This window comes from Bacillus sp. TE8-1 (assembly GCF_008368855.1).
Taxonomy (GTDB): Bacteria; Bacillota; Bacilli; order Bacillales; family Bacillaceae_G; genus Bacillus_A; species Bacillus_A cereus.
The window spans coordinates 624,250-681,920 of sequence record NZ_QPET01000014.1 but is presented as its reverse complement, the minus strand read 5'-3'; the positions used below and the strand labels follow the sequence as shown (position 1 = coordinate 681,920).

The window sequence follows — 57,671 nt, the reverse complement described above, 5'->3', positions numbered from 1 at the left end:
CGTTAATTGCATCTTCACGTGCATGTTTCTCATGTACTTGAATTGCTGAATGCATATCTTCTTCAGCCATTTCACGTACAGCTTGGTTAAGATCAGCGTCAACTTCATAAAGTTTCACTTCTGATTTCTCTTTACCTACAGCTTGTACAATCTCTTCTTGGAATGCAATTAGACGTTTAATTTCGTCATGACCAAACATAATTGCTTCTAACATTGTTTCTTCAGGTACTTGATCTGCTCCTGCTTCAACCATGTTAATCGCATCTTTCGTACCAGCTACAACTAAGTGGATATCACTTTGTTCTTGCTGTTCTACTGTTGGGTTAATAACGAATTCGCCATTAATACGGCCAACTGTCGCACCAGCGATTGGACCTTCAAATGGAATATCTGAAATCGATAACGCTAATGAAGAACCAAGCATAGCTGCCATTTCAGAAGAACAATCTTGATCAACACTCATTACAATGCTGACAACTTGTACTTCGTTACGGAAGCCATCTGCGAATAGCGGACGAATTGGACGGTCGATTAAACGACTTGCCAAAATTGCTTTTTCACTTGGACGACCTTCACGCTTAATAAAACCGCCAGGAATTTTTCCGACTGCATATAAACGCTCTTCATAGTTTACTGTAAGTGGGAAGAAATCTACATTTTTTGCTTCTTTTGATGCAGTTGCTGTAGATAGAACCGCTGTATCGCCATATCTTACTAATACTGCTCCGTTCGCTTGTTTTGCAAGCTGACCAGTTTCAACTGTTAGCTGGCGACCAGCTAAATCTATCGAGAAGACTTGCTTTTCTTGACTCATTTAAGTACCCCTCTCAATTTAAAGTATTCAATTCTTCTATGTAAATGGATAGTATATCACAATATTCTACCTCTAGTATTGCCTAAAATTAAGTAAGCTATAAAGCGTAGAAGATATATTTTTACCTAACAAAAAAGCGGGAATATTCCCGCTTCTTTGACTATCGACGTAAGCCAAGCTTTGTGATTAATTCACGGTAACGTGTGATATCGCTATTACGAAGGTAAGTTAGTAAGTTACGACGTTTACCAACCATCTTTAATAGACCACGACGTGAATGATGATCTTTCTTGTGAGTACGTAAGTGCTCGTTTAGAGTGTTAATTTGCTCCGTTAGGACAGCAATTTGAACCTCTGGAGAACCAGTATCAGTCTCATGAGTTCTAAATTGTGCAATGATTTCATTTTTACGTTCTTGTGTTAAAGCCATCCTATTTCACCTCCTATTAATTAAACCCCCAATTACCTAGCAAGCGTCGGTGAGTCGCAATGCCAAGCAATGGTTGTCATAAAGTACATAACATAGAATACTACTTTTCATTTGAAAAAGCAAGTATATTCTTTTCGCTCATAAAATATTCTTGTGCTGTTTTCTTATCTTTTGCGATTTGTTCAACTAACTCATCAATACCGTTGAATTTCTTTTCTGCTCTTATACGCATATGCCACTCTACTGTAACATTTTGATCGTATATATCTTTGTTAAATTCAAATAAGTGCACTTCAATTGATAATTGACGCTCATCTTCTTTAAAAGTCGGTTTATATCCAATATTACATACACCATCGTACCATTCATCGTGAACTTTTAATCTCACTGCATAAACACCTACAGGTGGCAATAAATACTCATCACTTAAACCTACATTAGCTGTTGGAAAACCAATTTGACGCCCACGTTTGTCGCCGTGTATAACTGTTCCCGCCACAGTATAGGCTCTACCTAAAATAGATGGAATTTGCTCCATTTCGCCATTTCGAATTAACTTTCGTAATGCTGTAGAACTTACTTTCTCTTCTTGAAATTCAACTTTTTCAATCACAGTCTGTGTAAACTCCCCTCTTGCATGAAATGGTAAAGTCTCCATCTTTCCTTTTCCTAAACGTCCATATGAATAATCAAACCCTGCTACTACATGCTTTACATTTAAACCAATAATATAATCATCTACAAATTGTTGCGGTAATAACCCTGCAAATGATTCATCAAATTTAATCACATATAATATATCGATTCCTAAGCTTTCGACTATTTTTTCTTTATCGCGCATTGGTGTAATATACTCCACATGCGCATCCTTTTTCCCTAAAACAACAGATGGATGAGGATGAAATGTCATAACTGCACTTTTATATCCTCGTTCGTCCGCTATTTTTTTCGCAGTTCGAATTACACATTGATGTCCTAAATGAATGCCATCAAAAAATCCTAATGCCATTACAGTAGGTGGTAATTCTAATTTATTTTGTTCATGTGGATGAGTTAAATGAATAAGTTTCACGCTTGAATTCACCTTTTTCTGTAATAATCCTTCCAATAATTCATTATAGCTTTAGTTCTTGATTATTCACAAGTACTTTCATCGGCTTTAACATGCCAGGATGTTTCGGATGATGTTCATAAATTGCTAAGCAACGATCATTTTTATCAAACACTGTAATAAATGGTGCTGTTATTTCTAATTCATTCTTTAAGAACATACCATTCTTTATTTTCTCTGCTTGCTTTTCATCTACAACCATTTTTGGAAACTTACTTAATGCTTCATCAATTGAAATGAAGATAGACTCTACTGTTCCATTTTGCACGTTTTCTTCAATTTCTTCAAATGATATGCAATCTTCTAATAAAAATTCACCAGATGCCGTTCTTACAAGGTGAGACATATGTGATGGGAAACCAAGTTTCTCCCCGATCATTACAGCTAATGTTCTTACATATGTTCCTTTACTACACGTTACACGGAAACGGAATGAAATATTTTCACCTTCAAAAACTTCACGATCATCAAGTAATACGAATTCATGAATTGTAATTGTACGAACTGGACGTTCCACCTCTTGTCCTGCTCTTGCATATTCATATAATTTTTTCCCGTTTACTTTTACAGCCGAGAACATTGGTGGCATTTGTTCAATCGTGCCTGTTAATTCCGCAAGAGCTTTCTCTACTTCCATACGAGTAATAGTACGATCTACATTTTTCGTTTCAACAACCTCACCAGAAGCGTCTTCAGTTGTCGTTGAAAACCCTAATGTTACTTCACCTTCATATGTTTTCGTTTCACTTGTTAAAAATTGTGCAATTTTCGTTGCTCGTCCCACACAAATAGGTAATACTCCTGTTACATCTGGATCTAATGTTCCCGTATGACCAATTCTCTTTTCTCGCAATATCTTTCTTAATTTAAATACACAATCATGTGATGTCATGCCTTTTGGCTTATGTAATAATACTACACCTTCCATATATGTTCACCTCATCATAATTCTTTCGTATTAAATATCCAAAACTTATTTTGCATTGAAAAAATGGATAGACAAATGTCTATCCATTATTCTTCACGTTTACCGTCTTTATTAATTTCATGTAAAAGTGTATCAATTCGATGACCATATCCGATAGACTCATCAAACTCAAAGGTAATTTCCGGTGTTTTACGAAGACGAATACGTTGGCCAATTTCTGAACGAATAAAGCCTTTTGCCTTCGCTAAACCTTTTAAAGTATTTTCTTTCTGTTCTTCGTCACCTAAAACAGAAATATATACTTTAGCAATTTGTAAATCACCACTCACTTGTACATCTGTTACTGTAACAAATCCAATACGTGGGTCTTTAATTTTACGACTGATAATATCGCCTAATTCTTTTTTCATTTGCTCGCCCACACGGTTCGCACGTAATTTCATAACTCTTCACCTCATTCAATACCATTCCAAATGTGTTATTGTACGTTCAATTTCAGGAAATGAATCGATGTACTCAAGTACACGATTCATTTCTTTTTCACAGATAACACGATTTGAGGATACGGAAACAATTGCAATTTCTGTACGTTGCCATACATCTTGATGCCCAACTTCAGAAACAGCTACATTATAGCGCTGTTTCACACGAGTTAACACACGTTGTAAAATTGCACGTTTCTCTTTTAAAGAATGCACATCGTAAATCATACACTCGAATGAGAGTGAAGCGATAATCATCGCTTCACTTCTTCCATAATGTACGCTTCAATGATGTCCCCTTCTTTAAGATCATTATATCTCTCAATTGTAATACCACACTCATAGTTTTGTGCAACTTCTTTTACGTCGTCTTTGAAACGTTTTAACGTATCAAGTTGTCCTTCGAAAATTACTACGCCGTCACGGATAATACGTACGCCACTATCACGCGTAATTTTACCGTCTGTTACGTAACAACCTGCGATTGTTCCAACTTTTGTTACTTTAAACGTTTGACGAACTTCTGCTTGACCGATTACTTTTTCTTCGAATTCTGGATCAAGCATACCTTGCATCGCTGCTTCAATCTCTTCGATTACTTTATAAATAATACGGTGTAAACGAATATCAACGTTCTCTAATTCAGCTGTACGCTTCGCGTTCACATCTGGACGTACGTTAAATCCAATTACAATTGCATTAGATGCAGAAGCTAAAATGATATCAGATTCTGTAATCGCACCTACACCAGTGTGAATGATTTTAACTTTTACACCTTCAACATCAATTTTACGAAGTGATGCTGCCATCGCTTCAACAGAACCTTGTACGTCTGCTTTTACGATTAAGTTAATTTCTTTTACATCGCCCTCTTGGATTTGTTGGAATAAATCTTCAAGGCTTAATTTAGATTTCTCACCACGTTGTGCAACTAAAGCTTCTTGTGCACGTGATTCACCGATTTGACGAGCTTTCTTCTCATCAGCGAATGCCATGAAACGATCTCCAGCCTGTGGTACTTCGTTTAAACCAGTAATTTCAACAGGAGTTGATGGACCAGCAACTTTTACACGACGACCAATATCACTTACCATTGCACGAACACGTCCGAATGAAGTTCCAACAACGATTGGATCTCCAACTCGAAGCGTACCGTTTTGAACAAGTAATGTCGCGATAGTTCCTTTACCTTTATCAAGCTGTGCTTCGATTACTGTACCAGTTGCATAGCGGTTTGGATTTGCTTTATATTCTTCTACTTCACTTACAAGAAGGATCATTTCTAGTAAGTTGTCAATGCCTTCGCCTTGAATTGCAGAAATTGGTACGAAAATAGTATCTCCGCCCCAAGCTTCTGGAACTAATTCATATTCTGTTAGTTCTTGCATTACGCGATCAGGGTTTGCAGCTGGTTTATCCATTTTATTCACAGCAACAATAATTGGTACTCCTGCTGCCTTCGCATGGTTAATTGCTTCAACCGTTTGTGGCATAACACCGTCATCCGCTGCAACAACAAGGATTGTAATATCCGTTACTTGTGCACCACGAGCACGCATCGTTGTAAATGCTGCGTGACCAGGTGTATCTAAGAATGTAATCTTCTTATCGTTTACTTCAACTTGATATGCACCGATATGCTGAGTAATTCCACCCGCTTCGCCTGCAGTTACTTTTGAGTTACGAATAGAATCCAGTAATGTTGTTTTACCGTGGTCAACGTGTCCCATGATTGTAACTACAGCTGGACGTTCTTTTAAGTTCTCTTCATCATCTTGCTCATCAATGAATGTTTCAAACTCAGTCTCGCTCACAATTACTTCTTCTTCTACTTCAATACCGTAGTCGTTAGCAATTAACTCAATTGTATCTTTATCCAAGTCTTGGTTAATTGTTGCCATAATTCCAAGCATGAAGAGCTTCTTAATAATTTCAGATGGCTCTTTGCTTAATTTTTTAGCAAGATCTCCTACTGTAAGGCTTCCAGAGAAAGTAATTTTATCTGGTGTTTCTACAATTTGAGTTTGTTGTCTACCAGCAAAGTTCTCTTGACGTTTGTCTTCGTTCCCTTTGCCTTTTTTCTTTTTCTTATTGCTGTTCTTTTTACTGCGAACAACTTTTTCTTCTACTTCAAACTCATCTGCAACAGAAGGTTTTTCAGTTTGATATTCATTATCTAATTTATTTACTACTTCATCGTCTAACATTGTCATATGATTCGAAACCTCGATATTCATTTCTTTTAGTTTTGTCATAAGATCTTTACTTGAGATATTATGTTTTTTTGCATATTCATGCACTCGAATTTTACTCATACCTTCACCCCCGGTAATTTGTATCGAGCATGCTACGCAGCTTTTTCGCAAAGCCTTCATCTAACACAGCTACAACGACTCGCTCATCTCTCCCAATCGCATGCCCTAATTGTTGTCGATTTTCGACCTTTCTCATTGGTACGTTGTAGTACGTAGTTTTATCTGTGATGCGTTTTGTAGTATTTACTGACGCATCTTCAGATAGCAATACAAGTTTTGCTTTGCCACTTCGTACTTCTTTTAAAACGAGTTCTTCACCCGAAATAATTTTCCGAGCCCGGTTTGCTAGTCCTAAAAACGATTTCCAATCGGACACTTATTTCGACTCCTTCTCAACAAGCTCAAGAAGCTCTTCATATAAAGAACCGTCGATTTTCGCTTTTAGATGATGTTCCAAAACATTTTTCTTTTGAGCTTGAAGAATGCTCTCCTTGTCCTTCGACAAGTAAGCACCTCGTCCTGATTTTTTCCCAGTTAAATCAATGGACACTTCTCCCTCTTTGGAACGAACAATGCGAACGAGCTCTCGTTTTGATTTCATTTCTTGCGTTGCAACACATTTTCGTAACGGAACTTTTCGATTGCTCATACTCATCACCTCTATTCGATTTCGTCTTCCACTGAATCGAATCCAAATGCGATTACGCTATCTTCTTCTGTTACAATACCAAGTTGTTTCGCATCAGACTCACTCTTAATGTCAATTTTCCAGCCTGTTAATTTAGCTGCAAGACGTGCATTTTGTCCACGCTTACCGATAGCTAATGATAGCTGGTGGTCTGGAACAACTACTGTTGTCGCTTTTTCTTCTTCATCTACAAGTACTTTAACAACTTGTGATGGGCTTAATGCATTTGCAACATATTCAACTGGATCATTTGACCAGCGAACGATGTCAATTTTTTCACCTTTTAATTCGTCTACAATGCGTTGTACACGTTGCCCTTTTGGTCCTACACAAGAACCAACTGGATCAACATCAGTGTTCTCTGCATATACAGAGATCTTAGAGCGATCGCCAGCTTCACGTGCTACAGAACGAATTTCTACAGTTCCATCATAGATTTCAGGAACTTCCATTTCGAATAAACGTTTTAAAAGACCAGGATGTGTACGTGATACGTAAATTTGTGGTCCTTTTGTCGTTTTTTCTACTTTCGTAATGAATACGCGAATACGATCATGTGGTTTGTATTGCTCATTAGGCATTTGCTCGCTTACAGGTAATAAAGCTTCTACTTTTCCTAAGCTTACATAGATGAAACGAGCATCTTGACGTTGTACAATACCTACCATAATATCTTCTTCACGGTCACTAAACTCAGAGTAAATAACACCGCGCTCTGCTTCACGCACTCGTTGTGTTACAACTTGTTTTGCAGTTTGTGCTGCAATACGACCAAAGTCTTTTGGTGTTACTTCAATTTCTAGTACGTCACCATCTTGATAGTTTGGATTAATTTGTCTTGCTTCCTCTACAGAAATTTCAAGACGTGGATCAAACACATTGTCTACTACGTCTTTACGTGCTAAAACTTGAATTGTTCCCACTTCTGGGTTAAAGCTCACACGAACGTTTTGTGCTTGATTAAAATTGCGCTTATAAGCAGAGATTAAAGCTGCTTCAATCGCATCAATAATAATGTCTTTGCTAATGCCTTTTTCAGATTCTAATACGAGCAAAGCATCTAATAACTCAGTGCTCATGAAGATCCCCCTTCTAACTAAAACGTAACAGCAAGTCGCGCATTTGCGACTTTATCCATCGAAATTTGGATTTCTTTTTTACGTGTTTTAATTGTTAATAATAATGTTATTGTTGTACCATCGTAAGAAAGCAGCTTTCCTTCAAACATCTTTTCACCATCAATCGGCTCATATGTTTTAATTGCCACTTGTTTTCCTACCGCTTGCTGGAAGTCTTTTTCTTTCTTTAATGGGCGTTCCGCTCCAGGAGATGATACATCCAAAAAGTAAAGATGAGGAATTGGGTCCTCTTTATCTAAAGCTTCGCTTAAACGTTCACTTACCGCACCGCATTCTTCAATGTCGACTCCCTTTTCAGAATCGATGAATACGCGTAAGAACCAGTCTTGTCCTTCTTTCACATACTCTACATCTACAAGTTCAAGATTTAACTCTTCAACGATCGGCTGCGCAAATGCTTCTACAACTTCTGTGACTTTCTTATCCATAAACAGCCTCCTTCCTGCCGTCATGTACCATTTAAAAGAAGAAGACCCCGCCAATTTAAAAACGGTCTATCTTATTCTTTCTCGTTAGCTAACAAAAGCCCCTGCTGTTAGCAGGGATTATCTGTCTTAGTATTACCAAATTTAAGAAGTAAAACTTGTAACAAAATATGTATATACGACAGAAATCTTTTACCTATCTACGTAGATAAAACATAGATAGTAACACGAAAGAGTGGGTTTCCCCACTCTTTTCTTTACACAATATACATGACATGGTTATCTCGGTTAATAGTATATCATAGGAAATGTTGATTTGCAAAGACTTTTCCTACCTACTAGAACAGTGATAACTGGTTTTGATCCGGTAAGTCTCCTAAACAACCTTGGCTATCTAAATACTCAATAATTGTTTTCGAAACCTTACTTCGCTGTTGCAAGTCTTCTTTTGATAAGAAGTCTCCATTTTTACGTGCTTCTACAATACTTAAAGCTGCGTTTGTGCCAAGACCAGGTACTGCATTAAATGGAGGGATTAATGTATCTCCATCAATAATAAATTCTGTTGCATGTGAGCGGTATAAATCCACCTTTTGGAATGAGTATCCACGCTCACACATTTCAAGTGTCATTTCTAGTACCGTTAATAAACTCTTCTCTTTCGGCGCAGCATCGAGTCCCTTTTGAGCAATTTCATCAATTCTTGCACGTATAGATGCTGAACCTTTCGCCATTGCCTCTACATCAAAATCATCTGCACGAACTGTAAAATATGCGGCATAGAATAACAGTGCAAAATGTACTTTAAAGTATGCGATACGTACAGCCATAAGTACGTAAGCAGCCGCATGGGCTTTAGGGAACATGTATTTAATCTTCTTACATGAATCAATATACCAACCTGGTACATTATTATTTTTCATGTCTTCTTCCCATTCTTCCGGTACACCTTTACCTTTACGAACCGACTCCATGATTTTGAAGGCTAATGATGGATCTAGACCTTGATAGATTAAATATACCATGATGTCATCACGACAACCGATAACTTCGCTCAGCGTACATGTACCGTTATAAATTAACTCGTTTGCATTACCAAGCCATACGTCAGTACCATGTGATAGTCCAGAAATTTGGACTAACTCTGAGAATGTCGTCGGTTTTGTCTCTTCTAACATCTGTCTTACGAATTTTGTACCAAACTCTGGTATACCAAGTGTACCTGTTTTACAGTTAATTTGTTCTTCCGTTACCCCTAACGATTCTGGACCAGAGAAAATTTTCATTACTTCTGGATCATCCGTTGGGATTGTTTTCGGATCAATACCACTTAAATCTTGTAACATACGAATAACGGTCGGATCATCGTGTCCTAGTATATCAAGTTTCAATAAATTATCATGAATCGAGTGGAAATCAAAATGCGTTGTTCTCCATTCAGCACCAATTGAATCAGCTGGATACTGTATTGGTGAGAAATCAAAGATATCCATGTAATCTGGCACAACGATAATACCGCCTGGATGCTGTCCTGTTGTACGTTTTACACCGGTACACCCTGCTACTAAGCGATCAATCTCTGCATTTCGAATCGTTAAGTTATGATCATTTGCATAACCTTTTACATATCCGTAAGCAGTTTTTTCCGCAACTGTACCAATCGTTCCTGCACGATATACATAGTCTTCACCGAACAGTACTTTCGTATAGTTATGGGCACGTGGTTGGTATTCCCCGGAGAAGTTCAAATCGATATCGGGTACCTTATCTCCTTTAAATCCAAGGAACGTTTCGAACGGAATGTCATGTCCATCTTTTACATATGGAATATTACAAGCAGGGCATTCTTTATCTGGTAAGTCAAAACCAGAACCTACAGAACCATCATTAAAGAATTCTGATTGCTTACACTTCGGACATACATAGTGTGGTGGTAATGGGTTTACTTCTGTAATTTCCATCATCGTTGCAACAAATGATGACCCTACCGATCCACGCGAACCTACTAGATATCCGTCTACTAACGATTTTTTCACAAGCTTATGTGAAATTAAATAAATTACGGCGAATCCATGCCCAATAATACTTTTTAATTCTTTTTCTAAACGTGCTTCTACAATTTCCGGTAGCTCTTCACCATAAATGCTACGCGCCATTTTATAACTCATATCACGCGTTTCATCATCAGCACCTTCAATTTTCGGTGTGTATAGATCGTCTTTTACTGGATGCACATCACCAATTAATGACGCAATCTTTTGTGTATTTGTTACAACAACTTCTTTCGCTTTGTCTTCACCTAAGAATGAAAAACATTCTAACATTTCATCAGTTGTACGGAAATGTACTGGCGGTAATGAATGTCGATTTAACGGATTGGCTCCGCCCTGCGAACTGACTAAAATTTTACGATACATTGCATCCTCAGGGTCTAAATAATGCACGTTTCCTGTAGCAACAACTGGTTTATCTAACGTCTCACCTAGTTTTACTAAGTTAGAAATAATTGTTTTTAATTGACCTTCGTCTCGAACAAGTTCACGTTCTACTAAATGACGCAACACCTCTGGAGGCATTACTTCAATGTAATCATAGAACTGGGCAATTTCTTCTACCTCTTCAGGTGCCTTTTGCATCATTGCCTCGAACACTTCACCTTTATCACAAGCCGTTCCTACTAAAATTCCTTCACGGTATTTTTTTAATAGTGACCTCGGCACACGTGGTACACGGTAAAAGTAATTAAGGTGAGAATATGAAACAAGTTTATATAAATTTTTCAATCCAACATCTGATGTGGCAAGTAACGTCATATGACTTGGACGGCCACGCTTATACGCATCCCCTTGTCCCATGCTATCATTTAATTGATCGTGATATTCAAATCCCTTTTCAATTACGTCTTTCAACATTTTCACAAGTAAATATCCCGTCGCTTCTGTATCATAAATCGCACGGTGATGTTGTGTTAATTCAATATCAAGTTTTTTACACATCGTATTTAATCGATGATTTTTCATTTCTGGGAATAAGAATCGTGCAAGTTCTAACGTATCAATAACGGGGTTATTCGTTTTTTCTAGTCCAGCCTTTTTAAAACCTACGTTAATAAAGCCCATATCAAAGCTCGCGTTATGGGCAACAAGTGTATGGTCGCCCATCCATTCCTCAAACTTTTTAAACACTTCGTCCACTTCAGGTGCATCAGTTAACATATCATCTGTAATACCTGTCAATTCAATAATCGTCGCTGATAATGGTTGATGTGGATTTGCGAAAGATTCAAAGCGATCAATAATTTCGCCACCCTTTACTTTTACGGCAGCCAACTCAATTACTGTATCGTATACAGCTGATAAACCTGTCGTCTCAACGTCGAAAACAACATACGTTTCCTCTGCAAGTAAACGATGCGCTTCGTTATACGCTATCGGTACACCATCATTAACTAGATTTGCTTCTACACCATATATAACTTTAACTCCAGCCTTCTTCCCCGCAGAATACGCCTCTGGGAAAGACTGAGCCACGGCATGGTCTGTAACCGCAATAGCCTCATGTCCCCATTTACCAGCTTGAGCAACAAGCTTAGAAACTGGAGTGACAGCGTCCATTTGACTCATCGGAGTATGGAGATGCAGCTCTACTCGTTTTTCGCCTTCTGGTGCTTTATCTTTACGAGACGGTCCTGTTATTTCATTAATATCATTTGCAATCATTACTAAATCTCGAACGAATGTATCGTTTTGAACAGAACCACGCGCTTTCACCCACATTCCTTTTTTCAAGGATTGCAGCATTGGAATATCTTCTTTGTCACGCGAGAACATTTTGATCATAATAGAATCCGTATAATCCGTTATTTTTAAAGTTAATAACGTACGTCCACTACGAAGCTCTTTTGTTTCTACATGGAAGACATATCCTTGAACCGTTTTTCTTCTTTCTTCATCTTGAATTTCTCGCATCGGTGTAATCTCTTCATCTGGCTTAATAAGATACCCGAGTGTAATCGGTCCTTCATACACAACGCTGCTTTCTTCAGCTTGCTTCTTCGCCATTTCTTCCATAGCTTGTATAACACGCTCGCGGTCTTCTTGCTGCGTTTGTTCACGAAACTTTTGCATTTCTTCTGTATTTTGCTGTATATGTGTGTCTAACTGAAAACGCGGGAATCCAAAAACTTCGTATTGATCCCCTACTGGTTTCGCAACGTTTTTCTTTAAAGCAGTAGACTCCAGCTCGTTATTCACATTTATTAGCAACTTCACACCATTCACCTGCGGAAGCTGCTTCTTTAAGTATGCGAACATAGGTGAAAATGTAATTCGTTCCGTACAAAGCGGCCAATACGCCCTCACTTCTTCTTCTGTAAATTGTTTATTCTCTGTTTCTAATGCAAATGTTGTTCTTGCAATATGAGAAAATGATTGCTTAAGCTTTGTTTCTAGCAATTCATATAATTCTGTAGGCAAAATACGTGGCACTTGTAAATCAAAATGCCAACTTTTATTCGCTTTATCAATAACGAGCCTTTCAATACCACCGCCTTGTAAATATTGATTTATAAGGTCGTCTGGTATTTGCAACTGCTGGAGCAAAATTTGAAATCGCTCTTGTTGTTCATTTGTTAAAGACATAAGCACTCTCCTTCCATTTGCTATTATAAATTGAAACGTACCACAAAGAAAGATTTCTCACCTCTTCTTTTACAAAATACGTTTACAAAGAAAGAGAAGGTACCCCATTACGAGGTACCTCTTCTTATTTTAAAATATTTGCAATATATGTTTGAAGTTCTTCTACTTTTACTTCTTCAGACTCACCTGTAGCACGTACTTTCACTTCTACAATACCTTCGTCTGCTTTTTTACCAACTGTAACACGAACTGGAAGACCGAATAAATCTGCATCTGCAAATTTAACACCTGCACGTTCTGCACGATCGTCTAATAACACTTCATAGCCTTGTTCTTGTAATGAGTTGTAGATATTTTCACCCATTTCACGTTGTGCATCCGATTTCATATTTACTGGAATTACATGCACATGGAACGGTGCTACAGCTTTTGGCCAAACTAAGCCGTTCTCATCGTTAAACTGCTCTGCAATTGCTGCCACTGTACGAGATACACCGATACCGTAACAACCCATAATAAGTGGTTGTGTTTTTCCGTTTTCATCTAGGAATGTTGCGTTCATTGCTTCACTATAACGAGTTCCTAATTTGAATACATGACCAACTTCAATTCCGCGTGCAAAAAGAATTGTTCCGTTTCCATCTGGAGATTGGTCTCCTTCTTGGATGAAGCGTAAATCTGTATATTGACTTACTTTAAAGTCACGTTCTGGATTTACATTTACATAATGGAATCCTTCTTCATTCGCTCCTGAACATCCGTTAACAATTGATGCTACAGCATGATCAGCAATAATTTCGATATCACCTGTTACATTAATCGGTCCTAATGAACCAACTTCACAATTTAATAATGCTTTTACTTCTTCATGAGAAGCAAGCTCAACAACTGAAGCGCCGTATACATTTTTCACTTTCACATCGTTTACTTCGTGATCACCACGAACAAGTACCACTACTAATTTCTCATCTACTTTAAACACCATAGACTTAATGCACTTGTCAGCTGCAATGTTTAAGAATGCGGATACTTCTTCAATTGCTTTTTGGTCTGGTGTTGCTACTTTTTCAAGTGCTTTTTCTGCTTCGTCACTCTTCGTATACGTAGCTACAACAGGAGCCATTTCGATGTTTGCTGCATAATCAGATGTGTCAGAGTATGCAATTGTATCTTCACCAACATCAGATAATACCATAAATTCATGTGTATCTTTTCCGCCCATTGCTCCAGAATCAGCAATAACTGCACGGAAATTCAAGCCACAGCGAGCAAAAATGTTAGAGTATGCTTTATATAAACGATCGTATACTTCATCTAAGCTCTCTTGTGTAGCATGGAAAGAGTATGCATCTTTCATTAGAAACTCTCTTCCACGTAATAAGCCGAAACGAGGTCTTTGCTCATCACGGAATTTTGTTTGAATTTGGTATAATGTTAACGGTAATTTTTTATATGATTTCACTTCATCACGCACAAGATCCGTAATTACTTCCTCATGTGTCGCTCCTAATGCGAATTCACGAGCATTACGATCTTTCATACGCATTAATTCAGATCCGTAAGAATACCAACGACCTGATTCTTGCCACAATTCCGCAGCTTGCATAGCTGGCATTAATAATTCTACAGCTCCTGCGCGCTCCATTTCTTCTCGAACGATACGTTCTACTTTGTGTAATACTTTTAATCCAAATGGTAGAAAGCTATAAATACCAGAAGCATTTTGACGCATAAAACCTGCACGAAGTAATAGCTGATGACTCTTAATTTCAGCATCAGCTGGAACTTCACGTAATGTAGGACTGAATACCATACTTTGTTTCATTTATTTGCACCTCTTCATTTTACTCTTACACGCAGTAAAACCCCTCACCTCGAGTTAGGTGAGGGATTTTATTCTACGAGCTCTATTTCATTATAAGTTTCACTTTATTTTACAAGAAAAACTTACGAATGTCATTCCAAGTTACAACTAACATAAGTAACATTAATAATGCAAAACCAATAAAGTGAACCATTCCTTCTTTTTGGCGATCAATTGGTTTCCCTCGTAACGCTTCAATTAAGAAGAAGAATAAACGGCCACCATCTAAAGCAGGAACTGGTAATAAATTAAATAAACCAAGATTAATGCTTAGAACTGCAGCTAAACTTAGTACACGCGTAAACCCATAATCTACAACTTGATCTGTTAGATTATAAATTCCTACTGGACCTGATAACTCATTAATAGAAAATTGACCAGTTACTAATTTAACAAGAGATTCAAAAATTAGTTTCGTCCATTGGTACGTTTGTTCAAATCCTGATTTAATAGAACCCATTACTGTTTTCTCTACAGGAGAATACACACCGATTCTACCAACTTCGTCTTTTCCTTCTTTATCGAGTGTTGGCGTTACTTTCACATTAAACTGTTCATTATCACGCTTTACTTGTAACGTAATTTCTTTATTTGGGTTTTCACGTACAATAGTAACAACATCTTTCCATGTACTTGTGTTTTTCCCATCAATAGCTTGAATTGTATCATTCTCTTTCAATCCAGCTTGCTGTGCTGCACTGTTATCCATCACTTTTCCGACCATTGGTTTGTCAATAGGAACCCCTTGTACAAATCCAAGAATCACAAAAATAACAAATGCTAAAATGAAGTTCATTGCAGGACCCGCAAAGATTGTTAAAGCGCGTTGCCCTAGTTTTTTCGAGCCAAATTGTCTATTATACGGAGCAATTTGAATTTCTTCCCCCGCAGTAATAATACGAGCCTTTTCATTCACTCGGAATGTTTGAAGCTCTTCCTCGTACTCTTCATAGCCCGAAATTGTTAAATTATGCTCCAAATCAGCTTGTTCGACTTCAATAACACGAACATTTGGATACTTTTCATATCCATCAAAAACTAATTTCACAACTTCGTCTTTTTCATTTAATACAAGGCCAACCTTTTTCCCAGGCTTTAACTCAACTGTGTCCGCATCCTCGCCGGCCATTCTTACATAGCCACCAAGGGGCAGTAATCGAATCGTATACACCGTTTCATTCTTTTCAAATGAGAATATTTTCGGACCAAAACCAATCGCAAACTCGCGGCATAAAATACCTGCTCTTTTTGCGAAATATAGATGCCCTAGCTCATGGAAAAATACGAGTGCACCGAAAATTAATATAAAGGCAATCGCTGTATTCAATTCCATAACCACCTTTGCTAAATTTGTTCCATCACAAACCGTCTTGTGGCCGCATCAATTTCCAAAATTTCCTCTAAGCTCGGTCGTGCAATGACATTGTGATGGTTCATTGCTTTTTCAATGAGGTCTTCCACTGTTAAGAAACCAATTCTCTTTTGTAAAAAGGCTTCAACAGCTACTTCATTCGCTGCGTTCATTACAGCTGGCATACTTCCACCTGCTTTTCCAGCTTCATACGCAAAACGTAAACAACGGAATCGTTCTTGGTCCATTTTCTCAAAATGCAACGTCCCTATTTCCCATAAGTTTAACTGTTTTGTGTCTGAAAGAGGCAATCTATCAGGATATGTAAGTGCGTATTGAATTGGTACTCGCATATCAGGTGAACCAAGCTGCGCCATTACACTACGATCTTCAAATTCAACCATAGAATGGATAATACTTTCTTTATGTAAAACAACATCGATTTGCTCATAAGGGATACCAAAAAGCCAATGTGCTTCAATTACTTCTAGTCCCTTATTCATCATTGTAGCAGAATCAATTGTAATTTTCGAACCCATTGACCAGTTTGGATGTCGAAGCGCATCTTCTACGGTCACATGATGCAATTCATCCCTCGTTTTATCACGGAAACTTCCACCAGAAGCCGTTATAATAAGACGAGAAATTCTTTTTTCATTTTCACCATTCAAGCACTGAAAAATAGCCGAATGTTCACTATCTACTGGAAGTAACGAAACATTATGTTTTCGTGCTGCTTCCATTACAAGATGTCCTGCAGTTACTAACGTTTCTTTATTTGCAATTCCAATTGTTTTTTTCGCCTCAATTGCACGAAGTGTTGGTAACAACCCTACGCTACCTACAACAGCATTTACTACAATCTCCGCATCTGGATGTAATGCTACTTCTAAAAGTCCTTCACTACCATATACAATTTTTGTATTACCAGAAACAGATTGTAATTTTAAAACATCTTCCTCTCTTTGCACAGAGACGATTTGCGGAGAAAATTCTTGAATTACCTTTACTGCGTAGTCAATATTTTTCCCTACAGAAAAAGCAACGAGACGGAATTGGTCTGGGTGCGAGCGTAATACATCTAAAGTTTGTGTACCAATTGATCCGCTTGCACCTAATAAACTAATGTTTTTCATGACTCCAACCCCTCGTTCATTTATTAATTGTATTGTAATAAGAAGTAGAGAATTGGTAAAACGAATAACCAACTATCTGTTCGGTCTAATATACCACCATGCCCAGGTAAAATTGTACCTGAATCTTTTACGCCATAATGACGTTTAAAAGCAGATTGTACTAAATCACCAATTTGTCCAAAAATAGAAATGATAATTGTCAGCACAATTAAAATTACTACATTCGATTCGACTGGGAAGAACACGTTGTAAACAAGTGCCACAATAATTCCACAAACGATGCCGCCTAATGAACCTTCAATCGTTTTATTTGGACTAATTTCTGGCCACAATTTTCTCTTGCCCAATGCTTTTCCTACGAAATATGCGCCTGAATCAGTAGCCCATATAACAAATAATGCGCAAAATACATATTTAATTCCTAATATTCTCGTTTCATTTAAATATAAGAATCCCATTGCCACATATGTCGTTGCCATCAGTAAAAATGAAGCATTATCAAAAGTAAATGTATTCTTAGAAAGGACTGTATATGATAAAAGTAATAAAACAATCACAAATGTGATTTCCAATTTACCTAATCCAATCCATGTAAACAGTTTTGATGCACTACTTGGAATTAAAAGAATCCACAATAATACTGCAGCTAAAACTGTCGGTACTGAAATAAGCGTAAGCTTATTCATACGAATTAATTCATATAAACCTATAGAAGCAAGTGCATACACTAAAACCGTAAAAGGCACGCCACCGTATATTACGATGGGAATGAATAGCGCGGCAGCAACCACTCCAGTAATAATTCTCTGTTTCACTACCAAACCCTCTCTTTCTACACGCCTCCGAATCTGCGCCCTCTATGTTGAAAGTCAGTAATCGCATTTAGCAAATGTTCTTCTTTGAAGTCTGGCCAATACACGTCTGTAAACCAAAACTCCGAATATGCAATTTGCCATAACATGAAATTACTAATACGTAGCTCTCCGCTTGTTCGGATTAACAACTCTGGATCAGGTAAAGAACTCGTCATTAAGTAGGAGGAAAGCATTTCTTCACTTACCTCTTCAGAACGAATTTTTCCTTCCTCATTATCTTTCATCATATGTTGCACAGCAGAAACGATTTCATCTCGACTTCCATAGTTTAACGCGAAATTAAGAATTAATCCCGTATTCTCTTTCGTATCTTCCATGGCTTTCTCCATCGCTCTGCGTGTATGCGTAGGAAGACGATCTTTTTGCCCTATTACTCGGACTTGTACGTTTTCTTCAATCAATTCTGGTAAAAATGTACCTAGAAATTCTTCTGGAAGCTTCATTAAATAATCAACTTCCTTTTTCGGTCTTTTCCAGTTCTCAGTTGAAAAAGCATAGAGAGTTAACACTTTCACATTAAGTTTACTTGCAAATTTTGTGATTTTCTTTACAACTTGCATACCTTCATGATGTCCCGCAATACGAGGCATTGCTCTCCTCTTTGCCCATCTTCCATTCCCATCCATAATGATGGCAATATGTTCTGGGATATATCCTTTTTTCACTTCTTCAACGAGATGATCAAACGATGTGTCCTTTTTACCTTTAAAAAAAGGAAAGTTTTTAAACATCATTCATACCCTCCAGCAAGCAGACGTATGCCTAAAAGTGTAAAAAGACCCCCTTAAGAAGAGGGTCATATTTGCGAAGTTATCGCTATTACACTTCCATGATTTCTTTTTCTTTGTTTTTTGCGATTTCGTCAACTTTTGCAATATATTTATCTGTTTCTTTTTGGATATCTTCAGTATATCCTCTTAAATCATCTTCTGTAATCTCGCCAGCTTTTTCAAGCTTCTTAAGATCATCATTTCCGTCACGACGTACGTTACGAACAGCAACTTTTGCTTCTTCAGCATATTTTTTCACAACTTTTACAAGATCACGACGACGCTCTTCTGTTAGTGCAGGAAATGCAATACGAATTACAGTTCCATCATTAGAAGGGTTTAAGCCTAAATCTGCTTTTAAAATTGCTTTTTCAATATCACCGATAGAAGTTTTATCATAAGGTTGAATTACTAGTAAACGTGCTTCTGGAACTGTAATGTTCGCTAATTGCACAACTGGTGTTGGTGCACCGTAGTAATCAACTTGTACCTTATCTAATACAGACGCGTTTGCACGGCCAGCACGAACTGTTGCTAATTCACGAGAATAAGCAGCAACTGCTTTTTCCATTTTTTCATTTGAAGACTTCAATACTTGTTGTCCCATATTTATTTCCCCCTTACCACTGTTCCGATATTTTCGCCTAAAACGGCACGTTTAATATTACCTTTTTCCATAACTGAGAATACAATTAATGGAATATCATTATCCATACATAGAGAAGAAGCTGTAGAATCCATTACACCTAAACCTTCTTTTAATACATCTAAGTAAGTAAGCGTTTCGTATTTTGTAGCTGTTGGATCAATAGATGGATCCGCATTATATACACCATCTACATTGTTTTTCGCCATTAAAATTACATCTGCTTCAATTTCTGCCGCACGTAATGCTGCTGTTGTATCTGTAGAGAAGTATGGGTTACCTGTACCTGCTGCAAAGATAACAACACGTTTTTTCTCTAAGTGACGAACTGCTTTACGACGAATGTAAGGTTCTGCAACTTGACGCATCTCAATTGAAGTTTGTACACGAGTTTGAATTCCGATATTCTCCAAGCTATCTTGAAGAGCTAATGAATTCATAACTGTCGCTAACATGCCCATGTAATCTGCCCCTGCACGATCCATGCCCATTTCACTTCCAATTTTTCCACGCCAAATGTTACCGCCACCAACAACAACAGCAACCTCTACATCAAGTTCTGCAATTTCTTTTACTTGTTCCGCAACTGACTTAATAACAGTTGGGTTAATTCCAAATCCTTGCTCTCCAGCTAAAGCTTCTCCACTTAGCTTTAAAACGACACGATTATATTTCGGTTTACTCATAATGAACCTCCAATTGCTTACATCTTTATTTTAAAAAAGGGAACACAATGTGTTCCCTAATCTGTATTAGTTACTACCTTTTACTTGGTTCATTACTTCTTCAGCAAAGTTGTCTTCGCGTTTTTCGATACCTTCACCAACAGCGTAGCGAACGAATCCTTTTAATGTTCCGCCTTTAGACTCAACGAATTGACGAACTTTCATATCAGGGTTTTTAACGAATGCTTGGTCAAGTAAGCAAATCTCTTCGAAGAATTTGCCTAGACGGCCTTCAACCATTTTCGCAACGATTTTCTCAGGCTTGCCTTCGTTTAATGCTTGTTGTGTTAATACTTGACGCTCATGCTCAACTTCTTCAGCTGTTACAGCATCGCGGTCGATGTATTTAGGGTTAACTGCAGCGATGTGCATTGCAACATCTTTAGCAGCAGCTTCATCAGTAGAACCTTCAAGAACTGTTAATACACCAATGCGTCCACCCATGTGTAGGTAAGCGCCGAATGCATCTGCATCAGTTTTTGATACGATTTCGAAACGACGAAGTGTAAGTTTTTCACCAATTTTAGCGATTGCTTCGTTGATGTGCTCTTCAACTTTTTTACCGTTTTCCATTGTTTGAGCCATAGCTTCTTCAACGTTAGCTGGTTTGTTAGTTAATAAGTGAGCAGCTAATTCTTTAATTAGTGTTTGGAAACCTTCGTTTTTCGCAACGAAATCAGTTTCAGAGTTTAATTCTAAGATTAAAGCGTCGTTACCGTTTGTTTCGATGAAAGTTAAACCTTCAGCAGCAATGCGGTCTGCTTTTTTAGCAGCTTTCGCAATACCTTTTTCACGTAAGAAGTCAATTGCCTTCTCCATGTCGCCGTTAGTTTCTGTTAAAGCTTTTTTGCAGTCCATCATACCTGCGCCAGTTTTTTCACGTAATTCTTTTACCATTTGAGCAGTGATTGCCATACTTTTCATCCTCCTAAAATATGTATTTATACCTTTTATAAAGGTGTTTATACCTTAAAAAAGGTGATAAAAGGCCGAACCCCTTATCACCTTTCCAACTTTGTTACGCAGTAACAGTTTCTTCACCTTGTTTTGCTTCAAGGATCGCGTCTGCCATTTTAGATGTAAGAAGTTTTACAGCACGAATTGCATCATCGTTTGCTGGGATAACGTGATCGATTTCGTCTGGATCACAGTTTGTATCAACGATACCGATGATTGGAATGTGTAATTTGCGTGCTTCAGCAACTGCAATACGCTCTTTACGAGGGTCTACTACGAATAATGCACTTGGAAGACCTTTCATATCTTTAATACCGCCTAAGAATTTCTCAAGACGCTCTAACTCTTTTTTAAGTTGAACAACTTCTTTCTTAGGAAGTACTTCGAAAGTACCATCTTCTTGCATTCTTTCGATGTCTTTAAGACGCTTGATACGCTTTTGGATTGTTTGGAAGTTTGTTAAAGTTCCACCTAACCAACGTTGGTTAACGAAGTACATACCAGCACGAGTTGCTTCTTCTTTAATAGCTTCTTGTGCTTGTTTTTTAGTACCTACGAATAAGATGTCTCCGCCTTCAGCAGCGATGTCGCGCATCGTTCTGTAAGCTTCCTCAACTTTTTTCACAGTTTTTTGTAAGTCGATGATGTAGATACCGTTACGCTCTGTGAAAATGTAACGCTTCATTTTTGGGTTCCAACGACGAGTTTGATGTCCGAAATGAACACCAGCTTCAAGCAATTGCTTCATAGAAATTACTGACATAATATAGTTCCTCCTAAATGGTTTTTGATATCCTCCGTTTACTTCATCTCTAAGCGAAACTACAAACGTAGCACCAACACTTAAATCAGTAAACGTGTGTACTTTGTACTGACACCACTGCTTACTATATCATACTGAAATATTACAATCAAGTCGAAAATGCGAACAATGTAAAACTTTCTTTGTTCATACTCGAATTCTAGTATTACCAACCTTCTTTTCTTTTAAGCAAAAAAGTAAATACAATTAATAGTTTTCCCAGAAAAAACGCTTATGACACTTTTCACAAGCATCTTCTATCCATTGCACAAAAAAACTCTCCTCAATTGAGGAGAGTTTTTTATAAATTAGTTTGTTTTTAATTTAGCAAGTTCTTGTAGAAACTTGTCGTTTAGCACTTTAATGTATGTTCCTTTCATACCTAAAGAGCGAGACTCAATAACACCAGCACTTTCTAATTTACGTAGTGCATTTACGATTACAGAGCGAGTAATTCCTACGCGATCAGCAATTTTACTTGCAACAAGTAAACCTTCTGTTCCATTTAATTCTTCGAAGATATGCTCAATTGCTTCTAACTCACTGTAAGATAATGAGCTGATTGCCATTTGAACAACAGCTTTACTACGCGCTTCCTCTTCGATTTCTTCTGCTTTTTCACGTAAGATTTCCATACCTACAACAGTTGAGCTGTACTCAGCAAGGATTAAATCATCATCTAAGAACTCTTGACCAAGACGAGCTAATACTAATGTACCTAGACGCTCACCGCCACCAACGATTGGTACGATTGTAGTTAAACCTTGACCGAATAATTCTCTGTTTTCTACTGGGAATGCTGTGTAAGCACTGTTCACATCTAAGTTTGAAGATGTTTCTGTAATGTTGAATAAGCTTTGTGTATATTCTTCTGGGAATTGACGTTCTGCAAGCATTTGCTTCATGCGTTCGTTTTCGATTTGTTGGTGAATTGCATAACCTAGTAATTTACCACGACGGCTAACTACGAATACGTTTGCTTCGATTACTTCACACATTGTGTCAGACATTTCTCTAAAGTTTACAGGCTTCCCTGCTGCGCTCTGTAATAACGCATTTAATTTTCTCGTTTTTGCTAATAATTCCATTTCAAAAGTTCCTCCTACATGTTACTCACATATTTTTTCATCACTTGGAAACTAGGGCGAGTCACCTGATGACACTATTACAAAATAAACTGGCTCACATCTTTATTTTTAGCAATTGTTGCTAATTTCTCCTCAACGTATTGAGGTGTTATCGTTATTTTCTCTAACGTAATTTCAGATGCTTCAAACGATAAATCTTCAAGGAGCTTCTCCATAATCGTATGAAGTCTTCTTGCTCCAATATTATCTGTATCCTGATTAACTTGATAAGCAATCTCAGCAATCTTACGAATAGCTTCGTCTGAAAATTCAATTTCTATACCTTCAGTCGCTAATAATGCCATATATTGTTTAATTAACGCATTGTCAGGCTCGATTAATATTTTAACAAAATCGTCTGTCGATAATTTTGTTAATTCTACTCGAATCGGAAATCTCCCTTGCAATTCCGGAATTAAATCCGACGGTTTAGACATATGGAACGCTCCAGCTGCAACGAATAAAATATAATCCGTTTTTACTGATCCGTATTTTGTCGCAACATTCGACCCTTCTACAATTGGCAGAATGTCACGTTGCACACCTTCACGTGATACATCTACGCTATTCGACTGCTTACCAGCAATTTTGTCAATTTCATCGATAAAAATAATCCCGAGCTGTTCAGCACGATAAACAGCCTCTTGTGTAACTTCATCCATATCAATTAAGCGCTGTGCCTCTTCATTTGTCAAGAGTTTTCTTGCTTCTTTTACAGAAAGTTTACGTTTTTTCGTTTTTTTCGGCATAAAACTTCCTAGCGCATCTTGGAAATTCATTCCCATTTGTTCCATGCCAGTTCCTTGTAACATATCAAACATGGAAGACTGTTGTTCAGTCACTTCAATCGATACAATTTCTTCTTCAAGAAGCCCTGCAGCAAGCTTTCTCTCCACATCTTGACGTTTCTTTTCGATTTCAACATCTTCTTGTGTATCAGACGTTTGATTCGAATTTTGAGCGCCTCCAAAAAGCATCTCTAATGGATTTTTGAATCCAGATTGCTTCTCCGGACTCGGCACTAAAATTTCAACAAGACGTTGATTCGCTTGCTCTTCTGCTTTATCTTGAACTTTCACTACCATTTCTTCTTTTACGATACGAACCGATGTTTCCACCAAGTCACGTACCATCGACTCTACATCTCTACCCACATATCCAACTTCTGTGAATTTTGTAGCCTCAACCTTAATAAAAGGTGCTCCAACGAGTTTCGCCATTCGTCGTGCTACCTCTGTTTTCCCAACACCTGTCGGTCCAATCATTAAAATATTTTTAGGTGCAATTTCGTCACGTAAATTTTCAGCTAATTTACTGCGGCGATATCGATTTCTCAACGCTACAGCAACCGCTTTCTTTGCGTCTTTTTGACCGATGATGTATTGATCTAATTTTTCCACAATTTGGCGCGGAGTAAAATGTAAATGCATATAAAATGCCTCCCTTACGATTCTACAATTCTTCAACAATTATGTTGTGATTCGTATAAACACAAATATCGCCAGCAATCTCTAAACTCGCTTTCGCAATTTGCTTCGCTGTTAAGTGTTCACTTGCATATTGCTTTAAAGCACGACCTGCAGAAAGTGCATAATTCCCACCAGATCCAATTGCTAAAATACCATCATCCGGTTCAATCACTTCTCCTGTACCTGAAACAAGGAGCATAGTTGTTTTATCCATGACAATGAGCATCGCTTCTAGCTGACGTAACATTTTATCGCCACGCCATTGTTTTGCCATTTCAACAGCAGCACGCTGCAAGTTGCCATTATACTCTTCTAATTTCCCTTCAAACATTTCAAAAAGAGTAAATGCGTCAGCAACTGATCCTGCGAAACCAGCTAAAACTTTACCTTGGAAAAGTTTACGAACTTTACGAGCTGTATGTTTCATTACAACAGCATTTCCCATTGTCACTTGGCCATCTCCAGCCATTGCACATTCTCCATTATGATGAACTGCAAATATCGTTGTAGCGTGGAAATTTCCCATAGAAAAAACTCCTTTATTTGTTTTTATAGCTTTTAAAGCAATTTATGCCCGCGGGTGATGCTTCATGTAAACAGAACGCAATCTTTCTTTAGAGACATGCGTATAAATTTGTGTCGTCGACAAATTTTCATGGCCTAATAGCTCCTGTACAGTACGTAAATCCGCCCCTTCATCTAGCATATGTGTAGCAAATGTATGCCTTAACATATGGGGACTTATCCGCATTGTCAGCGAAGCCTTTTTAATGAGTTCATTTAAAACATAACGAACCCCACGACTTGTTAGCGGTGTACCTTTCGCATTTAAAAATACCATATGAGAATCTTCGTCAGTCTTATTAACTAACTGTTTTCTCCCATTCTCTATATAAGTAATTAAAGAATCTTGCGCATAGCTTCCGAACGGAATATACCTTTGTTTTTTTCCTTTTCCCATTACTAAAATTGTTCCCACCGCAAAGTCAATATCGGTAAGTTGTAAATTGACACATTCACTCACACGGATCCCAGTCGCATACATCAACTCTAATAAAGCTTGATTCCTTTGGCCTAATGGCGTTTCCGTGTCAGAAACTTCAAATAATTCCTCTAACTCTTCAGCATATAAAAACTTTGGGATTGACAATTCTTTTTTGGGGAGTGACGCAAGTGCAAACGGATTATCCTTTCGATAACCTTCACGCATCAAAAAACGATATAAACTTCGTAAGCTTGATACTTTTCTTGCGACAGATTTACGGGCTAACTTTTCATCGTGCAACGTCGTTAAGTACAAACGAACATCCGCGTATGTAACGTCTAAAAAAGAGGATATGCCTTCTCGTTCCATAAATTGCACAAAATGTTCTAAATCATTTTGATAACTTGCAATTGTATATTTTGAATAATTTCTTTCAATTTGTAAATATCCAACGAATAATTGTAACAATTTCTTCACATTCACACAACTCACCTCAATAAAGGCTACTAAATCGTATCACAACTTAGTAGCCTTTGCAAGAAATTTAACTAAATATTTACAAAATTTCGAATCGTTTCTAAAGCGCGTGCTGCGTACGCTTCATTTCGTTCTGCTTTCTTTTTAATCTTCTTCTCTAACGGTGCAAATAGACCGAAGTTCGCATTCATCGGCTGGAAGTTTTTAGCGTTCGTTGCCGTAATGTAATTTGCCATGCTACCCATCGCAGTTACTGGCGGTAATACAACTGGCTCTTCACCTTGCACAAGACGCGCAGCATTAATTCCTGCTAATAATCCTGATGCTGCTGATTCAACATATCCCTCTACTCCAGTCATTTGACCAGCGAAGAATAAATCATCACGTTGTTTATATTGATATGTTGGACGAAGCAAATTAGGTGAATTAATAAACGTATTACGATGCATTACACCATAACGTACAATCTCTGCATTTTCCAATCCCGGAATTAACTGTAGCACTTCTTTTTGCGGTCCCCACTTTAAATGAGTTTGGAAACCTACGATATTGTATAAAGTTCCCGCTGCATCATCTTGACGTAACTGAACAACAGCATATGGCGTTTTCCCTGTTTTTGGATCTTCCAATCCAACAGGTTTCATAGGTCCAAATACTAACGTCTGTCTCCCTCTACTTGCCATAACTTCTACTGGCATACAACCTTCAAAGAAAATTTCTTTTTCAAACTCTTTTAAAGGCACTGTCTCAGCAGCAATTAGAGCCTCATAAAAACGATCAAACTCTTCTTCTGTCATTGGGCAATTTAAATATGCAGCTTCACCTTTGTCATAACGCGATTTTAAATATACTTTATTCATGTCAATACTGTCTTTTTCTACGATTGGGGCTGCAGCATCATAGAAGTAGAAATAATCTTCTCCTGTTAATTCTTTCAATTTTGCAGAAAGATCAGGAGATGTTAATGGACCTGTAGCAATAATTGTCGGTCCCTCTGGAATATCTGTAATTTCTTCATTCATTACAGTTACATTTGGATGGTTCTTTACGTATTCTGTTACTTTAGCTGCGAACTCATGACGATCTACAGCTAAAGCACCTCCAGCTGGTACAGAGCACTCATCCGCCGCACGAATAATTACAGAATCCATTAAGCGCATTTCCTCTTTAATAACTCCAACTGCATTTGTTAAAGTGTTTGCACGAAGTGAGTTACTACATACTAATTCAGCGAATTTATCTGTGTGATGAGCTGGCGTTTGCCTTACCGGTCTCATTTCATATAATCTAACTTGGACACCACGTTTTGCAATTTGGTAAGCCGCTTCACTTCCTGCAAGACCTGCGCCAATGACGTTTACTACTTGTGTTGTCATTTATATCACCTTTCCTTTTCTTCCCGAAAAAAATGTGAGCAGTTACGCTCACATTTGTTGTTCTTCTTCATAATCGCACGAAATACATTGTACTTGCACGCCTTTTTTCAACTTTTTCTCTACAAGCATGCCTTCGCACTTCGGACACTTACGACCAATTGGCTTATCCCAAGATACAAAGTCGCATTCCGGATACGTACCGCACCCATAGAAAAGACGTTTCTTTTTATTACTACGGCGTTCAATAATTTGACCCTTATCACACTTTGGACAAGTAACACCGATTTCTTTCACAATCGGCTTTGTATTACGACAATCTGGGAAATTCGAGCAAGCCATAAATTTCCCGTATTTACCCATTTTAAAGACCATTGGGTGATTACATAATTCACAATCTTCCCCAGCTGGTTCATCTTTAATTTCCACTTCACGCATTTCTTTTTCCGCTTTTTCTAAACGCGGTTCAAAACCTACGTAGAAATCATCAACAATTTTTACCCAATTCGCATTTCCTTCTTCTACTTCATCAAGGCTTTGCTCCATATTGGCAGTAAATTCAATGTTAATAATTTCTGGGAAAAACTCTAAAATAAGTTCAATTACTATTTCACCAAGTTCAGTCGGAACGAAGCGTTTATTATCCAAACCTACATACCCACGCTTTTGAATTGTTTCAAGTGTAGGTACATATGTTGACGGTCTTCCAATTCCAAGTTCTTCAAGTGTTCTTACTAGGCGAGCCTCTGTATAGCGCGGAGGAGGTTGTGTAAAATGTTGCTTTGGTTCTAAATCCTTTGAAAATACAGTTTCCCCTACTTCTAAAGGTGGCAACATCTTATCCTTTTCTTCAGCACCATCATCTTTTGACTCTACATACACTTTCATAAATCCTGGGAACTTTACAACCGATCCACTTGCACGGAACTGAACATTGTTATTAATGAGTCTCGCTGTCACAGTATCCATTATAGCAGACGCCATTTGACTTGCAACAAATCGCTCCCAAATCAATTTATATAATCGAAGTTGATCACGACCTAAGAAACTTTTTAGTTCCTCTGGCTTTCTCATTACTGAAGTAGGACGAATTGCCTCATGCGCATCTTGTGCATTTGACTTTTTCGTTTCTTTCTTCTTTTCTGTTCCTATGTATTCCGTACCATACGCTTCAGTGATGTAAGTACGAGCCTCTGTTTGAGCTGTTTCTGAGATACGTGTTGAATCAGTTCTCATATACGTAATAAGACCTACAGTTCCTTGTTTTCCAAGATCTATCCCTTCATACAATTGCTGTGCAAGCATCATTGTTTTCTTTGCTCGCATGTTTAACTTACGTGCTGCTTCTTGTTGCAAGGAAGATGTTGTAAACGGTAATGCAGGATTACGTTTTCGCTCTTTGCGCGTTACATTTTCAACTGAAAACGCATTGTCTTTCATCTGTTCAATTATTTCATTCACTTGCGTTTCATTTGTTAATTGAACTTTTTCACCATCTACACCGTAAAAGCTTGCTTCAAATGTGTCTTTTCCTTTTACAAATTCTGTTTTAATTGTCCAGAATTCTTCAGGTTCAAAGTTTTGAATTTCCCTTTCACGCTCGATGATTAAACGAACTGCTACAGATTGTACACGTCCTGCACTTAATCCTTTTTTTACTTTCTTCCATAATAAAGGACTAATATTGTAACCAACAAGACGATCAAGTATACGTCTTGCTTGTTGTGCATCCACTAAATCCATATTAATTGCACGAGGATGTTTAAATGATTCTTTGATTGCATCTTTCGTAATCTCATTAAACACAACCCGACAATCTGATTCAACGTCCACATTTAACGTATTCGCTAAATGCCAAGCAATCGCTTCCCCTTCACGGTCTGGATCGGCCGCGAGATAGACTTTCTTTGCTTTTTTCGCCGCTGATTTTAAATCTTTTAAGACGGGACCTTTACCACGAATGGTAATATACTTCGGGGTGAAGTTGTTCTTTACTTCTATCCCCATTTGACTTTTTGGCAAATCGCGAACATGTCCCATAGACGCGACAACTTTGTATTTTTTCCCTAAATATTTCTCAATGGTCTTCGCCTTAGAAGGCGACTCCACGATTACGAGGTAATCTGACATGCTAGTGCCTCCTTAAGAGGTGGATTCAAGTCTTCATTAATCTTATTGATTTCTCTTGTTTTTGTCAATCAAGAATGAATATACCATACAGTGCCAATCTACCATTTGTCAATAATTGTTTAATAAAAACATAAAAATATAAGATTAATTTAAAATCTCTTCCAAGATATCTTCTGCATTTCTTACTAGTTTTGCTCCTTGCTGAATAAGATGATTCGTTCCCGATGCCCCCTCTATAAATATAGGTCCAGGAAGCGCAAACACCTCTCTATTTTGCTCTAACGCAAGGTCTGCAGTAATAAGTGTTCCACTTCTCGATTTCGCTTCTACAACTAAAACACCTTTACTTATACCACTAATAATCCGGTTCCTTTTTGGAAAATACCATTTTTTCGGTGCATAGTGCGGCGGATACTCTGTCAATAACAATATATATTCCTTCCACATTTCATATAAATGTCTATTTTCTTTCGGATACATAAAAGACAATCCATGCCCTAATATCGCAATAGTCGGGCGATGATGCCTTACTGTAATCTCATGAGACATTGTATCTATCCCTTTTGCAAACCCACTGACAATAAGCCACTCTCTTTCTAATAAAGGGTGTAAAATAAACTTCAAACTCTCATGACCATATAATGATGGTTCTCTCGTTCCAACAACTGCTAATTTATTTACTTTATTCAGGAAATCTTTCTCTCCTTTTCCATATAAAACGAAGGGAGGGTCTTGTATTTCACGTAATAATTGCGGATAATCTTCATCCCATATCGTTATATAAAAAATACGATTTCTCTCTAAATAAGATATATATTGCGGAAGATTTGAACTTTGAAGAAATTTTACTAGTTCTGAAGATTTTTTCGAGGATATTCCAGTGTAGTGTTCCATTTGTTTTTCGTTAAATTTATATATGTTCTTTAATTCTGTATCGACATATAGTAGCCTCTCCATCGCTTTCCAATAATCTGCTAGCAAGTAATGAAGATGTAATAATCTCTCTCTTTTCATCTTGATTCTCCTTACCCATAATTTTTATTATGTAAACAGAAAAAAGTGTAAAAAGACACCCTCAAGTAAGAAGGTGTCTTTCAACAGATTAATAGTTTTTACAAGTCTCAAATAAACCTTTTTCTTTTAAAACAGAGATTAGCGTTTCTCCCATAACTGCTGGAGTTTCAGCTACTTTAATGCCACAAGCTTCCATTGTTTTAATCTTTTCAGCAGCAGTTCCTTTACCGCCAGAAATGATTGCACCAGCATGGCCCATACGTTTGCCAGCAGGCGCTGTTTGACCACCAATGAAGCCTACAACAGGTTTTGTCATATTAGCTTTTACCCATTCAGCTGCCTCTTCTTCTGCTGTACCGCCGATTTCACCAATCATAATTACAGCATGTGTTTCTTCATCTTCATTAAATGCTTTTAACGCATCAATAAAGTCTGTACCGTTAACAGGGTCTCCGCCGATACCTACAGCAGTAGATTGGCCAATACCTTCTTGTGTTAACTGATGTACAGCTTCATAAGTTAATGTACCAGAGCGAGATACGATACCAACATGACCTTTTTTATGAATATATCCTGGCATAATACCAATCTTACATTCATCTGGTGTGATTACACCTGGGCAGTTTGGTCCAAGTAAACGTGTATGTTTACCCGCCATATATCTCTTTACGTTTACCATATCTAATACAGGAATCCCTTCAGTAATACATACTACTAAATCAATTTCTGCATCAACAGCTTCCATAATTGCATCTGCCGCAAAAGCGGGTGGAACGTATACAACTGAAGCGTTTGCGCCTGTTGCTTTCACTGCATCTTCTACTGTATCAAATACTGGTACACCTTCAATATCAGTGCCGCCCTTACCTGGTGTTACACCACCGACAATTTTCGTACCGTATTCAATCATTTGTTTTGTATGGAATAAACCTTGAGAACCTGTAATACCTTGAACAATAACTTTTGTATCTTTATTAACTAATACGCTCATTTTTCTCCCCCGCTTTCTATTAGCCCACTAGTGAAACAATTTTTTGTGCACCGTCTGCCATAGATTCTGCTGCAACAATATTTAAGCCAGACTCATTTAAAATTTTCTTACCTAGTTCTACGTTTGTGCCTTCAAGACGTACAACTAAAGGTAACTCAAGACCTACTTGTTTCGTTGCTTCAATAACACCTTCTGCAATAACATCACACTTCATAATGCCACCAAAAATGTTAACGAAGATACCTTTTACATTTTTGTCAGAAAGGATAATTTTGAATGCTTCTGTAACTTTTTCTGCAGTTGCACCGCCACCAACATCTAAGAAGTTAGCTGGGTCACCGTGGTAATGTTTAATGATATCCATTGTAGCCATCGCTAAACCTGCACCATTAACCATACAACCGATATTTCCATCTAAAGGAATGTAGTTTAAGTCGTATTTTGAAGCTTCAATTTCTTTTGAATCCTCTTCATCAAGATCACGAAGCTCTAAAATGTCTTTATGGCGATATAACGCATTAGAATCAAAGTTTAATTTTGCATCTAATGCCATAACTTTACCTTCGCCTGTTGTAACAAGTGGGTTAATCTCAGCGATAGAGCAATCTTTTTCGATAAACGCACGATATAAGCCCATCATAAACTTCACAGCTTGTCCTACAAGCTCTTTTGGAATATTGATGTTAAATGCAATTCGGCGCGCTTGGAAACCTTGCAAGCCTACTGCTGGATCAATATATTCTTTAAAGATTTTTTCAGGTGTTTTTTCTGCTACTTCTTCAATTTCTGTTCCGCCTTCTTCAGACGCCATTAAAACAACTTGAGAAGTTGCACGATCTAAAACTAGACCTACATAATATTCTTTTTTAATATCGCAACCTTCTTCGATAAGTAAGCGTTTTACTTCCTTACCTTCAGGACCTGTTTGATGTGTCACAAGTGTAGTTCCTAAAATGCTTTCTGCATATGTACGAACTTCATCTAAATTTTTTGCAACTTTTACTCCGCCAGCTTTGCCGCGTCCACCAGCGTGAATTTGTGCTTTCACTACACATACATCTGTTCCTAATTCTTTCGCTGCTTCTACAGCTTCTTCTACTGTAAATGCAACCTTCCCGTTCGGAACGCTAACCCCATAGCTTCTAAGGACTGCCTTACCTTGGTACTCATGGATATTCATGGTCCCATCCTCCCCTGTTTTCCTGTTTTACTCGAAAAGTTTTTTAATGTTTAAAAAACATTACATTGCCATTGTATAAGATGATTGGCACGCTGTCTACAATAAAGTGTCAGAAAACTGAAATCGCTTTATTCTTTTTCGAAAATAGTAATGTTTATATGCCAAAATAAAAAAATAAGCTGTATATTTACAGCTTATTTTTGAATCATATCTTTAATTGGTGCGAATGACTTGCGGTGTTCATCTAGTACTCCATGCACTTCAATTGCCTCTAAATGTTGCTTTGTGCCATATCCCATATGTTGCTCAAATCCATATTCAGGATACTTCTCTCCCAGTTCTTTCATCATACGATCTCTCGTTACTTTTGCTATAATGGATGCTGCTGAAATCGAAACACTTTTCGCATCACCTTTAATAATTGATGTTTGCGGAATTGGTGTAGGAAGCTTCATCGCATCAATTAATAAATGTTGAGGTGTACAAGATAAATTTGCAACTGCATCTAACATCGCTTGTTTCGTTGCTTGGTAAATATTAATATCATCAATAACTTGCGGTGATACAATTCCTACTCCAATTGCAATTGCTTGTACTTTTATTTCATCATAAAAACGCTCACGTTTCGCTTCACTCAACTTTTTCGAGTCATTTAACCCTGGAATATAAAAATCCTCAGGAAGAACGACAGCTGCCGTCACAACAGGCCCAGCCAATGGCCCGCGCCCTACTTCATCAATACCCGCGATATATGTGACCCCTTTTTCACGCAAAGCATTTTCATACTTGGACATTTCAAAAAACTTCTCTTTTTCTTTCTGTTCTAACTCTTTTTGTTTATACCACTTCAAAACGAGCTTTTGAACACCTTTTCGATCATCTTTCATTAACAGTTGAAAGCGATCATCTTCTTCATTCATAATTTCTTTCAATACATTTTCCGCTTCTTTTATCGTCATAGTTTGCATTTATACAAGCTCCTTTTTAAACATATCCAAAAAGAAAAGACGCACAAACGCACGTCTTATACTTCTTCTATTTTTTCCACATCTTCCACTTGCTCTCCAAACTCTTCCGGTGTTTCAAACGTCATTTTTCCAAGTTTGCCACCACGAAGCTCACGAAGCACAAGCTCAGATGTCTTATCATAATCAATCATTCCGCCGCCCATTAAGCAGCCTCTATTTTTTCCAATTGCATCGAATAATTCCACAATATCTTCTGGAATCTCATTTAAATTATAGCGTTCTTTCAAGCGTTCTGGATAATGTTTCTCCATAAAACGTAATGCGTAAACAGCTACATCTTGTAAATTTAAAATTGAATCTTTAATTGCACCCGTTGTCGCTAAACGAAGACCCACTAATTGATCTTCAAATTTAGGCCACAGAATACCTGGTGTATCTAACAATTCCATTTCCTTCCCAACTTTAATCCATTGTTGAGCTGTTGTCACACCTGGACGATCTCCTGTTTTAGCAATATTTTTCTTTGCCAATTTATTAATCAATGTAGATTTACCAACATTTGGTATACCTACAATTAATGCACGAATCGCTCTCGGTCTAATACCTTTTGCAACCATTTTATCAAATTTTTCTTTAACAAGCACTTTACAAGCTGCTGCAATTTCCTTCATACCTTGTCCAGCTTGCGCGTTAATCGAAATTGCCATATGGCCTTTTTCTTTAAAATATGCGATCCATTGTTTTGTTAGACGATCATCCGCCATATCCGCTTTATTTAAAACAACAAGCCTTGGCTTATGTGTAATGATTTCATCAATCATTGGGTTTCGAGATGATAATGGTAATCGAGCATCTACAAGTTCAATTACAACATCAATTAATTTTAATTTCTCCGTTACTTGGCGTCTAGCCTTCGCCATATGCCCTGGAAACCATTGAATTACCATGTTGCCACCTTCTTTTTCATTTATTTCACAATACGTGCGTCTTCTAACGGCCAATATAACATATTAGCTTTACCAATTACTTGATCCATTGAAATCGTACCGATTGAACGGCTATCTTTACTAAAACGACGATTATCACCTAAAACAAATAATTGATCTTTTGGAACGGTTTTCTTTCCTGTCATTTCTTCAAGATTAAAATCATATGTAAGCGGTCCGTCAGCAATTTGCTTTTTCTGCTTGTCTAAATACGGCTCCTCATAAGCCTTTCCGTTAACATACAGTTTATCATTACGATACTCTATTTCATCGCCTGGCAGGCCTATAATGCGCTTAATGTAATCTTTATCTTCTGTTGCTCGAAATACGATAATATCAAAGCGTTTTGGATCTCCAATGTGATAACCAATTTTATTCACAATCATTCGATCACGATCATGTAAAGTAGGTGCCATCGATACCCCGTCTACGAGAATTGGCGCAAAGAAAAACTGTCTAATAACACCAGCTAATACAACAGCAATCAAAATTGCTTTAATCCATTCCCAAAGTGAACTCTTCTCTTTTTTCATGCATTTCCCCTCCACGGTTATGTAAACTGCTCGTATTATACCAAAATTTCATATAGATTGGAAAAAGGGAGCTTGTGCATTTACAAGCTCCCATACATGTCTTATCGAATTTCTTTAATACGTGCTTTTTTACCGCGAAGGTTACGTAAGTAGTATAACTTAGCACGACGTACTTTACCACGGCGAAGTACTTCGATTTTCGCGATTCTTGGCGTGTGAACTGGGAATGTACGCTCAACACCTACACCGTAAGAAATCTTACGAACTGTGAATGTTTCACTGATTCCGCCACCACGACGTTTAATTACAACACCTTCGAAAAGCTGAATTCTTTCACGAGTTCCCTCAACAACTTTTACGTGTACACGTAAAGTGTCACCAGGACGGAATGAAGGAAGGTCAGTTTTTAATTGGCCTTTTGTAATTTCTGCGATTAATTGTTGCATATTAAATTCTCTCCTTTAAACAGATGCTCTTATAAAGTCTTAATAAATTACAGCGGAACATCGTTAATACGGCTACTGATTTCAGTAGCACAAATGTTATAATAGCATATTACTAGGCCTGTTGCAATAGCAAATATATGAAGTTATTACTGCTCTCGCTTTATTTCCTCAAGCCATTTTTTCTCTTGTTTAGATAACTCTCTCTCATCTAACAAATCAGGTCTACGCGTATACGTTCGACGCAAAGATTCCTTATGTCGCCATTCATCAATGTTTTTATGATTCCCTGACATTAATACATCCGGTACCTTCATACCACGAAAATCAGCTGGACGTGTATAATGAGGATGCTCTAATAAACCTGTACTAAACGAATCCTCTACTTGTGAAGCATGATTTCCTAGCACACCTGGCAAGAGACGTACAACACTATCAGTAATAACCATAGAGGCTAATTCTCCGCCCGTTAATACATAGTCACCAATAGAAATCTCATCCGTTACGAGATGCTCACGAATTCGTTCGTCATACCCTTCATAATGCCCACATACGAAGATCAAATGTTCTTCCCCTGCAAGCTCTTCCGCTTTCTTCTGCGTAAATCTTTCGCCCTGCGGACACATTAAGACAACTCTAGGCTTACGCTCTGTCTCTTTCGTCAAATCTTCTACAGCATCAAAAATAGGCTGAGGAGTAAGCACCATACCAGCTCCTCCGCCGTAAGGATAATCGTCTACGCTATTATGCTTACTTGTTGTATAATCACGAAAGTTAACAACACGAAGGTTTACCGCTTCTTTTTCTTGCGCCTTCTTTAATATAGAAGATCTAAATACACCGGTAAACATGTCTGGGAACAACGTTAAAATATCAATTTTCATTATAGCAGCCCTTCCATTACATGAATGGTTACTAATTTATTTTCAATATTAACTTGAAGTACAACGTCATCGATATAAGGAATTAAAAGATCTTGACCCTTCGGGCGTTTAATTACCCAAACATCATTTGCACCAGGAGATAGAATCTCTTTGATTGTCCCTAGCGCTTCTCCTTCTTCCGTTACAACACTGCAACCAATAATTTCATGATAGTAGTATTCACCTTCAGCAAGTTCACCTAACTGCTCTTCTGGTACTTTTATTAAAGAACCTTTAAACTTCTCTACTTCATCTACATTGTTATATCCTTCAAATGTTAATAAATCGAATGTCTTATGTTGGCGATGAGAAGTTACCTTCACCGGAAGGTAGTCTGTGCCTTTCTCATTCGATATGTATAACGTGTTTCCTACTTTATATCGCTCTTCTGGAAAATCAGTACGAGAAATAACACGGATTTCCCCTCTTACGCCATGAGTATTTACAATCTTCCCTACGTTAAACCATTTTGTCATAAATAGTATGTCACCCCTGGTTTCTATATAAATTAAGCATCTCCATTTCACAGATGGAACATGCACTCTCTATTTAAATGTTAAAAAAGGGAGAGGAATAACTCCTCGCCCTTTTTTACGTTTATTGAATTTCCAGTGTTACTTTTTCATCATTATGATGTCCCACTGAATACAAGAGCATTCGAATCGCTTTCGCAACTCTCCCTTGCTTTCCAATGACTTTTCCAACATCCTCAGGATGTACAGTTAATCGATACTTTATCTCTCCGTTGCAAAGTTCCTGTGTAACTTTTACATCTTCAGGATAATCGACAAGAGGCTTGACAATCGTCTCGACTAACTTCTTCATAGTCATTGCCTCAATTACTTACCTTGTTTAGATAAGTGGAATTTCTCCATGATACCTTGGTTAGAGAATAAGTTACGAACTGTATCAGATGGTTTAGCACCATTTCCTAACCATTTTAATGCTGCTTCTTCGTTGATCTTAACTTCAGCTGGTTGAGCAACTGGATTGTAAGTTCCGATTTCCTCAATGAAACGTCCGTCACGAGGAGAACGAGAATCTGCAACAACTACACGATAGAAAGGAGTTTTTTTAGCTCCCATACGTTTTAAACGAATTTTAACTGCCATTTATAAAGCACCTCCGAATTTATTTCACACAGATAATTATATTAGCAAAAAGACTATTGCTTTGTAAAGTATTTTTTCTTAACAGAGCCATCTTTTTTTCCTTACATGAATGGAAACTTCAATCCACCTAGTCCTTTTTTCTTACCTTTTTGCATTCCCGTCATCGTCTTCATCATTTTTTTCATGTCATCGAATTGTTTAATTAGACGATTGATTTCTTGTACAGTTGTACCGCTACCTTTGGCAATGCGCTTTTTGCGACTAGCATTGATTATTTCCGGTTGTTCTCGTTCTAATTTAGTCATAGAACGAATAATTGCCTCAATATGCCCAATTTGTTTTTCATCAACTTGTGCATTTTTCAGCCCTTTAATTTTATTTGCACCAGGAAGCATTCCTAACAATTCATCAAGCGGCCCAAGTTGACGCACTTGTCCAAGTTGTTCTAGGAAATCGTCAAGCGTAAACGAAAGCGTACGCATTTTTTGCTCAAGTTCTTTCGCTTTCTCTTCATCAACTGTAGCTTGCGCTTTTTCAATCAATGTTAAGACATCGCCCATCCCTAAAATACGGGATGCCATACGCTCTGGATGGAACGCTTCAATTGCATCTAGTTTTTCACCCATACCAGCAAATTTAATCGGCGTGTTTGTTACAGCCTTAATAGATAATGCAGCACCACCGCGCGTATCACCATCTAATTTCGTTAATACAACACCTGTTAAACCTAACTGTTCATGGAAACTTTGTGCAACATTTACCGCGTCTTGTCCCGTCATCGCATCGACAACAAGGAAAATTTCATCCGGTTTCGCAACTTCTTTAACTTTCGCTAATTCATCCATTAGTTCTTCATCAATATGCAGGCGACCCGCTGTATCGATTAAAACATAATCGTGATGATCTTCTTTTGCTTTTGCAATCGCTTGTTTCGCAATTTCAACAGGACTTACTTGATCTCCTAAAGAGAATACAGGCATGTCCAATTGCTTCCCTAATGTTTCAAGCTGTTTAATCGCTGCTGGACGGTAAATATCCGCTGCAACAAGCATCGGTTTACGGTTATGCTTTTTACGAAGCAAATTCGCAAGCTTACCTGTCGTCGTTGTTTTACCCGCACCTTGCAGACCAACCATCATAATAACAGTCGGTGGCTTATTAGCAACAGCAATTTTGCTTTGCTCTCCGCCCATAAGTTCTGTAAGTTCTTCCTGTACAACTTTAATTACTTGTTGTCCAGGTGTCAAACTTTTCATTACATCTTGTCCGACAGCACGTTCAGACACACGCTTCACAAAATCTTTTACTACTTTAAAGTTAACATCTGCTTCTAAAAGAGCTAGACGAACTTCTCTCATCATTTCTTTCACATCGGCTTCAGAAACTTTTCCTTTGCCGCGGATTTTTTGCATTGTCTGTTGAAGTCGGTCGGCTAATCCTTCAAATGCCATATTGCCGCCCTCCTAATCTAATTTTTCGATAGCTTCAACAACTTGTTTCATTTCTTCATTCACATGCTCTTCTTCGCTGATTAGCTGTTTTAGCTTTGCAACAAGTCGCTGTCGCTCTTGAAACTTTTGAAGTAATACTAATTTTTCTTCATATTCTTCAAGCATCGCTTCAGTCCGTTTAATGTTATCATACACGGCTTGGCGACTTACATCAAATTCTTCCGCAATTTCACCAAGAGATAAATCATCTAGATAATAAAGCGACATATAACTTCTTTGTTTTTGCGTTAACAACGATTGATAAAAATCAAATAAATAGTTCATTCTCGTTGTTTTTTCGAGCATGTTGGATCATCCTTTGTTAAGTGATTTCCCTTTACATGAATTAGTTTACATGTAGTCCAAAAGAGTGTCAAGTTTTTTTCTTAACATCATATATTTTTTATAGAAAAAGAAGCGGAAATACCGCTCCTTTCACTTATACTTCTTCTGTTTCTACTAAGTTCGCAAATAAACCATACACATATTGTTCTGGATCAAACTGTTGCAAGTCATCCATTTGCTCTCCTAATCCAACAAACTTCACTGGTACATCCATTTCGTTACGAATCGCTAATACAATACCACCTTTAGCAGTTCCATCTAACTTCGTTAAAACAATACCAGTTACATTCGTTGCTTCACGGAATGTTTTCGCTTGGCTTAAACCGTTTTGTCCTGTTGTTGCATCAATAACAAGTAATACTTCATGAGGAGCACCTGGTACTTCACGCTCAATTACACGCTTCACCTTCTCTAATTCTTTCATTAAATTTACTTTATTTTGCAAGCGTCCTGCTGTGTCACATAGTAATACATCTACCTTACGTGCTTTCGCAGCTTGTACAGCGTCATACATAACCGCCGCTGGATCAGATCCAGATCCTTGTTTAATCACTTCTACACCAACGCGATCGCCCCATACTTCTAATTGTTCAATCGCTCCAGCACGGAATGTGTCTCCTGCCGCTAATAGGACTGACTTACCTTCTGATTTAAACTTATGCGCCAGTTTACCAATTGTCGTCGTTTTTCCTACACCATTAACACCAACAAATAAAACAACCGTTAATTGGTCCTCTTGCATATTAATTTCGTTACTAAAATCGCTGTCGCCTTTGTAAATTCCTACTAGTTTTTCTGAAATAACAGCTTGTACTTCTTTTGGATCTTGAATGTTACGACGTTGTACTTCTTCTTTCAATTGGTCAATTAATTCCATTACCGTCGCAACGCCAACGTCTGCACCGATTAAGATTTCTTCTAACTCTTCGAAAAAATCTTCGTCCACTTTACGGTAACGATACACTAAATCATTCACTTTATCCGCAAATGAATTTCTCGTTTTTTCTAATCCTTGTTTAAATTTCTCTGTAACTGTATCCGTTTGTTTTGAAATTTTTTCTTTTAGTTTTTTAAAAAAACTCATACTTTCCCATCCTTCCTATTCACTTGCAACAAGTTCTTCTCCGGCGTCTAAACGAACCGAAACAAGTTTAGATACCCCTGATTCTTGCATTGTTACACCGTACAACACATCAGACTCTTCCATTGTACCTTTTCTATGTGTAATTACAATAAACTGCGTCTCATTACTGAATTTCTTTAAATACTGTGCAAAACGAGCTACATTCGCCTCATCAAGGGCTGCCTCTACCTCATCTAGTACACAGAATGGTACTGGGCGTACTTTTAAAATACCAAATAAAAGCGCAATTGCTGTTAAAGCACGCTCTCCACCTGAAAGTAAACCTAAGTTCTGCAGTTTCTTCCCTGGCGGTTGTGCTACAATATCAATACCCGTATTTAGTAAATCCTCTGGATTAGTCATTACTAAATCCGCTCTACCGCCTCCAAATAATTCAGAGAATACCGATTGAAACTCCATTCTAATGCCTTCAAACGTAGTAGAAAAGCGTTTTTTCATTTCTTCATCCATTTCGGTAATAAGCTGGTGCAATGTCGCTTTCGCTTCTTCTAGGTCGTCTCTCTGCTCTAGTAAGAATGTATGACGCTCCGCTACACGTTCATATTCATCAATTGCCCCTAGGTTCACTGTACCTAACTCTTCTATAGATAATTTGATTAATTTTACTTTCTTACGCGCATCTTCTGCAGGCATTGTCATTGTATATTTTAGTTTTGCCGCTTCAAATGAAATCGTATATGTTTCACGTAAATGTTGTAATCTATTTTCCAACTCTACATCAAGTCGATTTATTCTCACTTCTTGATCTTTCAACATTTCAAGAATATATTTATGTTTACCTGTCGTTTCTTTCAAATTGCGCTCTAAATGTTCTACCCTCTCTTGCAACGATACACGTTGTTCACGACGAGAGCGAATTAATTCTGAAGTTTGATTACGATCATATGCTTTCTTCTCAATCATATTCGTAATTTGCTCTTCACCACTTGAATTAGATGTCATTTCTTGTTTTAAGAACGCTAAATCCTCTTTCGTTTTTACAAGTGTCGCATCCGTTTCTTCTTTTTCCTTCGTCAATCGTTCAACTTTTTCTTTTTGATTAAATAAGCGTTGTTGCTTTTCAGCTACCAGAACTTTTAACTCCGTCATTTCTTTTTGAACTTTTTCTTTCGAAGAATGTTGCTCACTTTTTTGTTTTGTTAAAGCTACAATTTTACTATCTAACTTAGTGATATCAGCTTGAAGATTCGTTAAAATCCCTTCTAACTCCTCTTTACGCCCTTGCATTTTTACTCGATCTTGTAAAAACCCTTCAATCTCTAAATCATAAATAGACAATCGATCATTAATACGATGTTCTTCTAATTCTAGACGATTAATCTCTTCTCTTAATTTCTGCTCATCTACACGATCTACTTCTACAGTTTGCCTTAGTTCGCGTATTTTCACTTCTTTTTCTTGAATCTCTTGTTTTACTGCTTTAACAAAGTTTTCTAACTTCATTGTTTTTTCTTCCATATCAGTTAACTTGCGAGTCCACTCTTCCAGTTCACGTTGGCGTCCTAATAAAGAAGATTTCGCTTGCTTTACCGCCCCACCAGTCATAGAACCGCCAGGATTCACTACATCACCTTCGATTGTTACAATGCGATAACGGTATTGCAGTTGTTTCGCCAACTCATTTGCTCCGCGTAAATCTTTCGCAACAATAACCGTACCTAATAAATTTGAAACTACATTTTCATATTTATTGTTGTACTGCACAAGTTCTGCCGCCACACCTACAAACGATGGGTGTTGATTTGCAATGCGTAATTGCTCAAATGATAAAGACCTGCTTTTAATAACAGCTTGCGGTAAAAACGTTGCACGTCCATGTTTATTTTGCTTTAAAAATGCTATCGCATTACGAGCATGCTCCTCTGTTTGTACAACAATGTGCTGCATCGCTGCACCTAGAGCAATTTCCATTGCAACTTCGTATTCTTTCGGTACCGTTAACAGTTCCGCAACAGCACCCTCGATACCTTGCAACCTATTTTCTCTAGCTTTCAATACTTCACGTACACCTTGATAGAATCCAGAATAATCTTCTTGCATCTCTTCAAGCATTTCTTTTCGAGAACGTGCCTGTTGCACAAATTGATATGCTTGATACAGTTTTGTTTCATTTTCACTATACTGCGTCTTACATTTCCCAAGCGCCGCCTCTGTCTTCTGTATGTTTGAGAGAATGCCAGCTACTTTTTCTTTCGCTTGTTCGTAACTTTCTACAAGTTTCGTCTTTTTCGCTGTAATTTCCATACGCATTTCTACATATTTCGCATTCTCTTCATCTAGACGCTCGTTTTTAGACGTTTGCTGTTTAGATTGTTCTTCAATCATAGATAATTCATTACGATGACTAGCTTGTTGATTTAAAAGCTCAATATAGTCACCTTTTAAATTCTCAATCTGTTCCTCTAAATTGTCAGCAAAAGTAGCAAGCAGTTGCTCATTATCATGCAATTTTTGCTCCAACTCTTTTACTTCATTCACAAATTGCATTAAAGCTTCTGTACTTGACTCAATCTCACCATCGTAACTTTTAGCTTTCTCTGTTAATTCAACAATTAACTGCTCAAGTTGCGCACAATGCGTCGTAGCATTTTGCTTTCTCTCTTTTAACAACTCACGCTGCCCTTCAAGTTTTTCTAGCTCTTTACTAGAAAGAAGAAGTACTTCTTGCAACGAGTCTACAGACTCATCTACCGCTTGTAATTGTCCTCGTAATTCCTCAAGCTCTTCTTCACTTTTTTGTAAATTCGTTGACATTTTAGCTTCTTCGTTTTTATTATGCCCAAACTGATTTCGAAGCGCTTCCCATTTCTCGTGCAATTCTTCAATTTCATGGACAATAAGCGCGGCTTCTACTTTCTCTAATTCTTCTTTATTCTCAAGATAATCTTTCGCAATAGAAGCTTGTCTTTCTAAAGGTTCTACTTGACTACTTAATTCATGAATTATATCTTGTACACGATTTAAGTTTTCTTGTGTTTCTGCTAATTTCCCTTCAGCTTTCTTTTTGCGAAGTTTGTATTTTAGTACGCCTGCCGCTTCTTCAAATACACCTCGACGCTCTTCTGACTTACTACTTAAAATCTCTTCCACTTTCCCCTGGCTAATAATTGAAAAAGCTTCTCTTCCCATACCAGAGTCCATAAATAAATCGATAATATCTTTCAATCTACATGATTGTTTATTAATATAAAAATCACTATCACCTGAACGAGATACACGACGTGTTACACACACCTCATTGTATTCAATTGGTAAACGTTGATCTTCATTATTTAAAGTTATTGTTACTTCAGCAACATTAACCGCTCTCCTCGTATCACTGCCTGCAAAAATAATATCCTCCATCTTTGCACCACGTAATGATTTTGCAGATTGTTCACCAAGTACCCAGCGAATTGCATCAGTAATATTACTTTTCCCGCTTCCATTAGGTCCTACTACAGAAGTTACACCTGGGACAAAATCAACAGATACACGCTCAGCAAAAGACTTAAACCCTGCTATTTCTAATCTTTTTAAAAACACGAAAGGCCTTCCTCCTATTCTCCGTCGTTATAAATGTTCTCTATACAAAAACAAGTATTATACGGATTTACCTTCTTTTTCATTATAAACAAAAAGAAAGTTTCATTCTATGCACAAGGAATCCCCCTCATTCAAAGGGGGATTCCTTATAGTTGTTCTTTTAATTTTTTCAATGCTTCTGCAGCAGCTTGTTGCTCTGCTTCTTTTTTCGACTTACCACTACCAAGACCTAAAGCTACGTTATTTAACGTAACACGTGACACAAATTCTCGATTGTGAGCTGGTCCTTTTTCTTGCAAAATTTGATACTCAACATTGCCACTGCCATCACGCTGAATCAATTCTTGCAACTGACTCTTATAATCCATCACATGAGAAAAAGCACCCTCATTAATTTTCGGATATACAATTTCTTTTAAGAATTCCCAAACTGTTTCTAGCCCTTGATCAAGATAAAGGGCACCAATAAACGCTTCAAAGACATCCGCTAATAAAGCTGGTCGTTCACGTCCACCTGTCATTTCTTCACCTTTTCCTAATAAAACAAGGCTACCAAATGACAATTCGTTCGCAAAACGAACAAGAGATGGCTCACATACAATAGCTGCACGTAGTTTTGTTAACTCTCCTTCGCTCATTGTCGGATATTTTTGAAACAGATACTGCGATACAGTCAGTTCCAATACTGCATCTCCAAGAAATTCAAGACGCTCATTATCTTCATGCGGTTTTTTTCGATGCTCATTCACATACGATGAATGCGTAAATGCTTGAATCAATAATTTTTCATCTGTAAACGTAATACCTATCTTTTCTTGAAACACTTTAAATGCTTCACGATATTTTGTTTCGTATTTTTTTTCTCTATATTTTCGGTACGGCATAGGTCCCTCCAGATATAAGCCAGAAAGCCCCGCTAAAAAACGGGACTTCACTTAAGCATTATAGATGACTCTCTATGTAAGTCACAGCATCGCCAACAGTAGCAATCTTTTCAGCATCTTCATCAGAAATTTCCATTTCGAATTCATCTTCTAATTGCATTACAAGTTCTACTACATCTAGGGAGTCTGCTCCTAAATCTTCCTTGAAGCTTGCAGCTGGTACTACCTCAGTCTCTTCTACTCCTAAACGATCAACGATGATTTTTGTTACGCGCTCTAAAACATCTGCCATTCCATTCACCTCCCCTCAAATATTATATTAAATATTGACCAAAAAAACTAGGTGAAATCGATTCTTTTATTACATTACCATACCGCCATCAACATTTAACGTTTGACCTGTAACATATTTGCTTTGATCAGAAGCAAAAAACGTTACAGCATTCGCGATATCTTTCGCTTCACCAAATTGAGCAGCTGGAATAACTTTTAACATTTCGGCTTTAATATTCTCATCTAGTACATCCGTCATATCAGTCGCAATAAAGCCCGGCGCAATTGCATTCACTGTAATATTTCGACTTGCTAACTCTTTTGCAGATGTTTTTGTTAATCCAATAACACCCGCTTTAGCAGCAACATAGTTAGCTTGTCCTGGGTTTCCTATAACACCAACAACCGAAGCGATGTTTATAATTCTACCGTGACGTTGACGCATCATATAACGAGATACTGCTTTTGTACATAAGAATACACCTTTTAAGTTTGTATTAATAACTGTATCCCATTCTTCTTCTTTCATACGCATTAATAAATTATCTTTCGTTACACCAGCATTATTTACAAGAATATCAACTTGTCCAAATGTATCTACTGTTTGTTTCACCATATTTGTAACATCATCAGCATTTGCAACATCTGCTCTTACCGCAATTGCATCAGAACCTAATTTTTTAATTTCATCTACTACTTCATTTGCTTTTTGTTCATTACCAGCATAATTTACTACTACATTTGCCCCTTGTTTCGCTAAATCGATCGCAATCGCGCGACCAATTCCACGTGAAGCGCCAGTTACTAATGCTACCTTCCCTTTTAACATCAGTTTTCTCCTCTCAAATTTGAAATGGTATCTTTTAATGTCTCTTCATCGTATATCGCATATGCTTTTACTGATGAATCAATTGACTTCATAAGTCCAGCAAGTACTTTTCCAGGTCCAATTTCAATAAACGTATCTACTCCCTGGCTCACCATATATTCAATAGACGGGTACCATAATACAGGCGAATAAAGCTGTTCAATTAACTTTTCTTGAATGTCTGCACCACGTGTAATAACTTCCGCCGTAACATTTGCAATAACAGGAATATTCGTGTCATGAATTGTAATTTCATTTAAAACACTTTGGAACTTCTCAGCTGCCGGCTTCATAAGTGAAGAATGGAATGGCCCACTTACTTTTAGTGGAATCGCTCTCTTTGCACCATTTTCTTTCGCTCTTTGAGAAGCAACCTCTACGCCTTGCTTCGTTCCAGAAATCACAATTTGCTTGGTACTATTCATATTAGCGATTTGCACTGCATATCCTTCACTTGTTACTTCTTCTGTAACTTGTTTCAGCATATGTGGGTCAGCACCTAATATAGCTGCCATTGCGCCTTCCCCGCCCGGAACAGCTTCTTCCATATATTCGCCACGTTTCCTTACAGCATATACAGCATCTTCAAAAGTTAATGCACCAGCTGCTACAAGAGCACTATATTCACCTAAACTATGACCAGCGACAAAGTCAGGTGTAATGTCATACTCTTTCAAAGCTGTCAAAATAGCAAAACTCGTTGTTAATAATGCAGGCTGCGCATTTGTTGTTAATGTAAGCTTTTCCTGCGGTCCTTCAAAAATCACTTCTGAAAGTGAATCTTCCAACACCTCATCTGCTTTTGCAAACACTTTTGCAACCTCTTTATTATTCTCTGCTAATTGTTTACCCATTCCAACTGCCTGTGAACCTTGGCCCGGAAAAAGAAATGCTATTTTTCCCATTTCAAATCCTCCTCTTATTGGAGTGACTCTTTCTCCATTACGCTTGAAATCGTAGGAATTACTTCTTTCGCTACCATTTCTCTCGTTTGACGAATCGCACTAAATATCGACTGGTCATTAGAAGAACCATGAGCCTTAATGACAGGTGCTTTCAATCCAAATAATGCAGCTCCTCCATACTCCGAATAATCCATTTTATCTTTTAATACCATAAGTTTTGGCTTTAATACCGCCGCTGCTAATTTGCTCGTAAATGAACTCATTAACTGTTCTTTCAACATAGAGAATAGCGCAAGTGCTGTTCCCTCTAATGATTTCAACGCTACATTCCCTGTAAAACCATCACATACAACAACATCTGCTACACCTTGCAATAAATCTCTTGATTCAACGTTCCCAACGAAATTAATTGGCGCATCTTTAAGCATTGCAAATACTTGCTTTGAAAGCTCGTTTCCTTTTCCATCCTCTGTTCCAACGTTTAATAGTCCAACGCGAGGATTTTCAATTCCTCTTACCTTCTCAGCATAAACAGATCCCATTACTGCATATTGATATAAATGAATTGGTTTTGCATCAACATTTGCTCCAACATCTAACATAACAAAACCTTTTCCATCTACAGTTGGCATTGTAGGCGATAAAGCTGGTCGCTCAATTCCTTCCATACGACCGACTACAAATAATCCAGCTGCCATTAAAGCTCCCGTACTACCTGCGGATATACAAGCGTCTGCTTCTCCATCCTTTACTTGTTGTGCCGCAAGCACCATTGAAGCTTGTTTTTTTCGACGAACCGCTCTTACTGGTTCCTCCGTTGATTCTATTTTTTCGTCTGTATGAAGAATAGTAATTCGTTCATCACTCGTTAAGTATTGACGAATTTCCTCTTCTTTCCCTACTAACGTAATATGTAAATCAGAATATTCCTTAATAGCTTTCATTGCCCCTAATACTACAGCCTTTGGAGCGTGATCTCCGCCCATTGCATCTATTGCGATTTTCATAAGTTGTTACCTTCCTCACTATAATTACTAGATCGATACATTTCAAAAGTGCCTGTAAAAACAAGTTCTTCTCCAACGAAGCTACGCACTTTGACAACCGTCCGTCCTTTATCATTCTCTACATCTTCAACGCGCGCTTTTGCAACAACACGCTCTCCTAATTTTACAGGGCGAATGTATCGAATGGTAGACTTTGCAGTTAAAGCTAATTCTTCATCAATAACCGCAACAGCTAGTGAGTTTGCTTGCGCAAACAGATGATGCCCACGAGCAATTTGATTTCTTTTAAATACATGTTCTATCTTTACTTCAAAGATAGAGATTGCATGTCTATCTAATTCAATATCAATAATTTCTCCAACAACCTCTTCTAACGGTAAAGATTTCACATCTTCTTCATGTTGCTTTGTAGCTACATGTTTAATTCTCTCTCTTAATTCAGGAATAGACAATTCCATACGATCAAGTCGTACTGTTTGTATACTCACTTGAAATTTTTCCGCTAAATCTTCATCCGTAATAAAAGGATTTGATTCGATTGTTTGTTGTAATAACTCTTGTCTTTCTTTTTTACTTCTTCTTTTTTTCATACCGCACCATCCATTTTTATGACTAGGTACTAACAGTAGTATATAATCATTAAAAGTAGAATGCAACAAAAACTTTTGTTGACTCCCTTTAATCGAGCTTCTCTCCTTGGAACACACCTGTCCCATCAAGATACGTACGCAAGGCAGCATACTGATCATTATGCCAAAACGCTTCTGAATCTACTAGTATCGCCGCATCTTGCCTTGCTGTTTCTAACGCTCGATAATCATGTACCATGTCAGCAACCTTAAATTCTGGTAAGCCACTTTGCTTACTCCCAAAGAAATCTCCAGGACCTCGTAATTCTAAATCTTTTTCTGACAATACAAATCCATCATTTGTTTCAGTCATTATGCGCATTCTTTCTTTCCCTGTTTCTGATTTAGGGTCTGCTATTAATAAACAATATGATTGTTCACTACCACGGCCGACACGCCCTCTAAGCTGATGAAGCTGCGATAAACCGAAACGTTCTGCATCATAAATAACCATTACAGTCGCATTCGGTACGTTCACACCTACTTCAACAACTGTTGTCGATACAAGAATTTGTACTTTATTTTCACTAAACTGTCCCATTATCTCTTCTTTTTCCTGAGACGATAATCTCCCATGCATCAATCCAACTTGGCATTTCCCTTGGTAATGATGCGTCAGCATACTATGTAAGTCGATAGCATTTTGCACATCAAGTTTCTCAGATTCTTCAATTAAAGGACAAATAACGTATGCCTGTCTTCCTTTTTTTATCTCCTTTTCAACGAAACCGAGAACGCGATCTAACATATCATGTTTTGCCCAGTATGTTTCAATCACCTTTCTACCTGCTGGCATCTCATCGATTATCGAAACATCCATCTCTCCAAATGCAGTAATTGCAAGCGTACGCGGAATTGGTGTCGCTGTCATAAATAATACATCTGGACTTTCACCTTTCTCCCGTAAAACTCGGCGCTGCGCTACACCAAATCGATGCTGTTCATCTGTAATAACGAGACCCAACCTATGAAATATAACTTCATCTTGAATTAAGGCATGCGTTCCAACAAGAATATCTATTTCTCCTTGTTCTAACTTCGCTAAAATTTCTCGACGTCTCGCCCCTTTAACAGAACTTGTTAACAGTTCCACCTTCATACCAAAATGCGAAAACGTTTCAGCAAGCGACTGATAATGTTGCTCAGCTAAAATTTCTGTAGGAACCATTAAAGCACCTTGATAATGGGCTAATTTCGATGCATAAAGGCCAATCGCAGCAACAACTGTTTTCCCAGAACCAACGTCACCTTGCAATAGTCGGTTCATCCGATAAGGAGATGTCATATCTTTCAAAATTTCATCTACAACTCGGCGCTGCGCACCCGTTAATGGAAACGGCAGTGCATCGATAAATTCTTGTAATTCTACTGACGGAATCTCTTTCTTCGTCCCTTTTGAATTTTCCCTCTCCATTTTCCGGAGCGTTTGCATTTTCAGCTGAAATAAGAAAAATTCTTCATATACAAAACGGCGACGCGCTTGCTTCAAATCTTCCTGTCCTACCGGAAAATGCAATGCCCTGAGCGCTTCATATCTTGGTAATAATTTATATCGCCCTAACAAACCATCCGGTAACACTTCGACTATAGAATCTCCATATTCCTTTAACGCTTGAGCAATAAAACGACGCATCTGTTTTACTGTAAGTTTCCCCTTTACTGAATAAACAGGTTCCACTTCTTGTTGACGTACAACCGGTCCAAAATGAAGTTCTGATACAGCAATTGTTTGACGATGTTGATCCCATTTACCAGTAATCGTTATCGTTTCATCTAACTTTAATTTTTGCTTATAGTAAGGCCTATTAAAACATACCGCCGTAATTAAATAACGACCGACGAGAACACGAACTGTTAAACGCGATTTCTTCTTACCATAATATTGCAGCAAAGGAGCACTATGAACCTTCCCTTCAACCGTTACACGTTCATCATGCTTTACTTCAGCAAGATCTTTCATCGCATAATCTTCATAACGGTACGGAAAATGTTCTAATAGATGAGAAACTGTATAAATACCCATCTCATGTAGTAACTCAGATGTTTCTCCTCCGATCCCCTTTACATCCGTAACAGGAACTTGTACAACATCATTCAAGATTCTCACACCCCGTCACATTATTTTCTTTATTGCATTTTATTTGAGTACCAATTAGCATCTGTAATCGCTCTCTTTCACCTTATATATTCTATCATAGGCATTCTAAGAGAAACTACTCAAATCCCTTATATAAAACAAGTAAAAAAGAGCCTCACTATTAGCAGCAAGGCTCTTTTCTCTCTTCAATATGCTAGCCTTTTGAATAAAAACTAGTAATAAACTTCATATTACTACTTCTTATCCATTAGCAAGTAAGTAATCCATTTATTTTCAAAACGAATCTTATCTTATTCTACAGAGAAGATGAAAGAATACACCGGTTGGTTTCCAGCATGTACTTCTACTTCTGCATCTTCAAATTTCTCTTCTACAAATTCAACTAACTCCGCTACTTCTTCGTCAGTTGCATCTTCCCCTTGTAGAATCGTTACGATTTCAGAATCTTCATCAATAAGCGCTTCTAGTAATTGCTTCGCAGCTCCTACTTTTTCAGCATTTGTAGATACAATTTTCCCATCTGCAATACACATGAAATCATCTTTTTGAATTGCTACACCATCAATTTCCGTATCACGTACAGCATACGTAATTTGACCTGTTTTCACATGAGATAAAGCTTCTTGCATGTTTTCTTCATTCTCTTCTAACGTTCCAACTGGGTTAAATGCTAACATTGCTGCCATACCTTGAGGAACTGTTTTCGAACGAACAACAATAACTTCTTGATCTACAACTGATGCCGCTTGTTCTGCTGCCATTACAATATTTCCGTTATTCGGTAAAATAATGATTTTTTCAGCATTTGCTTCTTCAATTGCCTTCACGATATCCTCCGTACTTGGATTCATCGTTTGACCACCTTCGATAACTTTCGTTGCGCCGATGCTCTCAAATAAAGTTTTAATACCAGAACCCATAGCTACAGTTACGATACCATATGGTTGTTTTTCCTTCGATTGAGCTGGTTGCTCAGGAACCATAGTAGGTTCATCTAACAAAGCAGTATGCTGTTCACGCATATTTTCTACTTTAATCTTAATTAAACTACCGTATTTTTGCCCGTAGTTCATAGCGTCTCCAGGATGTTCTGCATGGATATGAACCTTTACAATTTCATCATCAGACACAACTAGTAGAGAATCACCATATACACTAATATCTTCACGGAATTTTTGTTCAGAGAAATTATGCTCTTTCACCTTTTCAGCCTCTAATTTCACCATGAACTCCGTACAATATCCATACTTAATATCTTCTGTACTCAATTGGCTTTGTACACTACGGTGATGTTCTGCGCGTACCATTTCATTCATAGATGGTTGCGTCGGTGCATCAGAAGAAATCGTTTCTCCTTTTAAGTCAGCTAAAAATCCTTCGTATACCACTACAAGACCTTTACCACCGCTATCTACAACGCCAACTTGTTTTAATACAGGTAATAAATCTGGCGTACGATTTAACGATGCGTTTGCTTCTTTCACAACGTCTTCCATAAACAAAACAAAGTCGCGCTGTTTTTTCGCAACTGTTACTGCATATTTACCCGTTTCTCTTGCAACCGTTAAAATCGTTCCTTCAATCGGTTTCATAACCGCTTTATAAGCCGCCTCTACTCCAGCTTCTAGTGCTGCAGCAAAATCAACTGTTGTTAATTCTTCTTTTTGTTCAATGGATTTAGAGAAACCACGGAACAACTGAGATAAAATAACTCCAGAGTTACCACGAGCTCCCATTAATAATCCTTTGGCTAAACTTACGCCGACTTTACCAGCATGCTGTGAAGGATTTGCTTTCACTTCACGCGCACCTGAAGTCATAGATAAGTTCATGTTTGTACCGGTATCGCCATCTGGAACTGGAAATACGTTTAATGCATCAACAAGCTGAACATTATTTGTTAAATTATTCGCTCCTTGCATGATCATTTGTGATAAACGTTTTCCATCAATTTTTTGAATTGACACAGATTTTCCTCCTTAATGCACATTACAAGTTTATTACTTTAACTCCTTGTACGTAGATGTTTACAGAATCTACTGCTAGTCCTACAGTTTGATCTAATGTATATTTCACTTTCGTCTGCACATTATGTGCCACTTCTGAAATTTTCGTACCATAGCTCACAATAATATACATATCAATATGTACTTCATCTTCATCTTTACGAACAATAACACCTCTAGTGAAGTTTTCTTTTCGTAAAATGTCTGTTAATCCATCTTTTAACTGATTTTTTGATGCCATACCTACGATACCGTAGCAATCTACCGCGGCACCTCCAGCAATTGTTGCAATTACATCTGTACTAATATCAATTTGACCGTACTTCGTTTTAATTTCAATTGACATCTCGTTTCCCCCTTCATAAATGGTGAAAGTGAGCTAGACTACTTTAGTTACTATCATATAATCTTTTTAAAGAAAATTCCATCGTTCTTTCTTTTCACTCTCATATTTTATGTTTTAAATTACACTTTTTTATGATGAGCAAAATAGTCCATTGTTATTATACAACATGTACCACTATAATATGTCAAGCAATTTTTATGGATTTCAACTTTTCTTCATTGACATATAGTGTCAAGTAAATTTTCTTGATTTCTTTTTTCTACGGTGTTGCATTCTCTTTTTAGTTGTGTTAAATTATAGTAGTGTTTTTAGCATCGCATAAAAGACTAACATTGAAAAATTACGTATGGTAAGGTATCAAGGGAGGGAAATATAAATGGCTCGTGTTTGTGCTATTACTGGAAGAAAAGCTCGTTCTGGTAACTCTCGTTCTCACGCAATGAACGCTACAAAACGTAAGTGGGGCGCTAACCTTCAAAAAGTTCGCGTACGCATCGACGGAAAAGTTCAACGTGTTTACGTTTCTGCTAGAGCATTAAAATCTGGCAAAATCGAACGTGTTTAATAATAAAAAAAAGAGCCGATAGGCTCTTTTTTTACTATAACAATGGAAAAAGCACCGGTGATAGGTGCTTTTTTTAATCTTTTTTGAAGGTATTTAACATTGCACGAACAATTCCACCAAGAAATTTAGGTAACTTAATTGTATAAAATCTCATGGTTTCCCTCCTAATCCCCATTACTCCACTTGGTCACTATATGATGTAAGGAGCAAAATTGTTTCTTCAATCAGTGCTTCTTATCAACATTAATATGCCAGAAGTAAATGAAAAAGTACCTTTTTCCTTAACGAGTTCGTTACTAATACAAAGTGTTGATCCCCACTCTATTGTTTTATTAGTAAGAGGGTACTTAAAACCAAACAATGTAATCCCTTCCACTATTTCAGTAACTGGTACAAAAGATACATAAGGAAAATTTTTATTTTCTTCAATTATATGTGTACCCATTTTTTTAACTGTTATTTCATTTTTATTGTCCACAATACACATTTCTATCTCTACTTCTAACCCTTTTAAAAGCATCTGTATATTTGCCAAACCGTGATCAAGCCTTCCACCAGTAGCACCAAAAATACGAATTAGTGCCGGCTTCTGTTCTAATGCCCAGTTGATTGCAATTTCTAAATCCGTTTGATCTTTTTCCCGCGGAACAATATGTAATTCGTTCGTTTGCTGTCCCATCCATACTAATTCTTCTTCAGTAACTGAATCGTAATCTCCAAACGCAACAGCCGGGGTAATCCCTTTCTTTAATAGACGGTATACTCCCCTATCAACCGCTGCCCACACTACTTCCTCATTCTCGTATCGAGCAAAATCTGCGCAATATTCCGAAGGTCCTCCTGCCAAAATATGAATAATCATTTTTTCTTCTCCTTCCATTGTAAAAAGGCAATCTGCCATTCGGTAGATTGCCTTTTTACATATTTTTATCCTATCCTATAAATGCCTTACTAGGATAAAAGTTCATCACTACCCACGAATTACGCGAATTGCTTCACCGCGGTCTTTTTGATTGTATACTGCTGACCCAGCTACAAGTACATTTGCTCCTGCTTCCACACAAAGTCTTGCTGTTTCAGCATTTACACCACCATCAACTTCAATTTCCACTTCTAGATTGCGCTCTTTCACCATGTCTGCAACTTGTTTAATTTTCGGTAATACAGAATGGATAAACTTCTGTCCACCAAATCCAGGGTTTACTGTCATAAGTAATACCATATCTATATCTTCTAATACATGCTCAATCACTGAAACTGGCGTATGTGGATTTAATACAACGCCCGCTTTAATACCATGAGATTTAATTAACTGAATTGTACGATGTAGATGTGGACACGCCTCTACGTGAACAGTAATAATATCCGCTCCCGCTTGTGCGAAAGTCGGGATATAGTTATCAGGATTTTCAATCATTAAATGTACATCTAATGGTAATGATGTAATCGGACGGATTGCTTCTACAATTAACGGTCCAATCGTAATATTTGGTACGAAATGTCCATCCATTACGTCAACGTGAATGTAATCCGCTCCGCCCTTTTCTACATCTTTAATCTCTTCCCCTAATTTTGAAAAATCTGCTGATAAAATCGATGGTGCAATTTTAATCATAACTAATACCTCGGCTTTCTCTCTCTAATTTCTTCTACGAATTGTTTATAGTTCTTATAGCGATATTCTGTAATCTTCCCTTCTTCAACCGCAGCTTTCACCGCACATTTCGGTTCAGAAAGATGTGTACACCCTCTAAATTTACAGTATTGGCTCGCTTCTTTCAACTCTGGAAAACAATATGTAAGATCTTCTACTTCTATATCAATGAAATCTAGTGAACTAAAACCCGGTGTATCTGCTACTAGTCCACTCCCAATTGCAATTAATTCTACGTGTCTTGTCGTATGCTTCCCGCGTCCTAAATGGGAAGAAATATCATTTGTTTTCAGCTCTAATTCTGGACGTAGCACATTAAGCATTGAAGATTTCCCAACACCAGATTGGCCCGCAACGACAGAAACACAATTTTCTAAGTATGGTTTTAATATATCAATACTTTCTGACGTATTAATAGAAGTAAATAAAACATCATAACCCATCTCACGATAATCATTCGCATAAGCTTCAACAGTTGCTTTCATCTTTTCATCTACTAAATCCATCTTGCTAATACAAATAATTGGCTTAATGTTATGATATTCAATCAGCACTAAAAATCGATCTAACAGTCCAGGATTAAAATCTGGTTCTACTGCAGAGAACACAAGGATCGCTTGATCGACATTAGCAATAGGAGGTCTAACAAGTTCATTTTTTCGATCAAACACTTCAAGCACATAACCTTCAGTTGGATTATCTGCCTGAAAAACAACTTGGTCTCCTACAAGTGGTGTAATTTTATTTTTTCTAAATACACCTCGCCCACGACATTGCGTAACCCCTTCTTCATGCTGCACGTAATAAAACCCACTTAAAGCTTTTATAATTTTTCCTTCTGGCATAGAATTCTCCTTTTTTGTATAAGGTGATGCTGAATTTAAAAATGAATGGATTTAAATTTTCCAAATAACGATTTCAAAACCTACCATATATACTTTCGCTAATATACATTGAATTTCCCATTAAATGCAAAAAAATATTTACAGCTGCATCACTTTACTAGCTTTTTGAATCATATATTTTTGCCTGCTATACCGTCCACTTTGTAGACAGCATAACAGGCAATAATAATAAGTAGACTTTCACTATTATTGAGTTGGATATGGTACTTCTTTATCAATAATCGTTACTCCATCCCGTACAATTTTATAGTGTCCCTTTGAACCTTCTTGAATTACAAATTCTAAAGAAATAGTCGCTGATTCAGTAATTGTTCTCGTTTCAACCGGTCTATCCATTTTTTGCTGCATGTCTTCTTTATAAATTTCTATTGTTTGCGGCTTTTTTTCACCTGTTACAGCAGGCTCATATGGGATAGAGATATTGTCCACTTTTACCGTTTTAGTCACTTTAGGCTTTTGACCATCAGAGATAATAATAGTTACTTTATCTCCCTCTTTTAATGGTGTACCTGGTTTTGGAAATTGCGAAATTACAAGTCCTTTTTCGACTGTATCTGAATACTCTCGTTTTATATCTGACGTTAGTTTTCTCTCATTCAAATAACCAGTTACACTATTTTCAGTCCACCCCGAAAAGTCACCTGGTCTAATTTGATAAGGCCCTTTACTTACCCAGATTTTCAGTTCTTGCTCCGCTTCTATAACCATCTGATCAGGCGTCGGAATTTGTTCTACAATTTCACCTTTCGGCTTATCATTTTCAATATAATTTACCGTAACTTGTTTATATTTTTCTTCTAACTCAGCTTTTACACTCTCAAAGTTTTGACCTGTGAAATTTGCCATCTTACTTTTCTTTTTTCCACCTGATTGATAGATAGTAATTTTAGCGTTTTCTTTTACGACTCTTCCTGCTACAGGGTCCGTTTTTATTACATCCCCAACTTCAACATCATCTGTATATACAATATTAGGCTCCGTCACCTCAAAGCCCTTTTCTACTAATGTATTTACAGCTGTCGTGTATTTCATACCAGCCACATCAGGAACTTTCACATCTTTCGGAATAAATAATCCTGGAATAACCGTAAGTGCTAATGTTATTCCTATTGCTAAAAATAAAAATGTTGAAATTAAAACTTTAAGCCACTTGTTACTCCGTTTTTTCTTCTTATCTAACTCAGCTGCTTCTGCTCTTATCGGTTCTTCCACCTTACTCCCTTTTAAAACAATCGTTTCATCACTTACATTTTCAAATAATTGTTCTTGTTGAATAAT

General features: G+C 37.5%; 57 protein-coding genes (2 of these 57 only partly in view). 1 reads left to right on the top strand and 56 read right to left on the bottom strand.

Annotated features, from left to right (window positions below; translation table 11 throughout):
* The 51 genes from pnp to DN404_RS15185 all read right to left on the bottom strand — a co-directional run.
* Window positions 1–814, bottom strand: the 5' portion of a protein-coding gene (gene pnp, locus DN404_RS15435) for a polyribonucleotide nucleotidyltransferase (RefSeq protein ID WP_000076737.1). Its footprint begins 1,325 nt before the window's first position; 814 of the gene's 2,139 nt are visible here — the first part of the coding sequence; its start codon is at window positions 812–814; its stop codon lies beyond the left edge, outside the window.
* Window positions 815–974: 160 nt separating this feature from the next.
* Window positions 975–1,244, bottom strand: coding sequence for a 30S ribosomal protein S15 (rpsO, locus tag DN404_RS15430; protein ID WP_001229392.1), 270 nt, complete (start codon window positions 1,242–1,244; stop codon window positions 975–977).
* A 100-nt stretch (window positions 1,245–1,344) separates the two neighbouring features.
* Entirely contained in the window at window positions 1,345–2,316 is a 972-nt protein-coding gene (gene ribF, locus DN404_RS15425; protein WP_000766706.1) for a bifunctional riboflavin kinase/FAD synthetase, read from the bottom strand.
* Between the two features lie 43 nt (window positions 2,317–2,359).
* Complete coding sequence (gene truB, locus DN404_RS15420; protein ID WP_000399350.1) at window positions 2,360–3,283, bottom strand: tRNA pseudouridine(55) synthase TruB; 924 nt, start codon at window positions 3,281–3,283, stop codon at window positions 2,360–2,362.
* Window positions 3,284–3,369: 86 nt separating this feature from the next.
* Window positions 3,370–3,726, bottom strand: a complete 357-nt coding sequence (gene rbfA, locus DN404_RS15415) for a 30S ribosome-binding factor RbfA (RefSeq protein ID WP_000776437.1) — start codon at window positions 3,724–3,726, stop codon at window positions 3,370–3,372.
* 15 nt (window positions 3,727–3,741) lie between these two features.
* On the bottom strand, window positions 3,742–4,023 hold the full coding sequence (locus DN404_RS15410) for a DUF503 domain-containing protein (protein WP_000582363.1): 282 nt from the start codon (window positions 4,021–4,023) through the stop codon (window positions 3,742–3,744).
* The gene (gene infB / locus DN404_RS15405) at window positions 4,020–6,080 is read right to left on the bottom strand and encodes a translation initiation factor IF-2 (protein WP_000036343.1); all 2,061 of its coding nucleotides are present in this window, start codon (window positions 6,078–6,080) and stop codon (window positions 4,020–4,022) included. Before infB ends, DN404_RS15410 begins: the two co-directional genes overlap by 4 nt.
* 4 nt (window positions 6,081–6,084) lie before the next feature.
* Window positions 6,085–6,396 (bottom strand): YlxQ family RNA-binding protein, encoded by a 312-nt coding sequence (locus DN404_RS15400; RefSeq protein WP_001286523.1) that lies wholly within the window; start codon window positions 6,394–6,396, stop codon window positions 6,085–6,087.
* On the bottom strand, window positions 6,397–6,669 hold the full coding sequence (rnpM, locus tag DN404_RS15395; protein ID WP_000071127.1) for an RNase P modulator RnpM: 273 nt from the start codon (window positions 6,667–6,669) through the stop codon (window positions 6,397–6,399).
* Window positions 6,670–6,680: 11 nt separating this feature from the next.
* The gene (gene nusA, locus DN404_RS15390) at window positions 6,681–7,787 is read right to left on the bottom strand and encodes a transcription termination factor NusA (protein ID WP_000102604.1); all 1,107 of its coding nucleotides are present in this window, start codon (window positions 7,785–7,787) and stop codon (window positions 6,681–6,683) included.
* Window positions 7,788–7,804: 17 nt separating this feature from the next.
* Window positions 7,805–8,275: a ribosome maturation factor RimP gene (gene rimP / locus DN404_RS15385; protein WP_000359096.1), complete on the bottom strand. Its 471-nt coding sequence runs from the start codon at window positions 8,273–8,275 to the stop codon at window positions 7,805–7,807.
* A gap of 335 nt (window positions 8,276–8,610) precedes the next feature.
* Window positions 8,611–12,912 carry a PolC-type DNA polymerase III gene (locus DN404_RS15380; protein ID WP_000060005.1) on the bottom strand — a complete coding sequence of 1,434 codons (4,302 nt, stop codon included), beginning with the start codon at window positions 12,910–12,912 and terminating at the stop codon, window positions 8,611–8,613.
* A 124-nt stretch (window positions 12,913–13,036) separates the two neighbouring features.
* Complete coding sequence (locus tag DN404_RS15375; protein WP_000814299.1) at window positions 13,037–14,737, bottom strand: proline--tRNA ligase; 1,701 nt, start codon at window positions 14,735–14,737, stop codon at window positions 13,037–13,039.
* A gap of 109 nt (window positions 14,738–14,846) precedes the next feature.
* On the bottom strand, window positions 14,847–16,103 hold the full coding sequence (gene rseP, locus DN404_RS15370) for an RIP metalloprotease RseP (protein WP_001090243.1): 1,257 nt from the start codon (window positions 16,101–16,103) through the stop codon (window positions 14,847–14,849).
* Between the two features lie 17 nt (window positions 16,104–16,120).
* Window positions 16,121–17,263 (bottom strand): 1-deoxy-D-xylulose-5-phosphate reductoisomerase, encoded by a 1,143-nt coding sequence (gene dxr, locus DN404_RS15365; protein ID WP_000790373.1) that lies wholly within the window; start codon window positions 17,261–17,263, stop codon window positions 16,121–16,123.
* Window positions 17,264–17,286: 23 nt separating this feature from the next.
* Window positions 17,287–18,078, bottom strand: a complete 792-nt coding sequence (gene cdsA / locus DN404_RS15360; RefSeq protein WP_000813594.1) for a phosphatidate cytidylyltransferase — start codon at window positions 18,076–18,078, stop codon at window positions 17,287–17,289.
* 17 nt (window positions 18,079–18,095) lie between these two features.
* Window positions 18,096–18,872, bottom strand: a complete 777-nt coding sequence (gene uppS / locus DN404_RS15355; protein WP_000971296.1) for an isoprenyl transferase — start codon at window positions 18,870–18,872, stop codon at window positions 18,096–18,098.
* 85 nt (window positions 18,873–18,957) lie between these two features.
* On the bottom strand, window positions 18,958–19,515 hold the full coding sequence (frr, locus tag DN404_RS15350; RefSeq protein WP_000531501.1) for a ribosome recycling factor: 558 nt from the start codon (window positions 19,513–19,515) through the stop codon (window positions 18,958–18,960).
* A 2-nt stretch (window positions 19,516–19,517) separates the two neighbouring features.
* Window positions 19,518–20,240, bottom strand: a complete 723-nt coding sequence (gene pyrH / locus DN404_RS15345) for a UMP kinase (RefSeq protein WP_000042668.1) — start codon at window positions 20,238–20,240, stop codon at window positions 19,518–19,520.
* A gap of 66 nt (window positions 20,241–20,306) precedes the next feature.
* Window positions 20,307–21,194, bottom strand: coding sequence for a translation elongation factor Ts (tsf, locus tag DN404_RS15340; RefSeq protein ID WP_001018578.1), 888 nt, complete (start codon window positions 21,192–21,194; stop codon window positions 20,307–20,309).
* A gap of 103 nt (window positions 21,195–21,297) precedes the next feature.
* Window positions 21,298–21,999, bottom strand: coding sequence for a 30S ribosomal protein S2 (gene rpsB, locus DN404_RS15335; protein WP_000111485.1), 702 nt, complete (start codon window positions 21,997–21,999; stop codon window positions 21,298–21,300).
* A gap of 347 nt (window positions 22,000–22,346) precedes the next feature.
* Window positions 22,347–23,126 (bottom strand): GTP-sensing pleiotropic transcriptional regulator CodY, encoded by a 780-nt coding sequence (codY, locus tag DN404_RS15330; RefSeq protein WP_000421290.1) that lies wholly within the window; start codon window positions 23,124–23,126, stop codon window positions 22,347–22,349.
* 77 nt (window positions 23,127–23,203) lie between these two features.
* Window positions 23,204–24,595, bottom strand: coding sequence for an ATP-dependent protease ATPase subunit HslU (gene hslU, locus DN404_RS15325; protein ID WP_000550078.1), 1,392 nt, complete (start codon window positions 24,593–24,595; stop codon window positions 23,204–23,206).
* Window positions 24,596–24,617: 22 nt separating this feature from the next.
* Window positions 24,618–25,160 (bottom strand): ATP-dependent protease proteolytic subunit HslV, encoded by a 543-nt coding sequence (hslV, locus tag DN404_RS15320; protein ID WP_000526272.1) that lies wholly within the window; start codon window positions 25,158–25,160, stop codon window positions 24,618–24,620.
* Window positions 25,161–25,202: 42 nt separating this feature from the next.
* Complete coding sequence (gene xerC / locus DN404_RS15315; protein WP_001101243.1) at window positions 25,203–26,102, bottom strand: tyrosine recombinase XerC; 900 nt, start codon at window positions 26,100–26,102, stop codon at window positions 25,203–25,205.
* Window positions 26,103–26,167: 65 nt separating this feature from the next.
* Complete coding sequence (gene trmFO, locus DN404_RS15310; protein WP_000213002.1) at window positions 26,168–27,472, bottom strand: FADH(2)-oxidizing methylenetetrahydrofolate--tRNA-(uracil(54)-C(5))-methyltransferase TrmFO; 1,305 nt, start codon at window positions 27,470–27,472, stop codon at window positions 26,168–26,170.
* Between the two features lie 48 nt (window positions 27,473–27,520).
* On the bottom strand, window positions 27,521–29,599 hold the full coding sequence (topA, locus tag DN404_RS15305; protein WP_001286963.1) for a type I DNA topoisomerase: 2,079 nt from the start codon (window positions 29,597–29,599) through the stop codon (window positions 27,521–27,523).
* Between the two features lie 144 nt (window positions 29,600–29,743).
* Complete coding sequence (gene dprA / locus DN404_RS15300) at window positions 29,744–30,613, bottom strand: DNA-processing protein DprA (RefSeq protein WP_149215166.1); 870 nt, start codon at window positions 30,611–30,613, stop codon at window positions 29,744–29,746.
* Between the two features lie 88 nt (window positions 30,614–30,701).
* Window positions 30,702–31,604: a succinate--CoA ligase subunit alpha gene (gene sucD, locus DN404_RS15295; protein ID WP_000115178.1), complete on the bottom strand. Its 903-nt coding sequence runs from the start codon at window positions 31,602–31,604 to the stop codon at window positions 30,702–30,704.
* 19 nt (window positions 31,605–31,623) lie between these two features.
* Window positions 31,624–32,784, bottom strand: a complete 1,161-nt coding sequence (gene sucC / locus DN404_RS15290) for an ADP-forming succinate--CoA ligase subunit beta (protein ID WP_001020791.1) — start codon at window positions 32,782–32,784, stop codon at window positions 31,624–31,626.
* Window positions 32,785–32,978: 194 nt separating this feature from the next.
* The gene (locus DN404_RS15285) at window positions 32,979–33,752 is read right to left on the bottom strand and encodes a ribonuclease HII (RefSeq protein WP_001194265.1); all 774 of its coding nucleotides are present in this window, start codon (window positions 33,750–33,752) and stop codon (window positions 32,979–32,981) included.
* Between the two features lie 56 nt (window positions 33,753–33,808).
* Window positions 33,809–34,699, bottom strand: coding sequence for a ribosome biogenesis GTPase YlqF (ylqF, locus tag DN404_RS15280; protein ID WP_000236704.1), 891 nt, complete (start codon window positions 34,697–34,699; stop codon window positions 33,809–33,811).
* 20 nt (window positions 34,700–34,719) lie between these two features.
* Entirely contained in the window at window positions 34,720–35,271 is a 552-nt protein-coding gene (lepB, locus tag DN404_RS15275) for a signal peptidase I (RefSeq protein ID WP_000711853.1), read from the bottom strand.
* A 101-nt stretch (window positions 35,272–35,372) separates the two neighbouring features.
* The gene (gene rplS / locus DN404_RS15270) at window positions 35,373–35,717 is read right to left on the bottom strand and encodes a 50S ribosomal protein L19 (RefSeq protein WP_001186516.1); all 345 of its coding nucleotides are present in this window, start codon (window positions 35,715–35,717) and stop codon (window positions 35,373–35,375) included.
* Between the two features lie 146 nt (window positions 35,718–35,863).
* Window positions 35,864–36,598 carry a tRNA (guanosine(37)-N1)-methyltransferase TrmD gene (trmD, locus tag DN404_RS15265; RefSeq protein WP_149215165.1) on the bottom strand — a complete coding sequence of 245 codons (735 nt, stop codon included), beginning with the start codon at window positions 36,596–36,598 and terminating at the stop codon, window positions 35,864–35,866.
* Window positions 36,598–37,113, bottom strand: a complete 516-nt coding sequence (rimM, locus tag DN404_RS15260; protein ID WP_000170278.1) for a ribosome maturation factor RimM — start codon at window positions 37,111–37,113, stop codon at window positions 36,598–36,600. Before rimM ends, trmD begins: the two co-directional genes overlap by 1 nt.
* Before the next feature lie 121 nt (window positions 37,114–37,234).
* A complete protein-coding gene (locus tag DN404_RS15255) occupies window positions 37,235–37,462 on the bottom strand; it encodes a KH domain-containing protein (RefSeq protein WP_000737401.1) in 228 nt (75 codons plus the stop codon).
* Window positions 37,463–37,476: 14 nt separating this feature from the next.
* Entirely contained in the window at window positions 37,477–37,749 is a 273-nt protein-coding gene (rpsP, locus tag DN404_RS15250; RefSeq protein WP_000268750.1) for a 30S ribosomal protein S16, read from the bottom strand.
* A gap of 101 nt (window positions 37,750–37,850) precedes the next feature.
* Window positions 37,851–39,200 (bottom strand): signal recognition particle protein, encoded by a 1,350-nt coding sequence (ffh, locus tag DN404_RS15245; RefSeq protein ID WP_000863460.1) that lies wholly within the window; start codon window positions 39,198–39,200, stop codon window positions 37,851–37,853.
* 12 nt (window positions 39,201–39,212) lie between these two features.
* The gene (locus DN404_RS15240; RefSeq protein ID WP_000891062.1) at window positions 39,213–39,545 is read right to left on the bottom strand and encodes a putative DNA-binding protein; all 333 of its coding nucleotides are present in this window, start codon (window positions 39,543–39,545) and stop codon (window positions 39,213–39,215) included.
* A 133-nt stretch (window positions 39,546–39,678) separates the two neighbouring features.
* Window positions 39,679–40,668: a signal recognition particle-docking protein FtsY gene (gene ftsY / locus DN404_RS15235; protein WP_000007655.1), complete on the bottom strand. Its 990-nt coding sequence runs from the start codon at window positions 40,666–40,668 to the stop codon at window positions 39,679–39,681.
* Window positions 40,669–40,683: 15 nt separating this feature from the next.
* Window positions 40,684–44,253, bottom strand: a complete 3,570-nt coding sequence (gene smc, locus DN404_RS15230) for a chromosome segregation protein SMC (RefSeq protein WP_000478974.1) — start codon at window positions 44,251–44,253, stop codon at window positions 40,684–40,686.
* A 146-nt stretch (window positions 44,254–44,399) separates the two neighbouring features.
* Entirely contained in the window at window positions 44,400–45,137 is a 738-nt protein-coding gene (rncS, locus tag DN404_RS15225; protein ID WP_001146875.1) for a ribonuclease III, read from the bottom strand.
* A gap of 58 nt (window positions 45,138–45,195) precedes the next feature.
* Complete coding sequence (gene acpP, locus DN404_RS15220; RefSeq protein ID WP_000786062.1) at window positions 45,196–45,429, bottom strand: acyl carrier protein; 234 nt, start codon at window positions 45,427–45,429, stop codon at window positions 45,196–45,198.
* Window positions 45,430–45,498: 69 nt separating this feature from the next.
* Window positions 45,499–46,239: a 3-oxoacyl-[acyl-carrier-protein] reductase gene (gene fabG / locus DN404_RS15215; RefSeq protein WP_000911773.1), complete on the bottom strand. Its 741-nt coding sequence runs from the start codon at window positions 46,237–46,239 to the stop codon at window positions 45,499–45,501.
* Entirely contained in the window at window positions 46,239–47,183 is a 945-nt protein-coding gene (gene fabD / locus DN404_RS15210) for an ACP S-malonyltransferase (protein WP_000515900.1), read from the bottom strand. Before fabD ends, fabG begins: the two co-directional genes overlap by 1 nt.
* 14 nt (window positions 47,184–47,197) lie before the next feature.
* Window positions 47,198–48,190 (bottom strand): phosphate acyltransferase PlsX, encoded by a 993-nt coding sequence (gene plsX / locus DN404_RS15205; protein ID WP_000684100.1) that lies wholly within the window; start codon window positions 48,188–48,190, stop codon window positions 47,198–47,200.
* Entirely contained in the window at window positions 48,187–48,780 is a 594-nt protein-coding gene (fapR, locus tag DN404_RS15200) for a transcription factor FapR (protein WP_000747348.1), read from the bottom strand. Before fapR ends, plsX begins: the two co-directional genes overlap by 4 nt.
* A gap of 88 nt (window positions 48,781–48,868) precedes the next feature.
* On the bottom strand, window positions 48,869–50,917 hold the full coding sequence (gene recG, locus DN404_RS15195) for an ATP-dependent DNA helicase RecG (protein WP_006928337.1): 2,049 nt from the start codon (window positions 50,915–50,917) through the stop codon (window positions 48,869–48,871).
* A 290-nt stretch (window positions 50,918–51,207) separates the two neighbouring features.
* Entirely contained in the window at window positions 51,208–52,884 is a 1,677-nt protein-coding gene (locus DN404_RS15190; protein ID WP_000027129.1) for a DAK2 domain-containing protein, read from the bottom strand.
* A gap of 22 nt (window positions 52,885–52,906) precedes the next feature.
* Window positions 52,907–53,269 (bottom strand): Asp23/Gls24 family envelope stress response protein, encoded by a 363-nt coding sequence (locus DN404_RS15185; protein ID WP_000021109.1) that lies wholly within the window; start codon window positions 53,267–53,269, stop codon window positions 52,907–52,909.
* A 376-nt stretch (window positions 53,270–53,645) separates the two neighbouring features.
* Between DN404_RS15185 and rpmB the strand changes: the two genes are divergently transcribed.
* Window positions 53,646–53,834, top strand: coding sequence for a 50S ribosomal protein L28 (gene rpmB, locus DN404_RS15180; RefSeq protein WP_000124776.1), 189 nt, complete (start codon window positions 53,646–53,648; stop codon window positions 53,832–53,834).
* A gap of 73 nt (window positions 53,835–53,907) precedes the next feature.
* Here rpmB and spoVM read toward each other — a convergent pair whose 3' ends face one another.
* The 5 genes from spoVM to pknB all read right to left on the bottom strand — a co-directional run.
* Complete coding sequence (gene spoVM, locus DN404_RS15175; RefSeq protein WP_001213599.1) at window positions 53,908–53,988, bottom strand: stage V sporulation protein SpoVM; 81 nt, start codon at window positions 53,986–53,988, stop codon at window positions 53,908–53,910.
* 66 nt (window positions 53,989–54,054) lie between these two features.
* Window positions 54,055–54,735 carry a thiamine diphosphokinase gene (locus tag DN404_RS15170; protein WP_149215164.1) on the bottom strand — a complete coding sequence of 227 codons (681 nt, stop codon included), beginning with the start codon at window positions 54,733–54,735 and terminating at the stop codon, window positions 54,055–54,057.
* 69 nt (window positions 54,736–54,804) lie between these two features.
* Window positions 54,805–55,449: a ribulose-phosphate 3-epimerase gene (gene rpe / locus DN404_RS15165; RefSeq protein ID WP_000589974.1), complete on the bottom strand. Its 645-nt coding sequence runs from the start codon at window positions 55,447–55,449 to the stop codon at window positions 54,805–54,807.
* A gap of 2 nt (window positions 55,450–55,451) precedes the next feature.
* Complete coding sequence (rsgA, locus tag DN404_RS15160; RefSeq protein WP_001113932.1) at window positions 55,452–56,333, bottom strand: ribosome small subunit-dependent GTPase A; 882 nt, start codon at window positions 56,331–56,333, stop codon at window positions 55,452–55,454.
* 246 nt (window positions 56,334–56,579) lie between these two features.
* Window positions 56,580–57,671 carry the 3' portion of a Stk1 family PASTA domain-containing Ser/Thr kinase gene (pknB, locus tag DN404_RS15155; RefSeq protein ID WP_149215163.1) on the bottom strand. It continues 882 nt past the right edge of the window, so 1,092 of the gene's 1,974 nt are visible here — the last part of the coding sequence; its start codon lies beyond the right edge, outside the window; it ends in the stop codon at window positions 56,580–56,582.

What these genes read in the sequence shown, in the direction of transcription:
- rpsB (WP_000111485.1), bottom strand. Translation starts at nt 21,999, where the DNA reads ATGTCAGTAATTTCTATGAAGCAATTGCTTGAAGCTGGTGTTCATTTC.
- rncS (WP_001146875.1), bottom strand. Translation starts at nt 45,137, where the DNA reads ATGCCGTACCGAAAATATAGAGAAAAAAAATACGAAACAAAATATCGT.
- hslU (WP_000550078.1), bottom strand. Translation starts at nt 24,595, where the DNA reads ATGCATTTACATTTTACTCCGCGCCAAATTGTGGAAAAATTAGATCAA.
- rimP (WP_000359096.1), bottom strand. Translation starts at nt 8,275, where the DNA reads ATGGATAAGAAAGTCACAGAAGTTGTAGAAGCATTTGCGCAGCCGATC.
- frr (WP_000531501.1), bottom strand. Translation starts at nt 19,515, where the DNA reads ATGGGACAACAAGTATTGAAGTCTTCAAATGAAAAAATGGAAAAAGCA.
- ftsY (WP_000007655.1), bottom strand. Translation starts at nt 40,668, where the DNA reads ATGAGTTTTTTTAAAAAACTAAAAGAAAAAATTTCAAAACAAACGGAT.
- plsX (WP_000684100.1), bottom strand. Translation starts at nt 48,190, where the DNA reads ATGAAAATCGCAATAGATGCAATGGGCGGAGATCACGCTCCAAAGGCT.
- DN404_RS15375 (WP_000814299.1), bottom strand. Translation starts at nt 14,737, where the DNA reads ATGAAACAAAGTATGGTATTCAGTCCTACATTACGTGAAGTTCCAGCT.
- fabD (WP_000515900.1), bottom strand. Translation starts at nt 47,183, where the DNA reads ATGGGAAAAATAGCATTTCTTTTTCCGGGCCAAGGTTCACAGGCAGTT.
- rpsP (WP_000268750.1), bottom strand. Translation starts at nt 37,749, where the DNA reads ATGGCAGTTAAAATTCGTTTAAAACGTATGGGAGCTAAAAAAACTCCT.
- rpe (WP_000589974.1), bottom strand. Translation starts at nt 55,449, where the DNA reads ATGATTAAAATTGCACCATCGATTTTATCAGCAGATTTTTCAAAATTA.
- DN404_RS15285 (WP_001194265.1), bottom strand. Translation starts at nt 33,752, where the DNA reads ATGCAAACTATGACGATAAAAGAAGCGGAAAATGTATTGAAAGAAATT.
- codY (WP_000421290.1), bottom strand. Translation starts at nt 23,126, where the DNA reads ATGGAATTATTAGCAAAAACGAGAAAATTAAATGCGTTATTACAGAGC.
- dprA (WP_149215166.1), bottom strand. Translation starts at nt 30,613, where the DNA reads ATGAAAAGAGAGAGATTATTACATCTTCATTACTTGCTAGCAGATTAT.
- sucC (WP_001020791.1), bottom strand. Translation starts at nt 32,784, where the DNA reads ATGAATATCCATGAGTACCAAGGTAAGGCAGTCCTTAGAAGCTATGGG.
- trmD (WP_149215165.1), bottom strand. Translation starts at nt 36,598, where the DNA reads ATGAAAATTGATATTTTAACGTTGTTCCCAGACATGTTTACCGGTGTA.
- topA (WP_001286963.1), bottom strand. Translation starts at nt 29,599, where the DNA reads ATGTCAGATTACCTCGTAATCGTGGAGTCGCCTTCTAAGGCGAAGACC.
- DN404_RS15410 (WP_000582363.1), bottom strand. Translation starts at nt 4,023, where the DNA reads ATGATTATCGCTTCACTCTCATTCGAGTGTATGATTTACGATGTGCAT.
- rimM (WP_000170278.1), bottom strand. Translation starts at nt 37,113, where the DNA reads ATGACAAAATGGTTTAACGTAGGGAAGATTGTAAATACTCATGGCGTA.
- sucD (WP_000115178.1), bottom strand. Translation starts at nt 31,604, where the DNA reads ATGAGCGTATTAGTTAATAAAGATACAAAAGTTATTGTTCAAGGTATT.
- truB (WP_000399350.1), bottom strand. Translation starts at nt 3,283, where the DNA reads ATGGAAGGTGTAGTATTATTACATAAGCCAAAAGGCATGACATCACAT.
- DN404_RS15185 (WP_000021109.1), bottom strand. Translation starts at nt 53,269, where the DNA reads ATGTCAATTGAAATTAAAACGAAGTACGGTCAAATTGATATTAGTACA.
- rbfA (WP_000776437.1), bottom strand. Translation starts at nt 3,726, where the DNA reads ATGAAATTACGTGCGAACCGTGTGGGCGAGCAAATGAAAAAAGAATTA.
- ylqF (WP_000236704.1), bottom strand. Translation starts at nt 34,699, where the DNA reads ATGGTAATTCAATGGTTTCCAGGGCATATGGCGAAGGCTAGACGCCAA.
- uppS (WP_000971296.1), bottom strand. Translation starts at nt 18,872, where the DNA reads ATGATGTTTAAAAACTTTCCTTTTTTTAAAGGTAAAAAGGACACATCG.
- fabG (WP_000911773.1), bottom strand. Translation starts at nt 46,239, where the DNA reads ATGTTAAAAGGGAAGGTAGCATTAGTAACTGGCGCTTCACGTGGAATT.
- infB (WP_000036343.1), bottom strand. Translation starts at nt 6,080, where the DNA reads ATGAGTAAAATTCGAGTGCATGAATATGCAAAAAAACATAATATCTCA.
- rpsO (WP_001229392.1), bottom strand. Translation starts at nt 1,244, where the DNA reads ATGGCTTTAACACAAGAACGTAAAAATGAAATCATTGCACAATTTAGA.
- DN404_RS15240 (WP_000891062.1), bottom strand. Translation starts at nt 39,545, where the DNA reads ATGCTCGAAAAAACAACGAGAATGAACTATTTATTTGATTTTTATCAA.
- DN404_RS15255 (WP_000737401.1), bottom strand. Translation starts at nt 37,462, where the DNA reads ATGAAGAAGTTAGTCGAGACGATTGTCAAGCCTCTTGTCGATTATCCT.
- nusA (WP_000102604.1), bottom strand. Translation starts at nt 7,787, where the DNA reads ATGAGCACTGAGTTATTAGATGCTTTGCTCGTATTAGAATCTGAAAAA.
- trmFO (WP_000213002.1), bottom strand. Translation starts at nt 27,472, where the DNA reads ATGACAACACAAGTAGTAAACGTCATTGGCGCAGGTCTTGCAGGAAGT.
- rsgA (WP_001113932.1), bottom strand. Translation starts at nt 56,333, where the DNA reads ATGCCAGAAGGAAAAATTATAAAAGCTTTAAGTGGGTTTTATTACGTG.
- dxr (WP_000790373.1), bottom strand. Translation starts at nt 17,263, where the DNA reads ATGAAAAACATTAGTTTATTAGGTGCAAGCGGATCAATTGGTACACAA.
- rpmB (WP_000124776.1), top strand. Translation starts at nt 53,646, where the DNA reads ATGGCTCGTGTTTGTGCTATTACTGGAAGAAAAGCTCGTTCTGGTAAC.
- pyrH (WP_000042668.1), bottom strand. Translation starts at nt 20,240, where the DNA reads ATGAGTAAACCGAAATATAATCGTGTCGTTTTAAAGCTAAGTGGAGAA.
- acpP (WP_000786062.1), bottom strand. Translation starts at nt 45,429, where the DNA reads ATGGCAGATGTTTTAGAGCGCGTAACAAAAATCATCGTTGATCGTTTA.
- rnpM (WP_000071127.1), bottom strand. Translation starts at nt 6,669, where the DNA reads ATGAGCAATCGAAAAGTTCCGTTACGAAAATGTGTTGCAACGCAAGAA.
- DN404_RS15380 (WP_000060005.1), bottom strand. Translation starts at nt 12,912, where the DNA reads ATGTCTTTAACAAATGAACAACAAGAGCGATTTCAAATTTTGCTCCAG.
- tsf (WP_001018578.1), bottom strand. Translation starts at nt 21,194, where the DNA reads ATGGCAATCACTGCTCAAATGGTAAAAGAATTACGTGAAAAAACTGGC.
- DN404_RS15170 (WP_149215164.1), bottom strand. Translation starts at nt 54,735, where the DNA reads ATGGCAGATTGCCTTTTTACAATGGAAGGAGAAGAAAAAATGATTATT.
- hslV (WP_000526272.1), bottom strand. Translation starts at nt 25,160, where the DNA reads ATGGGAAATTTCCACGCTACAACGATATTTGCAGTTCATCATAATGGA.
- lepB (WP_000711853.1), bottom strand. Translation starts at nt 35,271, where the DNA reads ATGAAAAAAGAGAAGAGTTCACTTTGGGAATGGATTAAAGCAATTTTG.
- rplS (WP_001186516.1), bottom strand. Translation starts at nt 35,717, where the DNA reads ATGCAACAATTAATCGCAGAAATTACAAAAGGCCAATTAAAAACTGAC.
- spoVM (WP_001213599.1), bottom strand. Translation starts at nt 53,988, where the DNA reads ATGAGATTTTATACAATTAAGTTACCTAAATTTCTTGGTGGAATTGTT.
- ffh (WP_000863460.1), bottom strand. Translation starts at nt 39,200, where the DNA reads ATGGCATTTGAAGGATTAGCCGACCGACTTCAACAGACAATGCAAAAA.
- fapR (WP_000747348.1), bottom strand. Translation starts at nt 48,780, where the DNA reads ATGAAAAAAAGAAGAAGTAAAAAAGAAAGACAAGAGTTATTACAACAA.